Below are 57,671 nucleotides of genomic sequence, written 5' to 3' on the forward strand. Positions count from 1 at the left end.
TGTTGCCCTGGATACGATTGAGACGCCGTTTGGGAAAACGCAGGAAGCCCTGGGAGGCTCAGCCATTTATTTTTCCTGTGCTGCCAGCTACTTCACCGATGTATCCCTGGTGGCTGTTGTCGGCGAGGATTTCCCCGCGGAGCATGTCGATCTGCTGGAAAAGCGGGGGATAGACACTTCCGGGCTGATCAAATCCAGCGGGAATACCTTTCGCTGGATTGGAAAATACGGGTTTGACCTCAATGAGGCTGAGACGATCAATACCCACCTCAACGTATTCGAGCAATTTCAACCGACCCTGACCGACCGGCATAAGGAAAAGGAGTTTATCTTTTTGGCCAACATCGATCCGGATCTGCAAAAATCGGTATTGCGCCAGGTCGAGCGGCCCAGGTTTGCAGCCTCGGACACCATGAATTTCTGGATCGAGCGGAAAAACGACTCCTTGAAATCTCTCCTTCAGAGCATTGATGTCCTGGTCATCAACGAGGGAGAGGCCCGGCAGCTTGCCGGGGAAGCCAATATTTTCAAGGCAGCGCGCGCGATCCTTTCTTTTGGGCCAAAGTCCCTGATTATCAAACGGGGAGAATATGGCTCCCTGACCTTTCACAATCATTCCATTTTCGCTGCACCAGCCTATCCTCTGGAAACGGTCTTTGACCCGACCGGGGCCGGTGACAGCTTTGCCGGAGGGCTGATGGGCTTTCTGGCCAAAACCAGGAACTTTGATACAGACAACATCAAGCGGGCGGTGATCTTTGGCAGTGTCATGGCTTCCTTTGCCGTGGAAACATTCAGCCTGGAGCGACTGGCTAACCTCGATGAGGGGGAAATTTTCCAGCGGTACCGGAAACTGCGGGAGATCACCAATTTTGAGGATTTTGAGGATTAATGCAGGTTATCACAAGCCATATCAACTCTGATTTCGATTCTCTGGCATCCATGATTGCCGCCAAAAAGCTCTATCCTGAAGCCAGGCTGGTTTTTGCGGGAGCTGTGGAGATGAATCTTCGCCTCTTCCTGAAAATGCCTGCCTGGCGGATCCCTCACCTGAAAATCCGGGATATCCGCCTGGAGGAGATCGACCATCTCATTCTGGTCGATACCAGGCTGCCTGACCGGATCGGAGACTTTGCCAGGATTCTGGGCCGCCCTGGTTTGAAAATCCACATCTACGATCATCACCCCGGCCAGGCGGGAGATATCCGGGGAGAAGTGGAGGTGGTCAAAGCCTATGGTTCAACTACGACCATATTCGTGGAAATATTCCGCAAGCGGGATATCAGGATTTCTCCCAGGGAGGCGACTCTGATGGCCCTTGGCATCTATGAGGACACCGGATTTTTGACCTTTACCTCTACCACCCCGGAGGATCTTCAGGCCGCCGCTTACCTGCGCTCCTGCGGTGCAGACCTGACCATGATATCCGATCTGATCAATCGCGACCTTACCCAGGAGCAGATATCCCTCCTCAATCTCCTCCTCCAGTCGATGGAAAGATACATGATCAACGGGACCGAAGTGGTCATTGCCTCTGCTTCCATAGAGCGCTACATCGGCGATGTAGCTATTCTGGCTCATAAGATCCGTGACCTTGAGAATGTGGATGCCCTGTTTGTCCTGGTCCAGATGGATAACCGGGTTCATATGGTGGCCAGAAGCAGGATTGCCGGGGTGGATGTCGGTGACATTGCCCATGCCTTCGGAGGCGGCGGGCATCACTATGCTGCTTCGGCAACCATCCGGGACAAGCCCCTGGTTCAGGTCAGGGAAACCCTCATCGGCCTGCTCCGCCAGCGGACCAAACCAGCCATCACTGCCCGCGATATCATGAGCTCGCCGGTCAAAACCGTTGCTGAAACCTCTACTGTTCAGCAGGGAAAGCAGGCTTTCGATCGATACAGTGTCGGCACTCTTCCGGTCGTGGACCAGGAGGGAAAGCTGGTCGGCCTCATCAGTGACCAGACCATTGGCAAGGCCACCAGGCATGGCATGGAAAAGTCGATGATCAGGGATTTCATGCAAACCGATTTTCTTACGGTCAGCGAGGAAACAGGGATCGATCAGATCCGCGAGTATATGGTCGAGGGCAATCAGCGGTTTATTCCGGTCCTGCACAATGGACATCTGGTCGGCGCCATTACCAAGAGCGATCTTCTGCGGGCCATGCACGATCACCTGCTGCATCTGGCCACGATCGGCCACCGGCTTCATTCTGCCGGAGAGGTTCATCCCAGGAATTTAAGCCGTCTTCTGAAGGAGCAGCTCCCTGCGCACATCCTGTCGATCCTGCAGACTGCCGGCCAGGCTGCCGATGAGCTCGGTGTTTCGGCCTATGTGGTCGGAGGGTTCGTCCGGGACCTGCTTTTGCGGGTCAGCAACTTCGACATCGACCTGGTGATCAAGGGAAACGGGATCCTCTTTGCCGAGTATCTGGCCAACATGGTTCATGGCAGGCTGAGAGCCCATCAGCGGTTTGGAACTGCGGTGGTGGTTTTCCCGAACGGATTTAAAATCGATGTGGCCACGGCCAGAATCGAATATTACGAGCGTCCGGTAGCCCTGCCCCGGGTTGAGCTCAGTTCTCTCAAGCATGATCTTTACCGCCGGGATTTCACTGTCAACACCCTGGCTCTTCAATTGAACCGTCAAAAATTCGGCTACCTGATCGATTTTTTCGGCGGGCAGAAAGACCTGAAGGATAAAAAAATCCAGGTACTGCACGGCCTCAGCTTTATCGAGGACCCGACCAGGATCTTCCGGGCCATCCGGTTCGAGCAGCGGTACGGATTCAGAATAGGGAAAAATACCCTGGGGCTGTTGAATTACACCGTCAAACGAGGGCTTCTGACCAGGTTGAAGGGATACCGGCTGTTTACCGAGCTTTCCCTCATTCTTCAGGAGGAGGAACCCCTGCGGGCTGTCACCAGGATGGGAGAGCTGGACCTTTTGAAATTTATCCATCCCCGCATTCATGTCGATGAGCAGCTCTACCGGATCTTTCATGAAATCAAGAAGGTCATGGACTGGTACCAGCTCCTCTACCTCGAGCCTCCGGTAAAAACGTGGCTTTTGTACTTTGTCGGTCTGGCTGATCAGTTATCCGTGGAGGAATTTATTGCCCTGTGCCGAAAAATCGAGATAAGCCAGAAATATTATCCGATTCTCCTGCAAATCAAGATCAAACACCAGACCATAGTGAAAAACCTTCTTGCTCTTTCCCATCCCAGGCCGAGTCAGATTTACCGGACCTTAAGCCCGTTTGCTCTTGAGCCGCTTCTCTATGCCATGGCCAGGAGCCCTGTCGAGGAGGTGAAAAAAAGGATTTCTTCTTACCTGACGAGCCTGCGGGCAACCAAAGTGCTCCTGACCGGCAAGGACCTTCAATCCCTGGGTTATCAGCCAGGTCCGGTTTATAAGAAAATCCTGGATAGTCTGCTTCAGGCAAGACTGGATGGAGAGATCGAAACCCGACAGGATGAAATAAATTATGTGAAGCAACGATTTTCGACTGAGTAGTTTCAAGTTTTATTCCCCGGTCCTGTCTGCCGGGCATACGCCCATAAGACCGGATCACAACTATCGTCTATAGTATCAATCTGAGATTATGGAAGAATATATGGAAACTGCAGCTTCTTTTATCAAGGTTATCAGTATCTCGGCCATTCCAATCCTCATGGCCATCATGCTCCATGAAATCGGCCATGGATGGATGGCCAACCGGCTGGGAGATCCAACGGCCAAACATGCAGGACGATTGACCCTGAATCCGATCCCTCATATCGATATCTTCGGGACGATCATCCTGCCGGTCCTTTTACTGCTTACCAATACGGGCATTGTCTTCGGCTACGCAAAACCGGTACCGATCAATCCCTATAATCTGCGGGAGCCCAGAAAAGATATGATGTGGATTGCAGGAGCAGGCCCCTTGACCAACCTGATTCTGGCCATCCTCAGTGCCATTGCGCTGCGGATGCTCGGCCTGTTCGACCCGGGGCTCCTGCACGTTCAATCGCCGCTGTTTCGCAGGTTAAATCTCGGCCATTCACTATTCTATCCCCTGGCCCTGATGTTAATGAAAAGTATTCAGATCAATATTGTTCTGGGATTATTTAACCTCATTCCTATCCCTCCGGCTGACGGCGGGAGGATCATGACAGGATTACTGCCGCAACGGCAGGCAGAGGCCTATAGTAAAATTGAACCGTTTGGCCTGATTATTCTCTTTGCAATTATCTTCTTCGACGATCAGCTCGGGATCTTATCCAGAACGCTGTATCCCATGATCCAGTTTCTGACCCGGCTGCTCATCTGGATATGAGATCAGGCTCAGCGATGGAAGAAGACACCTTGAACAGGGAAAACAGGGGGGAGGAGAACAAGAACAGAAAAAATCAAGCCATAGTATCACCAGTATCATCCCAAAGCGAGTACCGGGTGGTTCTGGACATTTTCGAAGGGCCGCTGGACCTTCTGGTGCATCTCATCAAAAAGGAAAAAATCGACATTTACGATATTTCCATTACCAAAATCACTGATCAGTACCTTGCTTTTCTCGAAACCATGACTATCCTGAACCTTGATGTCACCAGCGAGTTTCTGGTCATGGCAGCTACCCTGATCTACATGAAGTCGCAGACTCTGCTGACCCCGAAAGAGCCTCATGAGGAGGAGGAACTTGAGGAACAGAAAAAAGACCTGGTTGACCGGCTGGTGGAGTACCAGCGATATAAAGAGGCTGCTGAATTCCTCTGCACCATGGCTGATGAGCACAGCAGGATTTTCTTCCGCCCTCCCCTGCCGGACCCGGAGCAGGGAGATTCGCTCTCCATCGGCGAGGCAGAGATATTCGACCTCGTTCTGGCTTTCCGGAACATCCTCCATGCGCACCAGGCAGAAGAGCCGGTTATTCCGCTGAAGATCGACGAGATTGACGTCAAGGACAAGATACAGCAGATTCTGGTATTCCTGCGGGTATATCACCATGCACACTTTGAAGAGCTCCTCGAAGGGAGATATGAAAGGCATATCATCGTTGTCACCTTTCTCGCGCTCCTCGAAATGGCAAAAACGGGAATTATCCGCCTGCGGCAGGCAATGCCCTTCGGAAAGATATCAATATCGGTCGTTCCTTCGGAATAAAAATTTCGCTGTACTCTTTGAAGGGGGGAGAATCACGGGCAAACTATCAAGTATGAAATATCTTGCATGCTAAGATTTTTTTTTCATAGAGAGGGAGAAAAAAGTTATCAGTTTGAAGTTATCTATTACCAGTTTTTTCACTGACAACTGGCAACCGGCAATTGATAACCGCTGCCTGTCGCCCCGCACGGGATACGGCAAAAATATTGCATATTTGCAAGGAGCGGCAGTTTATTTTATGGATGGAGGCGTATTAAACTATGGAAAAGCGACGGCAAGAGTTTTTGAAAGAGATTTGGCTCAGAAAGCATCTGATCTATGCATTGTCAGGAGTAATTCTTTGTCTGGCGTTATGGTGTGGAAAAAGCACAGCCCAGTTTTTCCCCCTGCCGTTTGGCGGCCCTGTTTTCGGCGGAGCTCCTTTTGGCGCAATCGGTCCCCTGGGGTTTGGAGGCGGACTCGGATTCGCACCCGGGATTGGCCTTCCCGCTCCTTCCTTAGTAGGTGATCCTTTTGCCCTGGGCGCGGCATCAGGTTACGCCGGCTTAGGATTTGGCTGGCAGCAACCGGTTCCAATATATGGACAGCCGACATTTATGCAGCCTTCAGGCATGTTCGGCTCAGCAGCCTTTATGCCGCTCACTCAGCCCCCTGTGGGATCACCTTATGGGGCAGGGGTATATGGACAGAGCATGCCAGGCTATGGTGCTTATCTGCCCACGGCACCGGCAAACTATGGGCAGGGCGGGTATATGCCGCCTTATGGGACCGGCATGCCGACCACCTATGCTCAGCCGGGATATTGGCCCACCTCACCGACTACACCGGGAAACTATTTTCTCGACCCGCGATATGCCCAGAGTACTACTTATGGGCAGTCCGCCAATCCGGGCGGGTATTTTGGAGGGACATCATATCCCTATACCAATCCCGCGCAGCCGACTACTCCCACTACGCCCACTACCCCCACCCAGCCATCGGACTCGGGCGGTGATACATCTATCCAGGATCTGCCCAACCTGAGCGCTCTGTGGCAGGGCTCATACGTTCTTTATGACCCCAACAGCACGAGCCTGGAGGTTCTGGCTGAAGGAACTGTCAACCTGGGGCTGACACAGAAAAAGAACGATTATCAGGTCAGCGGATACATGACTGTTACCAATTGGGAAATTGTCAACGAGAAGAAAAAGGGGCGTGTTGTGGCTACTGCCAATTATGCCGACAGCACGAAGGTCGATTTTCTCAACGTCATTGTCAGATTTTATCCTGATCTCGAGGACGACGAGACACCTACGAATGACAGCGTCCAGTATGTTTGGGTATTCAGCGGAAATATCAAAAACAATACACTTGAGGGCAGCCTTAACATAAGCGGCGATAACTATTCAAAAGCCGGAACTATTACGCTGGCAAAAAAGCAGATCTAGCTCGCAACCTCAAGAGCCTTAGAATTGCCCCCTCACCCTGTCCTTTTCTCCCGCACGATGGGAGAAAGACAGGGTGAGGGGGGAACATTATCGCGAATTTGATGCAAATAAAGTCCTCAACAAGAAAAATAATTGCTGATATTTTCCTGAGAGAGTATAACTAATCAGGTATCTATCGCGTCTAATGAACAAAGCATACTTTCCCCCTTGGTATTAAACCTTATTCCTGGAGGGGGGTGAATAGATGGAGCAAGTTTGTGGGGGTTAAAGAATAGGGTTTATGGTGTAAAAACAGAAAGGAGAAAGGTGTGTAGTATGAGAAGTAAACGGTTTTTGAGAGCATGGATTTTCAGTATTGTCCTGATAGCTGGTACCAGCCTGATTTACTCTTCAGCCTTTGGCCAGTTCAGCCAGGATGTCTCTATCAGCGGGGGAAATCTTTTCAGCACGTACAGTCTCGATTCGAGCCTTTTTATCAGCCCGTTTCTCCAGACCTCTGCGTATTCTTCGACTCAGGTAAATCCCTTCAGCACATCAACTCTTGATTCGAGCCTTTATGTCAGCCCGCTTGTCCAGTCTTCTTCGTATTCCTCGTCGGTGACGAATCCCTTCGCTGCAGCGTCCAGCGAGTATTCCACGTATCATGACCTGTTTTCCACCTCATATGACCAATCTTCCAGTTACCAGAATATTCTGGGCTTCGGCTATTCCACGGGCTCCAGTTTCTCTGCCGGCCCGTTTTCTACCTCAGCGGGCGGATATTCCAGCTTTATGGCTCCGGGTTCATCGTATTCAAGTGAATATGATGTTTCCCAGAACCTTTTCGGGGGAAGCAGCCATTACGAAAACAGCCTGGTACTGCCCTGGACCACGTATGGTTCTGAAGTGACCAGCAGTTATGGCCTGGATGCCTTTCCTTTTGCCACCGAGTTTTCCGGCTCTTCCGTAGCGGTAGGAACGCCAACGGTTTTCAGCGGCCCCCTTACCGGCTTCAACCGCACCAGTGAGGGGATCGCCAATTTAATATATTATGCGCCGATCTCTGCTCAACTGGATCAGGTTCTGGGGGACCGTCCGATGTACACTGCTGAAGGCATGCCTTTCTATGCAACAGCCAGCTATTTCAATCCCTATAATGCCTCCAATTACTATTTTGCACCTGGAGTCAAGACTTCGACAACCGGGATCACGCCTGGCGGAGTCATGGGCCCGCCCGCGGTGATCTCCACGGGCTCTTACGTCGGAGTCAGCGGACCGGCAGGTGTAGGGTTAGGAGGTGCAGGTGGCGGAACCGGAAGCCCTGCTGCCGGTGGTATCTCAGCAGCAGGTTTTTCAGCGGTAAGTTATGGAATAATGCCATAGTCACAATTTTTGAATCGATTCAATCGCCAGATTGATTGAAGTGCTTAAGCCCAGGAAAAGAAGAAAAGTCTTCTTTTCCTGGGCAGTTTTTTTCTCAGCTCCGGTTTGTGCCTGTGTACATATGCCCCTGAGCAAGTTACCATTTTTTATTTTGACTTCCGGGAAGGTCTATGGTTTAATAGACTTAATAATTTAATAGATTATTGAAACTTTTGATAAAAGTCTCCCTTATCGATTACCGCGAAGAGCACCGTGAGCGCAATGACAACCGAAGTTATTGAAAACGTCCGGATATCAGGCCAATACTATCGGCTTACCCTGGCTTGCGCCGAAATAGCCAATCAGGCATCTGCCGGACAATTTGTCATGATCAGGGTGCATCAGGGCCTGGATCCCCTGCTGCGCCGCCCCTTTTCCATCCACCGGCTGTGGGACTCCCGCCGGCACAGGCCATCCCCGGATTCCGGAAGCGACCGCCCGCAAGGCATCCAGATACTGTTTCGCCTGGCAGGGAAAGGAACAGCGTATCTGGCCTCGCTGTCCACAGGAGCGAAAATCGATGTTATTGGTCCGCTCGGCCACGGTTTTCAGCTTGAAAAGCCGGTTCTGCACCCTGTTTTGATTGCCGGGGGAATCGGGATTGCTCCTTTGCTTTTCCTGGCTGATCAATTAAGAGTGGTCAGTGGTCAGTGGCCAGTGGTCAGTAAAGAGAAGACAGGAGACAGAAGCCAGGAGTCAGGAGTCAGGAGTCAGGAGAAAAACAAACTGCAAGCGACGTCATTGATGGAAAGTCCATTATTCCAGCCCCGGCTGTTCCTTGGGGGAAAAAGTGCCGAGGACATTCTCTGTCAGGAGGATTTTCGGAAACAGGGCTTTTCTCTCTCCATCTCCACTGAAGACGGGTCCCTGGGGCATAAGGGGCTGATCACGGAACCCTTGTGCGCATATCTGGAGCAGGTGACCCGGATTTCGTCCGGGATTGAACCTGTTCTTTTTGCCTGCGGTCCCCTCCCCCTGATGTCCAGGGTAATTGAAATTGCCCGGCACTATCATCTGAGCTGCCAGGTTTCCCTGGAGCAAAGAATGGCCTGCGGAGTTGGTGCCTGCATGGGATGTGTGGTAGAATTGGAAGAAGGCGATAATTCGCATCAATACCGAAGGGTCTGCACGGAAGGCCCGGTTTTTGAGATACTCATAAAGAATTAACGATTACCACGAAACACACGAAACACACGAAAGAATTCAAAGTCTTTTTCGTGTACTTCGTGTGTTTCGTGGTTAAAATTCATCAATGACCACCAATACCATCGATACGAAAGTTCATCTGGCTGGCCTTGAGCTGAAAAATCCGGTTATGGTAGCTTCCGGAACCTTTGGCTATGGCCGGGAGTATGCCGGTTTCATCGACCTCAATCAGCTTGGGGCTATTGTGGTCAAAGGGGTGTCTGTTCAGCCGATGGCAGGAAATCCTCCACCCCGCATTGTCGAGACACCGGCTGGCATGCTGAATTCCATAGGATTGCAGAATGTCGGCCTGAAGACCTTCATCAGCGAGAAGCTGCCGTTTCTGGAGGAGATTGACAGCCTGGTCATCGTGAATATTCTGGGGCACACGATCGATGAATATGTGACTCTGGCCAGCGAGCTGTCAAAACACCCGCGGGTGGATGCCCTGGAGATCAATATCTCCTGCCCCAATGTTGACAAGGGAGGTCTTGCTTTCGGAACAGATGGGGAGGCCACGTTTGAGGTTGTGCAGGCTGTCCGGAAGGCAACTCATCTTCCCCTCATTACCAAGCTCACGCCCAATGTGACCAGTATCGCGCTGATTGCCCGCAGCGCTCAGGAAGCGGGCAGCGATGCCATTTCCCTGATCAACACGGTCCTTGGCATGGCCATCGATATTCACCGCCGAAAGCCGGCCCTGGCCAGAATCGTCGGCGGGCTCTCCGGCCCGGCCATTAAACCCATTGCCCTGCGGATGGTCTGGCAGGTATCGCAGGCGGTGGATATTCCCATCATCGGCATGGGCGGAATCATGAGCGCGGAGGATGCCATAGAATTTCTCCTGGCCGGAGCCAGTGCGGTTTCCATCGGCACCGCTCAATTTGTTGATCCGCAGATACCAATCAAAGTGGTCAAAGGGATCGAAGAATATATGATGAGGTATCAATTTCACAAGATCAGGGATATTACCGGAAGCCTCGATGTTTCATTATGATCAGAATCTCGGATATCACCGAAAAAGTTCAATCATATATCCCCTCTCCGGACATTGACCTTATTCACCGGGCCTATGTTTTTTCAGCCAAGGTCCATAAAGGCCAGGTCCGGCTCTCCGGAGAGCCCTATCTGACCCATCCCCTCGAGGTTTCAGCCATTCTGGCGGAGCTGAGGCTGGATGAGGTGACCGTGGCCGTGGGACTGCTGCACGATACGGTTGAAGATACCCTGGCCACGGAAAATGAGATCAGGGAACTTTTCGGTGAGGAAATCGTATTCCTGGTCAATGCCGTAACCAAGATCAGTCAGATTTCCTTTGCCTCCCATGAGGAAAAGCAGGCCGAAAACTTCAGAAAAATGCTTCTGGCCATGGCCAAGGATATCAGGGTTATCCTGATCAAACTGGCTGACCGGCTCCATAACATGCGCACCCTGGAGTACCTGCCCAGAGAAAAGCAGATCCGCATCGCCCGCGAAACCATGGAGATTTATGCTCCCTTTGCCAACCGCCTCGGAATTGCCAAGGTCAAATCCGAGCTGGAGGACCTTGCCTTCAAGTATCTGGAGCCTGAAATCTTTGCCGAGCTTTCCCGGAAACTTACCGAGGAAATCCGCCATCGCCAGGGAATTATCGATGAAGCGATCAAGAGCATCCAGACCAAGCTCAAGGAGTATAACACCGAGGGGACGGTTACCGGGCGGACCAAGCACCTGTGGAGCATCTATCAGAAGATGAAGCGAAAGGGCATCACCTTTGAGGAAGTCTTTGACCTGATGGGCATTCGCATCATCACCGGCAATGTCCGGGACTGCTATGCATCACTTGGATTGATGCACTCGATCTGGACCCCGCTTCCCGGAGAATTCGATGACTATATCGCCATGCCAAAACCCAATATGTATCAATCTCTCCATACCGTAGTCATCGGACCGGGCGGGCATCCCCTGGAAATTCAGATCCGGACCTACGACATGCATCGCACAGCCGAAGAGGGGATCGCCGCCCATTGGCGCTATAAGGAAAAGGAGAAACTGGATAAACCATACGATGAGCGGTTTGTCTGGCTCCGGCAGCTCATGGAGTGGCAGCAGGATCTCAAGGATCCCACCGAATTTCTCCACATGATGAAGGTGGACCTGTTCCATGATGAAGTCTATGTTTTTACTCCCAAGGGAGAGGTCATGGGATTTCCGCAGGATGCAATCACCATTGATTTTGCCTACGCTATCCATACGCAGGTCGGCCATACCTGTGTCGGGGCCAAAGTCAACGGACGGATGGTTCCCTTGCGTTACCGGCTGAAAACCGGTGACATTGTCGAGATTCTCACCTCGCCAAACCATCATCCGAGCCGGGACTGGCTGAAAATCGTCAAAACCCCCAGAGCTATTCAACGGATAAAGCGCTGGCTGAAAACCGAGGAAAAGGAACGCTGCCTGACCCTTGGCCGGGAGATTCTCGATAAAGAACTGGCCAAATATGGTTTGAGCTTCCTGAAACTCCAGAAGAAGGGAGAGCTTCAGAAGGCGGCGGGACGGTTTGGACTGGTGGATGCAGATGAACTCATTGTCGATATCGCCTACGGAAAAATTTCCGCACGGCAGGTACTGAGCGAGCTTCTGCCCCAGGAGAAGCTTCAGCCCAGGCCTGAACCCTCCAAGCTGCAAAAAGTCATTACCAGAATTACCCAGCGCAAAGAAGAAGGGGTGAAGATCAAGGGGGTGGATGATGTTATGGCCCGCTTCGCCAAATGCTGCAATCCGGTGCCGGGAGATAAAATCGTGGGCTTTATTACCCGTGGCCGCGGGGTGTCCGTACACCGGGCCAATTGCCCCAATGTCGATCCCTTCCTCTACGGGACCGAGCGCCTGATCGAGACAACCTGGGATGTCAAGGGGAATATTCCCTATCAGGTGGAAATCCATGTCCGCTGCGCTCATAAGCCGGGAATGCTGGCTAAAATTACCGCGGCCATATCGGAGTCCGAGATCAACATCATGACCGCGGATGTGAAAGCAACCGGGGATACCTACGCTACCTGCCGATTCACCCTGGAAATCACCAACCTCAAACAATTGGAAAAGGTAATCAATTCCATCAAGACCATCCGCGATGTCATCGAGGTCGAACGGGTAACATCATTCCTTTCCAAAAACAAGACCGAAACCCATACCGTCAAAGATAAGCTCAGCGGGTAGAAAAGAGAGTGGTCAGTGGTCAGTGGTCAGCTTTTTTCCGGCCACTGACCACTTTTTTTTAAACAGCCTTCTGGATTTTTCCGCCGCGAATACACCGGGTGCAGACATTCAGCCTCCGGGCGGCACCGTTTACCAGCACCCTGATTTTCTGGATATTGGGAAGCCATCGCCGGTTTGTTTTATTATGGGCATGACTTACGGTGTGGCCGAATTGTGAACCCTTGCCGCAGATGTCGCATCTTCTGGACATTGATCGATTCTCCTCTTTTTATAACTTCCGGATAACTTTATGATAGATTCTTCCACCAGGAAAATGTATAATAACACACGCTTTGATAAAGCGCAATTATTATCTCCGGTTATATTGGCATTTTATATCAAATCATTCTCTTTGGCTGATAGCTCAATGACAACTCTCGGGATGACAGCTCAATGACAAAAGAGCACGAGATTTCACGAAAGCATTTACTTTTGCTTTTCCTTTACGGAGTAATTATCTTCGGTGTTTTTTGCCTGGTCCTCTTCCCCAAGGAAAGGATCATCCGTCAGGCCCTTTACCGTGTTTCCGAGCGGTCAAGCTATCTTCTTTCAGCCAAAGAGCTTCTGGTCGCTTTCCCGGGTCAGGTGGAGCTGAAAAATTTAACCATCACCAAAAAAGACTCCAGGGCCGAGGCCGAAGGCTTCCCTCATTTTCAGATTGACACGGTCCGGATAAAACCAAAGTATAGTCAGCTTTTTCTCAAGAAACTGGCCCTCCTTTTCGATCTCGAGCTTTACCAGGGGAAGTGCAGCGGAGTAACCAGTTTTGATCTCCTGCAACCTCATTATCTCAAGGAACTTGATTGCCTTGGCCAGGGGATACAACTGGCCAGCCTGAAGCAAATCCGTGAACTGTTAAACATCCATATCAACGGGCAACTTTCCGGCAAGGCCAAATTACACCTGGACAAAAACGACATCGAGACCCTGTCGGGTGATTACAGCTTCGAGGTTGCGCCGGGAGATATTCAGATCATGAGTTTTCCAGGCTTCAGTTTCCGTCAAATCAACGGGCAGGGCAGCCTGAGCCACGGCAAAATCAGAATCCGGTCAATGCGCATTCAAGGGGACGATCTCCAGGCCCAGATCACCGGAGACCTCCAGCTTGATAAAAACATTGCCCGAAGCTTCCTCAAAGTCAAGGTCAACCTGAAGATCAGCCAGGAAATGAAAGAGAAACTGGGGCCTCTGGCCAACTTTTTACCACCACAGCAGGACCGGGAGGGAATTCAACTGACGATCCGGGGAAATCTGAATAATTTGTCCTTCCTGCCGACTTAGGAAATGGAGAAGGAGTTATGAACAAAGATGCAGAAAATGAAGTACCTCAGCTTCCCTCACTTTTTTATCTGGAAAAATTTTATACCCTTGGGCTCATGACTCACCGAATCGCCCATGAAATCAATAATTCCATTCAGGGTATCCTGCTGCTGCTCAATTTCCTGGAAACCGATTATTCCCAGGACGAGAATATCGCGCTTCTCAGCCAGGAGATTCATGAAATAAAAAGGTTTATCCATTCAATCCTCAGCTATGTCAGAGCAACCAGGCCGGATTTTGAGCCGATGGACCTTGCCGCCCTCATCCGCGAAACGATAAATCTTCTTCAGGGTCTGACCGGAGACCAAGCCTTTGCCGGAATCATTGCCCACTATCCTCCATCCGGGCCGCTGATGGTCAAAGGAAACTTTTACTGTCTTCAACTGGCTTTGCTCAGCCTTCTTCTCCTGTGCGGCCAGCGGCAGCAGGCAGGCTGTCAGAACCTGTCACCGATCGAGGTTGATGCATCACCTGCCCCCTCCGGACAGAAACATACCATTCAAATACGCTTCCCCGGCCGTCTGGTCTCAAATGAAAACCTGTCATTGCCTGCCGATGCAGGTGAGCCGAGATTCAGTCTGGTACAGAGAATCCTTCACCTGCACCAGGGAGAGTTTCAAACTCTCGATGAGAGCGGCGGGAATTCATGCTTCATTATTACCCTTCCCGCAGCAGGATGTCAGGAGTAATGCTATCCGCGCTGTCGCGAGAATGGTTTTTATCCTGCACCATGAGAATCCATTAGAGAGATAAACAATATTACCCGGCAGTATCTTACGATAAGGAGTTTCGATATGAAAGTTCTCATCAGCGACAAACTATCCAAGAAAGGAATCGAGTTATTTCAACAGGAAGAGGGAATCGAGGTTGATGTCAAAGTCGGGATGCCTCCCCAGGAGTTGCTCTCCTGCATCGGCGCTTATGATGCCCTGGTGGTTCGCAGTGAAACCAAAGTCACCGCCGAGGTCCTGGCCGCTGCCAAAAATCTGAAAGTCATTGGCCGGGCAGGAAGCGGCGTGGACAACATCGATGTACCCGAGGCTTCCAAGCGGGGCATCATCGTCATGAACACTCCGGGAGGAAACAGCGTGACTACGGCCGAACATGCCATCTCGCTCCTTCTCTCCCTGGTGAGAAACATCCCCCAGGCCACTGCCTCCATGAGGGAAGGAAAATGGGAGAAGAAAAAGTTCATGGGCATCGAGGTCACGGAAAAGACTCTGGGCATTGTCGGTCTGGGGAAAATCGGGGCCGAAGTGGCCAAACGGGCCAAGGGCCTGCTCATGAACGTGATTGCCTACGATCCCTATATTTCGGAAGAGGCAGCCCGCAAGCTCCAGGTGGAACTGGTGGATCTTGAGGGCATCTTCACCAGATCCGACATCATCACCATCCATGTACCCAAAAATGCTGAAACCGCATACATGATCAACCAGGAAACCATTCAAAAGATGAAGAACGGGGTCCGGATCATCAACTGCGCCCGCGGAGGACTGGTGGATGAAAAAGCGCTGGCAGAAGCGCTGAAAAGCGGCAAAGTGGCCGGAGCCGCCCTGGATGTTTTCGAGCAGGAGCCCCCGCCGGCCGATAACCCCCTGCTGGGCCTGCCCAATGTAGTCTGCACCCCTCACCTTGGCGCTTCCACCGAAGAGGCTCAGGATAAAGTGGCGGTGGCTATCGCTGAACAGATGGTTGACTATCTGAAAAACGGCACTATCCGCAATGCCGTCAATACTCCCTCTATCCCCCAGGAGGTCCTGAGCGGAATCAAGCCCTATGTCAGCCTGGCGGAAAAAATGAGCAGCCTGCTGTCCCAGATAAGTGATGGCCGGATGCAGAAGTTTACCGTCAGCTTCCACGGCGAGGTCCTGAATTACGATGTGGCACCCATCACCGTGGCTGCCCTCATGGGCCTGCTCAAGCCCATTCTCCAGGAGACGGTGAATTATGTGAACGCTCCGGTTCTGGCCAGGGAACGGGAAATCAATGTCGAGGAAATCAAGGAGACCGCTCCCGGCGATTTCACCAACCTGATCACCCTGACCCTGGTCACCGACAAGGGAGTCAATACGATTTCAGGAACCCTGTTCGGCAAGGCAAACCCCCGCATCGTTAAAATCAACGGATTCACCGTGGAGCTTATGCTGACCGAGAAAATGCTGGTCTTTTCAAATATCGATAAACCCGGTGTCATCGGCGACATCGGAAGCCTGCTTGGCCAGGCAGGCATCAATATCTCCGGCATGCAGTTTGGCCGGGAAAAACCTGGCGGCAGAGCTATTTCGGTCCTCAACATCGATAACCATGTGGACCAGGATATGCTGCAAAAGTTCAAAGAACTGCCCAACGTAGTCGCAGTCAAGCTGATCAGCTTGTAAAGACGGTGGGCAGTTATCAGTGGACAGTGGGCAGTAAAGACAGTTGTCAGTTATCAGGAGAAACTTTAAATGTAGGGTGGGGCTGCTTTGTTGCCCCACCAGATACCGCACGCGACCTCTTGGTTGAGCCTAACTGGCCGCGAATTTCCCGCGTCGTGTAGGCTGATAGCTTCATTGAAAGAAAGCAGGACAAATTACGAAGGCGGGGCAGCAATGTTCCGCCTTCGTGATAATATAGGTTAGGTTATTACCAATAACCCATCGAAATGACAAAAGAACAATCGGAGGGATAAAGTGAAAACATATAATTTCAAGGTGGTAATCGAGCCCGATGACGATCAGTGGCATGCCTACTGTCCTGCTTTAAAAAAGCAGGGCGCCTCTACTGGGGAAATACACCGGAAGAGGCTGTTAAACATATTCGTGAAGTTGTACAAATGATTATTGATGAGCTCATTGAAGATGGAGAAATGATACCTGAAGGGCCTCAAGGTGAGGTAGAAGTTCTTTCTGAACCGTGGGTAGGGGTAACTGTTACTGTGTCTTCCATGGTTAATTATGTTTTTCTCCGGAGAGTTGTGCGCAGGCTTTGCGTGCCTGCCGTATCTGGAAATCATTTCCGATATCACAAAAATTCAATATGGTTTTGCATATCACCAGTATCTAAGACATGATATATAGGCATCAATCCCCGTATTATGTCACCAATTGGCATTTGTTGCCGGGCATAAACAATACCAGCGTGATTGACACCTTGAGCATGCAAGCGCAAAAAGTCATCATCCTGGGTAAAAACAACTCTACATTGATTTTTAGCTAATGCCAAATGCTCCATGTCAGTTGCACCCAACATTTTGGCCTTTTGAGGTGTTAATACATCAATGCCACGACGCAATAACCCAGCTACCACTGCCGGATGGACATGTTCATCAGTATAAAATTTAATTCTTTCGCTCATTTATCTTCTGTAGAACTTTTGATGGTGTTTTTTGGCGTAATTCTTCTACAAATGCCTCGCTCTCTTTAATTGCTTCATCAATCTCGGTTCTATGATCATAATAATAAGCTAAAGCGGCATAGACGTCGGCTAAAGATAAATTATATGCGTTTGCTATTTCATCAGCACTCTGCCCCATCCACTCATGCCAAATGACAATATTTTGTACAGTAATACGGTGACCAAAAATACAAGGCTTCCCACCGGCTATGTCTGCACTTATTTCAATATGCTGATCTAAAGTTTTTATTGCCATGCGATCTCCTTAACTGAAGCGATATAACCATTCTCTCTCCCCTCCCTAATTTCTCTCCCCAAAGGGGAGGAGAAGGCTGGCAGGGCTGGCTATTTCAACTCCCCCTAACTTATTGATTCCCACCCTACATTTGCTCTATAAAAACCACGCCAGGTTAGCTCTTCAACTTTAATAGCTTACTCCCATGAATGAGGGTTGGGGTGAGGGGGGCGTCGTTGAACCAAACCGGCCGGGTAATTCCCGCGTCGTGTACTTAGCACACCCCTCTTGAGAGTACCCGCCCATTCTTATACTCTTCAATATAATGCCGACTGGGTAGAGAGGTCAAGAGAAACATTGCCTATGAGATATGAATGAAGATACTTTCCGCAGAGTAAAATCGGGCATACCTGCCCTTAAATCCCGGCTCCCGGCTTCGACAGAAGGAGAGCATGACTGAGAGGGATGTGCAGTGACTCCTCTGGCCGCAGGCCGCTGCCTTCGGCAATTGATACCGACTTTTCAAAAGCTTCCTTTCTGACATGCCACTTCGGCTCGGCAAACAACACCCTTCCCCCCGGCCGTAATGCGGCATACACTTCCGAAAAAAAACCAGCGGGGTTCTTGACTTCATGAACAACGGCAAATGCAAAGGCAAAATCGATCTGCCCGCCAAGGTCATCGATTCCCAGTGATTCCGGTCCGCATGTCCGGGTCCTGATGCGGCTGAGCAATCCGAGACACCTCGCCCTGCGGCGAAGAACAGCAAGCATCTTCTCCTGCAGGTCAACGCAGATGACCTGGCCTTCGGTTCCGGCGAGTTGAGCCATTGGAAGGCTGAAAAAGCCCATTGCGCATCCGATGTCCAGGACCTTCATGCCGGTGCGGATATAGGGCATGAGAATCTTATGCGGGTCCTGCAAAAGCTTTCTTGCCGGACTTGCCAGAAGATAGCCGATCCATACCGGACATGCATGCTCAGCCATAGAACCTCCTGTTTTCTTGGGCTTACACCGATTTCGTGTTCTTGTCCTCTTCGCTTTGCTTTAAAGGAAGTGTAACGATAAATGTCGAGCCCTCACCCGGCGTACTTCTGGCCGTAATGGTCCCGCCATGACGTTCGGTTATTTTCCGGCAGATGGCAAGCCCCATTCCCATTCCCTCGGACTGGCTCCGGCCCTGCAATCTCTGGAAGGGACGGAATATCCGGTCGAGATACCGCTCTTCAAACCCCATGCCGTTATCTTCCACAAAAATATGGCACAAAGTATCTTCGGTATATCCGGTGATCTTTATTACCGGCTTCTCGTGCTTTTGTCCATACTTTAAGGCGTTACCGATGAGATTCTGAAAGAGCTGCCGCATCTGGTTCGGATTGACCTCGATCATGGGAAGTTGACCGATTTCCAGGCAGGCTCCTGCCTGCTCGATGACAAGACTCAGGTCACTGGCCGCATCCTTTGCAACTTCAGTTAAATCAGTCAGTTGAGCTGGTTTCTGGCTTCTTCCCACCCGGGAATAGTCAAGAAGCGCCCCGATCAGATTATTCATTCGCTCTGCCGACCTGGTCATCCGGTCCAGGTAATCCTGGCCCTCCTCTCCCAGGGCATTTCCATAGCCGGTTTTCAGCAATTCCCCGAAGGTCGTGATTTTCCGCAGGGGCTCCTTGAGATCATGCGAGGCAACGAAGGCGAATTCCTGAAGCTCTTTATTCGCCTGCTCAAGTTTTGCTGCATTAGCCCTAAGTTCCTGATTCGCTCTTTCCAGTTCCGCAGTGCGCTCCTGCACCCGTATTTCCAGCTCGTTCCGGTACCGGCAGATCTCTTCCATGGCCTTCTCGCGCTCTGTTACGTCACGGAAGACCAGAATCACACCGATAGTGTTCCCTTTGTCATCCGTAATGGGTGCAGCGCTGTCGTCTATCAGTATTTCCGCCCCATCCCTGGCTATGAGGAGGGTATGATTGGCCAGCCCTACGATGGTGCCATCACGCATTACCCTGGTAACCGGGTTCTCGACGGGCTGGCGCGTGTCCTTGTTAACGACGTTGAATACCTCGGTCAACCGATGATGGAGGATTTCATTCAGCTTCCAGCCTGTCAGATTTTCGGCAATGACATTCATGAATGTTACCAGGCCCTCTCGATCAGTGGCGATCACAGCATCTCCGATGCTCTTGAGCGTTGTTGCCAGCCACTTTTCGCTCTCTTTTAATTTCCTTTCCATCTTGTGCTTGTACAGGGCCATGTCGATCGTTATGTGCAGTTCCCTTTCCTTGAAGGGCTTGAGTATGTAGCCGTATGGCTCTGTTATCTTTGCACGCTGCAGGGTATCTGCGTCCGCATAAGCGGTAAGGTATATAACCGGAACATCAAAGCTGGCCTGGATCTGCCCGGCGGCCGTAATACCATCGATTCCACCCTGGAGCATGATATCCATTAACACCAGATCAGGATGTATCTTTTCCGCCTTTTGGACAGCTTCTTCTCCGGAAAAAGCAATCTCAGGGGCCGGATACCCCAGACTGATCAATCTATGCTGTATATCAAGGGCTTCAATGCCTTCGTCTTCAACAATCAATATCTTTGCCTCAGACATTGTATCAGATTCCTTTCTTGTTTCGTAACTACTCAGGCACAAAGTTACCTTTCCCCCTTTGTGCCTGAGTAGTTACCTTATTTCATTGTCTCAAAGGTAATAGCAAATTCTGCTCCGCCTCCCCCCGCACCAGGACGACCGATATGAACCGTGCCCCTGAGCTGTTTTACCAGTACATTCACCAGTCTCAGTCCCAGTGATTCACTCTTCTGGATTTCGATGCCTTCCGGCAGGCCCACGCCATTGTCGCTGACAGTCAGGGTGACTCTTTTGCCGCCTGTCCGGCGAAGGTCAATGCGGATTTCGCCTATTCCCTCTTCCCGCCGCCTGCCAGCCGGGAAGGCGTATTTCAGCGAATTCGAGACCAGCTCGTTGATGATCAGGGCGCAGGGAATTACCGCATCGATGCCGAGCGGGATGTTCTCGACCTGGATGTTCGATCGTATGCCCCTCTCACTTACTCCATAGGAGGTGAACAGGCTGGCTGTAAGGCTTCGGATATACTCGGCAAGGTCGATTCTTACCAGCGATTCCGACTGGTACAGTTTTTCATGGATGAGGGCCATAGTGTAAATCCGGTTCTGGCTCTCCTTGAACGTCTCGATAGCCTCCTTATCCTTGACATACGGCAACTGAAGGTTGAGCATACTGTAGACGATCTGGAGGTTGTTCTTGACGCGGTGGTGTATTTCCTTCAGCAGTGTCTCCTTTTCATGCAGGATCGTTCGCAGGTGTGCCTCACCGACGCGCAATTCTTCGTTGGCGGCCGCAAGCTGGGCTGTACGTTCGGTAACGCGCTGTTCGAGCTCCCGGTTGAGCTTTTGAATTTCTTCCTCCGCCTTTCTGCGCTCGGTGATGTCGATATTCATCTCCAGAATAAGGGGAGAACCGTCAATATCGGTAAACGGAAAGTTGTAGACATCGATAATACTCCCCCCGTCAGGGATAGTGACTTCCCAGTGATGGGGCCGACCGGTTTTCAGGACAGTGTACGCCTCGCAGAACCCGCACGGCGCCGGGAGCCCAAAACAGTATTCATGGCAATGGCGGTCGGATAACTCGCCGAATTTCTCGCGGAAGCTTCTATTTGCAAAGATGACGCGACGATCCGGTGTCAGCAGGCAGATCATCACCGGCAGGGTTTCCAGAACGTCAAAAAGCCGCTGCCGCTCCGCTCTCGCAGATTCCTCCGCCTTTTTGCGCTCGGTAATGTCGATGCCCACCTCCATGATGAGAGTGGAGCCGTCCACGTCGGTGAAGGGGAAGTCGGAAATATCATAAATACGTCCGTCCGGGCCGGTCCATTCCCACGTATGAGGCGACAGGGTTTTCATGACGTTATAGGTTTCGCAGGTCTCGCAGGGCTCGGTGCGCCCAAACAGATACTCGAAACATCGCCGCCCGTGGGACTCGCCGAAACGCTCGCGGAAGAAGCGATTGGCAAAAGCTACATGATAATCCGGCGTGAGCAGCACCAGGTAAGCCGGCAGCATTTCAAGGACATCATTGAACCGCTTCCGTTCCGCATTCACGGCTTCCTCTGCCCGCTTGCGCACGGTAATTTCGGTCTGTAATTCCTCGTTGGTTCTTACCAGAGCCTGCGTCCGCTCCTGCACCCGGTGCTCCAGGGTCTCGGTCAGATGCTGAAGCTCCAGGGTCCGCTGCCGCACCAGCTCTTCGAGGTGATCGCGGTGTTTCTTCAGTTCGATTTCAGTACGCTTGCGAATGGTGACATCCTGGAGAGCGAAAACCAGGACCTCGACTTCACCGCCCTCGTCCAGCAGGGGTGTCAGGGTCCAGTCCCAGTAGGTCACGCCCCATTCCGGGTGATCGGGGTAGACAAACGGCCGGGCAGTGACCTCGAAGGGCTGCCGGGTCCGCACCACATTCTCGAAGATTTCCTGAGCGTCGGAGGGGTAGAACTCGAAATGATTGTGGCCGGGAAAATCGTTCACGTCCCTCTGGCAGGCCCTGGCGTAAGCCTCGTTGACCCGGATGAAATTGAAGTCGCGGTCCAGGAAAACCAGCGGGGTGATGACATGCTGGAAGAAGGCTTCCAGATACCGGGACTGTTTCACCAGGGATTGGTGGGCAGCCTGCAATTGGGCCGTGCGCTCGACGACACGCTGCCCCAATTCCTCCTTGGCCTTTTGGAGGGCTTCTTCAGCCCGCTTGCGCTCTTCCACCTCTTTGCTTAATGCATCCCGCGAAACCGTGGTATCCCGCAGTTGTTCCGTCATGAGGTCAAAAGCGCGGGAGAGTTCTCCGATTTCGTTGTCTGCTGCTATATTGACACGATGGTTCAGGTTGCCCGTCGCAATGATCCTGGTTCCTGTGCGGAGTGCTGCGAGCGATGTACCGATATTTCTCATCAGCCGGATCAGGACAATGGTGAGAGGTAGGATTGTGATAACGATCAGGAAGAAGATCAGCGCACTGATGTTCCTTTGGGTCTTGGCTATATCATTATCGATCAGGTTTTTCAGACGCAGGGTGTCTGACAACACGTCACGGGCCCTGATCACGATCTGGCCTGCCAGCAGATCCTCCGTCTCCCTGGTCAAGGCGGCATTCTTTGCTGAACCGGCGTGCCCGGAGGTGGAGACCAGTTTGAGGAATATGTCTTTCATCGATTCGCTATTCCGGCGAATACTGTCTAAAAGCTGCTGCTGTTCCCTGGTGCTGAACCTGGTGGCGGTAATGAGTTTTGTTACCGAATCGTGCACTGCCAGGAACTGCAATCTCGGACGGTCTTCATGGTGAAGCACATAGTCCAGGGCGAGACTGTTAAGCTCACTCGTGTGGTCCACGATCTGCCGGGCTTTTTCATCTTTCTCCAGGGAACCCTTCAACATCTGGCAGGAGAAATAGGATGCCAGGCCGATAACAAGCGCCATGAGCGCGGGTATCAATGCAGCAAGCTTTAATTTCGTAATAATTTTCATATTCTTACTCTTATTCCTACCTGCCGGCGATTCTGACAGCCTCGGGCTGTATTGCTTTCAAACCGCCGGTATAAATAAAATCCATAAAATCGGGAGGTCTTCGGGTGCTTGTGGCATCTCTCCTGATTATCCATCGTGCCTGCTCTTCCAGGCTCAATATCAGGCTCTGGTCCAGGGCCGCGGGAAAGGTATAGTTCTTCCATTCCCTGGCAAAAAGAGCGCTCTCCATACCGATGTGCTTCAAGCTGATAGCAGGTTTCGGGAGAATGGCAAAGAAGGTGATGGCATGACCTTGCGTAATCTGAAAGTATAATATCACGTCGCTAGAAGTAATCGGAGATAGTTTAGCATAATCAGATAATTTTTCAAATAGGTACACCGGAAAATTGCTTGTTTTTTAACTAAGTTGGTTATATAATGACTTGACAATGTGATTATATGTTTCTTCATCTTTCATGAAAAATATAAGTATATAATATCAATTTATCAATATACCCAAAAATTGTGCAATACAATAAAATGGGTGCAGTAATGCAATAAAATGGAAAATCATCCAGGGATATCAGGGATAGATGCCGTCAGGGAAATTCAGTGGGGTGCTCATCTGTGCCAATTTTACCAAACCATAGAGGACCTGGTCGATATCCTTGTGCCAAATTTTAAATCCGGCATAGAAAGGCGGGAATGCTGCCTCTGGCATATCGCTGAGCCTCTCAATGGGCAGGAAGCCCTGGAAGCAATCAGGAAAATCTGGCCGGATTTCGACGAATACGTAACCAGAGGCCAGATAAAGATTATCCCCCCTGGCCAGTGCTACCGGGAAACGAAGGAGACTGACCACCCACAGGCATCATCCAATGCAATGAATCCAATGACCACGCTGTGCAGCTATCCTCTCGACAGATGCGGAGTGGCCGAGACGGTCGATATTGTCAGCCGTCACCAGTCGGCCTTTATCAAACGGGCTGGACAATGGGAGCTGATCGAAAATTCCGGGGGACTGAGCCATAGACCCGAATCCCGACCTGCCCCCCGCATGCATGGACCTTCCGCCCGCATGCCCGCATCCCCCGCACCTGACATGCCGGTCAATGATACGCTCGATGCTCCGGTCATGGCTGACACCAGACTCAGGCAGACAGAGAAGTCCCTGTCCGCTGCCTCTCTCTATACCCGCAGCAGCCTGATCGAGGCAAGCCTCGATCCTCTGGTAACCATCAGTGCAGACGGAAAGATCATGGATGTCAACAAGGCCACGGAGCTGGTTACCGGACGGTCCCGCGAGCAGCTCATCGGAAGTGATTTTTCCAAACTGAGGCGGGCCGAGAAAAAACTGAAGATGTATATGGCGAAACTTGAGAAAAGCAATCAGGAGCTTCAGGACTTCGCCTTTACGGCTTCCCATGACCTTCAGGAGCCGCTCTGTAAGATCCAGGCTTTTGGAAATCAGTTAAAAATCAAATACTTCGATATTTTTGGAGATGAAGGCCGGGACTATCTGGAGAGAATGCAGAGCGCGGCGAACCGGATGCAGGCCCTTATCCGGGCTCTGCTCGGCTACTCCAGGGTTACCACCAAGGCCGAACCTTTCTCCACCATTAATTTAACCGGCCTGATTCAGGAAGTAATGGCTGACCTGGAAACCAGGGTGAGAGAAACCGGCGGCAGGGTAGAGATCGAGAAACTGGCAGACCTGGAAGCGGATCCCAATCAAATGCGCCAGCTCTTCCAGAACCTTATCAGTAATGCCCTGAAATTCCACGGTGAGGAAAAACCCCTTATCAGGATTTGCGGGCAGATGGACCCTTCAACTTCCCATTATCTGATTTATGTCCAGGATAATGGCATCGGTTTTGACGAAAAATACCTCGATTGCATCTTTATGCCCTTCCAGCGGCTGCATGGCCGCAGCAGCAGCTATGAAGGGACGGGGATGGGGCTGGCCATTTGCAGGAAGATCGTGGAGCGCCACAACGGTAAAATCACTGCCAGAAGCGCGCCGGGAAAAGGATCGACCTTTATTGTCACTCTGCCGGTAAAACAGCTCAAAGAGGAAGAGGGATAACGAAGAAGGGGTATGATGAAAAATAAAATTGAGAGTATTTCAATATTGATGGCTGACGATGATCAGGATGATTGCCTTCTGGTAAAAAATGCCTTTGCCGCCAACCGGATCGCTAACAGCCTTCACTTTGTCGAGGATGGCGAAGAGCTGATGGACTACCTGTATCGGCGCGGGAATTATAGCGATATAGCCGCTTTTCCCTTACCGGCATTGATTCTGCTTGACCTGAATATGCCAAAAAAAGATGGCCGTGAAGCATTACGGGAGATAAAAGCCGACCCCAATTTAAGGAGTATCCCGGTCATTATCCTGACCACCTCCGAACGGGAGGAAGAGATCTTTCGCAGCTATGACATGGGCGCCAATTCATTCATTACCAAACCGGTAACCTTCCAGGGACTGGTGGAGGCCATGAAGGCCCTGAGCCGATACTGGTTTGAGATTGTGGAATTGCCAAGCAGGAGAGAAGAATAAGTATGGACACTTTTCCTGTCATTCATGTTTTACTTATCGAAGACGATGAAGACGATTATATCCTCATAAAAGAGATGCTGACCAGCATTCCGGGCAGACAATATGACCTTGAATGGATCCCGACCTATGAGGCTGCTCTGGCTGCCATGCTGGAGAACAGGCACGATGTCTATCTCCTCGACTACCGGCTCGGCCAGCGTACCGGACTTGAGCTTATGCAGGAAGCGGCAAAGCAGGACTGCTGCCGCAGCCCGGTCATATTTCTCACCGGTCACGGCGGCTATGAGATCGATATGGAAGTGATGAAGGTAGGAGCAGCGGATTACCTCACCAAAGGAGAGTTTACTTCCTCGCTCCTCGAACGTTCCATCCGGTATGCTCTTGAGCGGAAGAAAACCGAAGAGCTTTTGATACGGAACGAGAAGGAATTACAAAAGCTGGAACGGCTTGAATCTTTGGGCACTCTGGCTGGCGGTATCGCTCATGATTTTAATAACGTTCTAACAGCCATTGTCGGCAATCTCTCCCTGGCTAAATTCTTTGTAGCCCCGGAAAACAAGGCATTTGAACTGATGGCTCAGATGGAAAAATCACTTTCCCGGGCCAAGGGCCTGACGCAGCAGTTGCTAACCTTTGCCAAGGGCGGTGCACCGATAAAGAAGCTTGCTCCAATCTCCGAATTAATCCAGGATACAACTACCTTTGCCTTGAGAGGCTCGAACGTAAGAAGCGAATTTCTGATGCCGGATGATCTCTGGCCGGTCGAGATTGACGAGGGACAGATCAGTCAGGTTATTCATAACCTGGTCATTAATGCCAAACAGGCTATGCCCGGCGGGGGGGTAATACGAATTTGTGCTGAAAACCTATTCATCGAAGCGCAGGATATCATCCCTACTGCTATCCCATTGAAGGAGGGGCGATATCTCAGGATATCGCTGCACGATGAAGGCATCGGCATTCCCCCGGAGAATCTTGCACATGTCTTTGATCCCTATTTTACGACCAAGCAGGAAGGGAACGGCCTGGGATTAGCGGTAGTATTCTCAATTATTAAACGGCATGAAGGGTACATCACTGCCGAATCCCGGGAGGGAATTGGAACAGCCTTTCATATTTATCTTCCAGCCTCCGGAAAAGAGTTTTTCGAAGTAGAAGCGATTGAAGAGGAAAGGCTCCATTTTTGCGAAGGCAGAGTGCTGGTTATGGATGATCAGGAAAATGTCAGACAGATTACCGGTGATTTACTCAATTATCTTGGCTATCAGGTCGAATTCTCGATTGATGGAAATGAAGCTATTGAGCTCTTTAAAAAAGCCTGTGAGGCAGGGAACCCTTTTGATGCGGTTATCCTGGACCTGACCATACCTGGCGGCATCGGCGGCAAGGAGGTTATTCAGGAGCTGCGGAAGATAGATCCGGGGGTGAAAGCCATTGTCTCAAGCGGGTATTCCAATGATCCTATCATGGCTGATTACCGGCAATACGGATTCAGTGAAGTGATTACCAAGCCGTATAGTATCGAAGAATTCAGCAAAACGCTGAGCAGGATCAGAGAAATATAGGCTGGAGAAAAACCCGGCAGTTAAGAAAAAAATCCTCAACCATGCACCGCAGAGCGTGCACTCGCCATTAAAAGCCTCAATCCCGCTGCTTATACTGTAAAGGACAAAGACAAAAAGCAAAGGACACCACTGAGACACACCGGACACAGAGGTGATAGAGGTAAGTCCGGCAGAAAGGCGTGGAAGCGAGAGCGCTGGTCCGTTCATTCTTTGCCATTCCCGCAAGGCCTGTTCCCGCAGGCATTACTTTGAGCTGGATTAATCTGAGACAGGAGCATTTCCTTTAATCCGGCTCCATCCTGCAAGGCCATATACTGGGCCACTCCCTGGTCAACGATGGAGTTGACCAGATTCTTCCCCTGAAATTCCGGACAGAACGTCGATTTGGGGATGGTGGAATACATGCTCTTCAGGAGCGCCTGAAAGAATATGGAGGCAAATTCGGTGCAAACCTGCTCAAGCTCAAGTCGTGTTGGCTGTGCCGGTTGTGCAGGCTGTTGTGCTGTGGGGGAGTTATATAATTTCCAGCTCAGCATGCAGTGCTCCCGTAGCTCTGATGGATTGCAGAATGGCGATCAGGTCCCTGGAGCTGACGCCGATGGCATTCAGTGCCCTGACCAATTCGCCGACCGTGGTATTGGCAGGAAGTGGAATCAATTTTCCCCGCTCCTCCTGAACGGTAACGTCTGTTTGAGGAACTTTCTGGGTTTTTCCGTCTGAAAGCGGCAGGGGCTGCGAAACTTCCTGAGTTTCCCTGATTTCGATGCTCAGATTGCCGTGGGAGATAGCCACACTCGAAATTTTGACATTTTCGCCAACCACTACTGTGCCGGTGCGCTCGTTGATCACTACCCTGGCCTGATTGTCCGGCTCGACCTCGAATTCCTGAATGGTCGCCACCAGCTCAACCAGGCTGGTTTGAAACTGGGGAGGGATAAGCAGACTGATGCTTCGGGGATCCTGGGCATGGGCAATCTTCATCTTCAGAGATGAATTGATTGTCTGGGCAATTCTGGCTGCAGTGATAAAATCCGCCCGCTCCATAGTCATCAGCAGGGGTTTCCGGACATCGAGGGTGAAGGGGATTTCGCGCTCGATCAAGGCACCTTGCGGAATTCTGGCTACGGTGGGATGGTTTTTCTGGACCCCTCCCCCGGCAGATCCTCCGGCGGCAAACCCTCCTACCGACAACGGCCCCTGGGCAACGGCATAGACCTTGTCATCCACTCCTTTGAGCGGCGTCAACAGCAGCGTGCCTCCCTGAAGGCTGGTGGCATCGCCGAGAGATGAAATGGTCACATCGATCCGCTCTCCCGTGCGGGCAAAGGGAGGCAGGGCAGCCGTAACAACCACCGCAGCCACGTTCTTGACCTTCAACTCACCGGGGTCAACCGATACCCCCAGTTTTCTCAGCATATTGGACAGGGAATTGATCGTAAATCTGGTACCTCCTTTATCCCCGGTCCCATTCAGGCCGACGATCAGGCCATAGCCGATCAACTGGTTTTCCCGGACTCCCTGAATATGGACCAGATCCTTGATCCGGCTGGCCGCCTGACAGTTCCGGACGCCGCCCCCGTGCAGGTCCACGGCCAGCAGCAGACAGATGAGGGTAACGGCGGTAATAAGTACCGGCAACCCCAGCACCGTCCTGCCCTGCTTCCCTCTGTGTCTCTGTGTCTCTGTGGTTTCTTTTGCTTTTTGTTGTAATATCCTGCTCATGATTCCTCTTCCCCTCCTCCCTTCCCCCACATCCCTTCCCTCTCTCCCCCCTAAAATGGCCAGACCAGGTCAATGACCCTGCTCAGCCAGCCAGGGTGCTGCTTCTCGCTCATCACCCCTTTGCCGGTATAGGCTATCTGGGCATCAGCGATGGAGGTGGAGGATATGGTATTGTCCGGAGCGATGTCTTCCGGCCTGATAATTCCCTGAATGACAATGAGCTGTTGTTCGTTGTTGATGGTCACCTGCCTGGTTCCCCGTATGGCCAGATCGCCGTTGGGCAGAACGCGGTTGACCCGCGCGCTGAGGGTAGCGGTGACCTTGCCGCTTCGGCTGATTTCTCCGGATCCGTCGAAGGTGTTGCTGGCTGAGGCGCTCAGCAGCTTGGCCGGATCGAGGTTGGGATTGCGGCTGGCAACGGATTTTTCAAATCCCAGAAGCGAGGTGACATCCGCTGCGAGCGACGACTTTTTCCCGGTTTTGGTGCTGGCATTGCCGCTGGCGCTGGCCCTTTCCACAATATTTACGGTAACGATATCCCCCACTGCCCTGGCCCTCGGATCGGCAAAGAGATAGCCGGAAGGCGATGAATCCTTCCAGAGCGATCCGTCACTTGCCAGCGATGCTTCATCACCGGGTGCAGCGACAACGGGCGGACACTCCGCAGGCGAATCCGCGCCCTGCTGCACCGGGCCTGAACTCCGGGCAACTTTGGCACATCCCCCTGCCGCCGTCAGCAGGAAGCAGGCAATCCCCAGCGTACAAACAATACTGATAATATTAAAAAGTAACCTGTATCTGATTTTCACCAATGACTTTTCCATAAACATTCCCCTGAGAAGTCAGGTTTTCAGCCGGGATGATCTCTCCCTGGCGGCCATCAGCCCTGGCTCTCCCAAAGCCGACAATGCGAAGGTTATTGCTCTCGACCGTCATTTTGATGATTGCCCCCTTCCTGATCAACAGGGGCTGCTCGACCATTTTGAGAGTCAGCTCACTGCCTGCCCGGACCGGCTGACGGCAGGTCATGCCTACGATCCGGGTTGAATCACCGATCCCGTCAGGATCAGGGTAATCGAGGACCACGGCCTTTTGGGTCACATCGCCCGCAGTGATAATTTCACCCTTGCCAAGGTCTCTGGCTGCCACCAGAATCATGGCGTGATAGCGGATAGCGGCCAGAACCCTGATCTGCCTGAGCACCTCTCCCTTATGTTTGATCCTTACGGTATAACTTTCCTCCTGCCTGCCCGGCGGCCCGGTAAAAGGAACCTCGAATTCGATAGCTCCACCATCCCCCTCACCTCCATCATCCCCCTCCGGCACCTTCACCGGCTGGGAAAGGGAAACCCTGACCTTCTCCAGCTCGAATTCCTGGTCAGAAAATTGCTCGAAAAAGCGCTGCCGGAAAAGCCGCTCCACCTCTTCGGCGGTAATCTCCCGGTATTTTCGCTCTACCAGGCACCTGTCAGGGCCGGAAAAGGAAATTTTCAACGGATCAGGGTACTCTCTTTTGAGCTGATGAAGAATGCCCTGGGAGGTGATAATTACCGTGGAGCCTGGCAGGGGTGATTTCCCCACCTGGATGCGGCCCAGTTTTCCGGTCAGGGCTGCATCGGTCCCCTGCACGCTGGCAATATCGCCGAGCAGGACCTTTTCTTTACTCACTGCAGACCGCTCCTTGAGGAGCAGGGTCACATTCCTGCACCCCGTGCTGCCATCGGCCTGCACCGGCTGGCAGCATCCCGTTCTGCCGGGCAGCAGCAGCACCAGGCCGATCAGGGTCAGGCCGGTCATAGCCGCCAGGCTGCGCAGATTATCCTTTCCTGCCTTCCGGTTCATCATCTCTTCACATTACTGGCCAGACGCATCATTTCGTCAGCGGTCTGCATGGCCTTGGAATTGATCTCATAGGCCCTCTGGGCAACAATCATATTGACCATCTCTTCCATAATGCTGACATTGGACATCTCAAGATACCCCTGGGTAATGGTCCCCAGGCCATCCTGACCGGGTGTGCCCGTGACCGGATCACCGGAGGCGTCTGTTGCCTCGTAGAGGTTGCGGCCGATACTGCTCAGTCCGGCAGGATTCGGAAAATTGACCAGTTCGATGTTTCCCAGTTCGGTAAAGGTGCTCTGACCAGCCAGTTTGACCGAAACAAGGCCGTCAGAGCCGATGTTGACCTTTTCCGTATCAGCGGGAATGGTGATTTCGGGAGCGATAACGAATCCATCGGAAGTCACTACCCTGCCCTGGCTGTCCAGTTTCAGGGCCCCGGAGCGGGTGTAGGCCATGTCGCCGCTGGGCCTGGTGACCTGAATAAAACCATCCCCCTCAATGGCTATATCCAGTTCGTTTTCCGTTTTCTGATAATCCCCCTGCAGGAACAGCTTCTGAACAGCTACCGTCCTCGATCCCTGCCCCAGCTCAATGCCGGTAGGTACCTGGGTACCCAGTGAGGATGGTGCTCCGGCCGGCCGGAGGTTCTGATACAGCAGGTCCTGAAAATCAGCCCTGCTTCGCTTGAAGCCGGTGGTATTGACATTGGCCAGGTTATTGGAAATAACATCGATATTGAGCGTCTGGGCTTCCATGCCGGAAGCTGAAATCCAGAGAGAACGAATCATAACAAGCTCCTTCCTGTAAGATAAACCACGCCATGAGCATCATCAGCCGATTACATCCTGTTGGTTTCGGTGATAATCTTCTGGTCCATTTCATCGACAGCCTGAATGACCTTCTGGCATGACTCGTAAGTGGTGGATATTTCAATGAGTCTGGCCATCTCTTTCATCAGGTTGACGTTGGCAAGCTCAACCTGGCCCTGCTGGACCACCGCTCCCTGCGCGGGTTGCTCCCGGACACCGGGAGACTGAAGAAAGAACAGGCTTCCACTCCGGGTATCGAAGGGATAAGGACGGGGGAAAGTAGCCAGACGCAGTTTGTCCACAACCTGCCCGTCCACCTGAATCGTCCCGTCAGCAGTGATGCTGATGTCATTTCCGGTGATCCGTACAGGCCCGTTTTGTCCGAGGATCGGAAGCCCTTCCTGGGTAACCAGCCCCCCCCTGGCATCCAGAGAGAAATTTCCTTTCCGGGTATAGGCAGGTCCCTGTGCAGTCTGGACCACGAAAAAACCATCCCCCTCCAGGGCAAGGTCCAGCCTGCTGTTGGTGTTCTGCCGTGCGCCCTCGGAAAAGTCCATGCTTTTTCTGTCCACCTGGGCAACATCACCGTTGAAACCCACGCTCAGGCGGGCAGCTTTATAGCCAATGGCGTTGCTGTTCGCCATGTTCGTACTCGCTGCATCCAGCCGCTCCTGCTGAACAAGACAGCCGGCTACAGCCCGATACATTCCAATGTTCATGAGCTTACTCCCTGTAAAAGAAGTTGTCAGGTGGAAGTTATCAGTAATTTCACGACCCGTTAGGATCGGCAAAGGATGGAAGAACGATCTCCCGCAGAGACGCAGGGGCGCAGAGAATAACCGAAAATGATTTCCTCTGCGTCTCAGCGTCTCTGCGGGAGAAATACAACACTGCCGTGTCGTCTTTCCCATAAGAGCGATTGTCTTTACTGACCACTGACCACTGACCACTGACCACTATACTGACTACCGTTTCAGGTTCACCAGTTCAGTCAGGAGCTGATCAGCCGTGGTGATGGTTCGGGCATTGGCCTGAAAGGCGCGCTGCGTAATGATCATTCTCACAAACTCAGCGGCCAGGTCCACGTTCGAATTTTCCAGATTAAAAGAGGCGATGCTTCCCTTGCCTCCTGTTTTAGGTGCATTGATGACCGGCTGGCCGGACGCCGGGGTAGCCAGATAGAGATTGTTACCCACATGCATCAGGCCATTTGGATTATGGAAATCAGCCAAAGCGATGCGGGCGATATCCTCGCGCCGGCCATTGGTAATGATTCCCTGAATTACTCCATCCCTGTTGATGACAAAGCTGCTCATGGAACCTGCCTCATAGCCATCCTGGGAAAAAGAGATCGTGGAAGAAAGATCAGCGGCATGCTGAGTGGATCCTCCAAAATCGACATTGATTGTCTGCCCTCCACTCATGGTAATGGTACCTGTGCCTGGCGTAGTACTGTCCAGAACTCCAGTAGTAGTGAAGGTCAGGTCGCCGCTCTGGTTCAGTGAAGTACCCTCCTCGAAGGCATGCCACTCCCATTGATTATCGGCATCCTTGCGAAAGTAGAAGGTGAGATTGTGCCCGTCACCAAGAGAATCGTAGATTGTCAGGGATACGGTGTAGCTGGAAGTATTCGAGGGATCGGCAGGATCAAAAGCTGCACCGGATGAAACCGGATCATCGGATTTCAGATTGACTTTTATGGCCACATTTTCAGTGGCATGGGGAGAGACTGAAATATTGGAAATATTGAGGTCAGATGGAGGACTGGCCATGCCTGCGCTATCCTGCAGGTTCCACCCCTGAACAACCCGGCCTTCGGGAGTAACCAGCTTTCCGTCTTCATTAATATGGAATTGCCCGGCCCTGGTATAATATTCACCAGCCTCATCCTTGACGATAAAGTATCCGGCTCCGTCAATGGCCAAGTCCGTCAGGTTGTTGGTGGCGGTCAGAGGGCCCTGGCTCAGGACTGACGATACACCACTGACGTTGACTCCATTCCCGAATTCAAGTTTTCCAGTCTGCTGATAGAGAATGTCGGCAAATTCCGCCCGCTGGGTCTTATAGCCAGGTGTATTGGCATTGGCGATATTATTGGCGATGATGGACATGTCATTGTTATTGGCAGTTAAACCGTTGACTCCTGTCGAGAGACAATTGAGCATATCATTTCCTCCTCATGTTCATTATGGTCACAATAGTCACTTGATCTCCATGATGGTCACCGATGGTCTCCTGAGTTATCCGCTGCTGAATACCAACTACCATCCGATATCTACTCCTCTATCTACTCCTCACCGCTGTCCGCTTCCACTGCTGCCTGCTCCGGCGGCAATGCGGCGGAAGATTCCTCCTTTTCGTTTTCGCTGACTTGCAGGATTCTCGATATGGGCACAGTCTGCTCTGCCACCTTTACCGAAGGATCACCTCCTTGCGTGAAAATAACCTCCTTGACCTCGTCGATCAGATAGGGAGTCAAGCTGATTGTCTTCCCTTGACGGCTGTAAGCGGTAATTTCAACCGTATATGTCCCTTCGGGCAGATCTTTTCCTTTATCCCCCTTCCCATCCCATTCGATTGTCTGCATCCCGCTGTCCTGGGAAGGTTTCTCGATAGTCCTTACTTCACGCCCGTCTGAATCGAATATTTTGACGGTCACTCTGTTCGCACTATCGGCCAATTCGTAGTTGAGGTTAACGGTACTCTGGTCTTTCAGATAAACCTTGGTTGCATCGATCCTGGCTGTTTTTCCCAGGAGGTTGGCCAGCAGGGAATTATAGATGGAGTTTTGAGAATCGGCCAATGTCTCAAGACCCTGATTGACGTTATACATCTGCTCAAGCTGGCTGAACTGGGACAACTGAGAGACAAATTCCGTATTATCCATAGGATTTAAGGGGTCCTGGTGCTGCATCTGCGTCAGGAGAAGCTTTAAAAAGTCATCCTTGTTCAGGCTGTCAATTTTTGAAATCGTCTCGTTGGCCGACGGAGCAACCGTTGACTCGAGTAATCTGGATGCTTGCATTTCCTCATCTCCTAAAGAATTAAAGATGACCACGAAATACACGAAACACACGAAAGAGACTTTGTATTCTTTCGGGCCTATTTCGTGTATTTCGTGGTTAAAATTCTTTGCCAAGTTAAGCTAAATAGTTTATTTCATTATCGCCGGTATCGTGCTTTCCATTCTGGCCGAACGGAGAACCGGGGGTATCGGCGGCGGATATACCCGCTAAGCCCTGCTCTCTTCTTTTCTGGTATTGGCCTTCCGGATAGCCGGAAAACCTGCTTTGTTTCTGATGGCCGATGCCTCCTCCCCCAACGGATACGGAAAATTGATTTACTTCCAGCCCCTGATCTGCAAGATGCCTGGCCAGTGACACCTTGAGGGAGGCAAGATTTTCCTCCAGAATTTTCTGTGTCTGCGGGTTATCTGCCGCCAGATGAGCCCTGAACATGTTTTCCTTCAGTTCGAGACTGATATGCAGCCTGCCCAGATGCTCCGGATGAAGATTTACGGTCAGGCTATGGCCGTTGTCCCGGATATGAGCCGTGAGCCGGGGCATGACCTGCTGGATTATCTCCTCCACAGGAGAAGATGCGGCTGAGGTAGAGGTATTGATTGCAGCCGGCAGCGATGTGCTTTCCCTGAGAGACGGCTGGCCGGGTAATTTCAGGGAAAATGCCGCCTCTTTACTGTCAGGTGATGTCAGGGGGCCGGATTTGGGCTTATCATGGTAAGGAGTTGACTGCTTTTCCACCAGACCCGTCAGGCTCCGGGAAATTGCCGGAACATCCACCTCCTTCGATGGAGGTGCCGCGAACGGATGGGGCGGGGAAGAAACTGATATGCCGCTTCCGGGCTGCTCCTTGCTGCTGATGGGCAGTACGTTTTTTTCATCCCCCTGTTGTGCGGATGATGATTTTGAGCCCGGCTTTACCGGCTGAGTCTGACTCTGCCAATTCTGCGGGGGATTCAGGTCCACCTGCCGGGTGAGTTTGCCCTGGAGGTCAACATCTCCCTGCAAAGCCTTCGGTATGGCCTTCGGGTCAGTATCCTGCTGTTTGCCCTGAAGATTGCCTGCCTGCTGTTGAGCCTGGAAGTCAACCGCCCGCTGTCTGCTCTGATGATCAGCATCCCCCCCCTTCCTGTCCTGGAAACCGATCTCCTCCCGGTTGCCCTCCGGATCGGTGATTCCCTGTACAATGTGCGGACCAATCACTTGCTGCTTGCCGAGGGGATCGATATCCTGTCGCGTACCCTGCGGATCAATCACTCGTTGAGTGCCCTGGAGATTACCCTCTTTTTGCATAACCTGCGGATCAATATCCGCTTTTTCCCTCCGCGGGTCGGCATCCTGTGGTTTGCTGTGCCGGTCTGTCTCACCCTGTATGCTTTGCAGTTTATCGCTCTGCTGGTCAATCTCCCTCTGCCTGCCCTGCGGATCGATGGTTCGCGGATTGACGGTTTCTTGTATAACCCGCAGATCAATCAGCCGTTGTTTATCCTGCGGATCGATCTTTCCCTGAAGATCAGGATCAGATTCAACCGGCAGGTCAAACTTTGGCTGTGGATCGAAGCTTTCCGGAAGATTAAGGTCTTCCCACGAATTCAGGTCTGTTGACAGAGCAGGCTCCGCTTGCTGGTTAAGATTATCCTGCGGGGCAGGAACGAGACCCGGCTTGCGTTCGTCCTTCGGGTCAGGTCCTCTGTTCATATTGAGCTCATCCTGCCTGGCAGATGCTGCATCTAAACTGAGCGCGCCCTGCTCATCAGGCCCTGCCAGCCAATTAACTCTATTTTGGCCCTGCGGCTCAGGAACTGACTCCAGGATGGGCTCACCCTTCGGGTCAGGCTCTACCTTCATATTGAACTCATCCTGTCTGACTGATGCTGCCTCTAAGCCGGGTTTGCCCGCCCCATCAGGCTCTGCCTGCCAATTAATTCTATCCTGTCCCTGATACTGCTGCTCAGGAACCGGCTCCGGATTGAGCTTGCCCTTCGGGTCATGTTCTGCCTGCGGGTCAAGTTTATCCTGCCTGGCGGATGCTGTCTCCAGGTTGGGCTTACCCTTCTGGTCAGGCTCAGCTTGCGGGTTGAACATGCTCTGCTGGGTGGGCGCTGCCTCCATGCCAGGCTTGCCCTGCCCATCAGGTTCTGCCTGCCATATAACTCTATCCTGATCCTGAGCCTGATCCTGAGCCTGAAGCCCAGGAACTGGCTCCGGATTAAAATCGTCCTTCTGGTGAGGTTCTATCTTCAGGGTAAGCTCATTCTGCTTGACAGACACTGCCTCCAAACCGACCTTGCCCTGTTCATCAGGAATTGCCTGCCATATAATCTTTACCTCTTCCCCTTTTTGTTCCTGAGCCTGCGGCACAGGGATTGGCTCTGGATTGAGCTCACCCTTCTGGTCAGGTTCCGCCTGCGGGTTGAACATGCTCCGCTGGGCAAATACTACCTCCACCTCCGGACTGAGCTTACCCTGGCTATCAGGCTCTGCCTGCCATGTAACTCTATCCTGAGCCTGAGCCTGCGGCGCAGGAACTGGCTCCGGATTGAGCTCGCCCTTATGGTCAAGTTCCACCTTCACCTTAAGCTCATCCTGCATGGCCGATGCTCCCCCCAGGCTCTGGTTGCCCTGCCCATCAGGTGCTATTATCTGCCAATTAATCCTATCCTGTTCCTGGAGCACAGTGACTGCCTCCTGGTTAAGCTCACCCCTCTGCTCAGTCTCTGCCTGCGGAGTGAACATGCTCTGCTGCGCAGACGCTGCCTCCGGCCTGAGCTTGGCCTGCTCATCAGGCCATGCCTGCCAATTAATCTCATTCTGGTCCTGCGGACCGGGAACCGGTTCCGAATCCTGAGCCTGAAGCCCAGGAACTGGCTCCGGATTAAAATCGTCCTTCTGGTGAGGTTCTATCTTCAGGGTAAACTCATTCTGCTTGACAGACACTGTCTCCAAACCGACCTTGCCCTGTTCATCAGGAATTGCCTGCCATATAATCTTTACCTCTTCCCCTTTTTGTTCCTGAGCCTGCGACACAGGGATTGGCTCTGGATTGAGCTCACCCTTCTGGTCAGGTTCCGCCTGCGGGTTGAACATGCTCCGCTGGGCAAATACTACCTCCACCTCCGGACTGAGCTTACCCTGGCTATCAGGCTCTGCCTGCCATATAACCCTATCCCGCTCCTGAGCCTGCGGCGCAGAAACTGGCTCCGGATTGAGCTCGCCCTTCTGCTCAGTCTCTGCCTGCGGGTTGAGCTCATCCTGCCTGGCAGATATTGTCCCTGGGCTCAACCTGCTCTGCCCGTCAGACTCTGCCTGCCATGTAACTCTATCCTGAGCCTGAGCCTGCGGCGCAGAAACTGGCTCCGGATTGAGCTCGACCCTCTGCTCAGTCTCTGCCTGCAGGGTGTGTTCAGAGGTTCCCCATCTTGGAGAGGTGCCTCTCTCATACTCCTCCCCCTTGAGGGGGGGAGCCCCTGTAGCAGGCAAGCCTCCATCACTCTCCTCCCCCTTGAGGGGGGAGGCTGGGTGGGGGTGATGGCTATTCTCACCCTTCTCATTGAAAAAGGGGAAATGGGGAACATCCGGGGTGTGTTCATCCTGTTTGACAGATGCTGCCTCCAGGCCAAGCTTGCCCTGCCCTTCAGTCACCGCATCCCATATAACCCTATCCTGTTCCTGACCCTGCTGCCTAAGAGCTGGCTCCGGATTGAGCTTGCCCTTATGGTCAAGTTCCACCTTCACCTTAAGCTCATCCTGCATGGCCGATGCTCCCCCCAGGCTCTGGTTGCCCTGCCCATCAGGTGCTATTATCTGCCAATTAATCCTATCCTGTTCCTGGAGCACAGTGACTGCCTCCTGGTTAAGCTCACCCCTCTGCTCAGTCTCTGCCTGCGGAGTGAACATGCTCTGCTGCGCAGACGCTGCCTCCGGCCTGAGCTTGGCCTGCTCATCAGGCCATGCCTGCCAATTAATCTCATTCTGGTCCTGCGGACCGGGAACTGGTTCCGAATTGAGCTTGCCCTTCTGACTAAGCTCTACCTGCGGGTTGAATGGACTCCGCTGGGCAGGCGCTGCCTCCAAACCGAGCTTGTCTTGCCCATCAGGCTCTGATTGCCATGTAACCTGGCCCTGATCCTGATCCTGACTCCGAGCCTGCGGCCCAGGGGCTGGCTCCGCCAGGCTAAATTTGCCCTTCTGGTCAGGCTCTGTCTTCATGCCGACTTCATCCTGCCTGGCTGAAGCTGCTTCCAAGCGGAGCCTGCTCTGCTCATCAGGCTCCACCTGCCCTGTAATCCCATTCTGATCCAACGGCCTGAGAACTGGCTCAGGGTTGGGCTTGTCCTTCTGATCAGGCTCTGCCTGCGGATTGAACATGCCCTGCCGGATAGATACTGCCTCCGGGCTCATCGTGCCCCGCCCATCGGGTTCCTCTGCCTTCATATTGAGCTTATCCTGCCTGGCCGATGCTACTTCCAGGCTGGCCTTGTCCTGCCCATCAGGTGCTATCTGCCAATTAATCCTATCCTGTCCCTGGAGCACAGTGACTGGCTCCTGATTGAGCTCGCCCATCTGCTCAGTCTCTGCCTGCGGGGTGAACATGCTCTGCTGCGCAGACGCAGCCTCCGGGTTAAGCTTACTTTGCCCATCAGGAGACTCTGCCTGCCATGTAACCCCATCCGGTTCCTGAGCCTGCGGGCCGGGGGGAACTGTCGCCGGGCTGAACTCGCCATTCTGATCTGAGTCCACCTGCAGGGTATATTCACCATGCTTGACAGGTTCTGCATCAAAGCTAAATTTGCTCTGTCCATCAGGCTCTGCCTGCCAATTAATCCCATTCTGAACCCGCTGCCCGGGAACTGGCTCCGAGCTGAATTTTCCCTTCTGGTCAGGCTCTGCCTGTATCCTGAATTTATCCTGCATGACAGGCACAGGCTCTACCTCATCCTGAGCCTGTGCCCGCGGCACAAAAACTGGCTCCAGATTGAGCTTGCCATTCTGGTCAGGTTCTGCCTTCATGTTGAGCTTATCCTGCCTGGCCGAAGCTGCATCTGAGCTAAGTTTGCCCTGCCCATTGGGCACTGCCTGCCAATCAACCCTATACCTATTCTGCGGCCCAGAAATCAACTCCGGATTGAGCGGGCTCTTCTCAGGCTCCGCCTGGGGGTCAAGGGTGCTCTGCCGGGCAGGTTCTGCGAAGTATTCGCTGTGATTGCCTTCCCCTTCGATGATGGAGCCGCGAACTACCTCCAAAGGAGGTAAGGATTCACCATGATCATCCCCTTCGATCACGGATAGGCTATCCACATCCTCATTAGGAAATGATCTATCATACTCCTCTCTCATGGCTATGACTTCATTATCCACCTTCCCACCAGGTGCGAGACTGTCATCCCTCTCCCCCTCAAAGGGCGATGTCATTAAATCAAGGGCAGTCATTGAGCCCAGGGCAGTCTCTTTCCCCCCTCGCCCCTGTGGAGAGAGGGTTGTGGTGAGCGGCTTTGCGGTGCGAAGCGCTAAGTTAATGACATTGTCCGTAAGGGGGGAGGCTGAATAGGGATGATAGATGAGATCACCCTCTTCTGTCTCCCTGACAAAGGCAGGAGTCTGGCCACTGCCTTCTGCGGCGGCACCCACAGTGTGGGGTAGCCCTTTGGATTGCGGTGGCACGACACCGCTTTCCTTCTCATGGAGTGAGGATGAAGGGATAGTCATTTTCCTTGCAGATGGCTCAACATAGCCGCTTTCATGAATAGCCGGGCTTAACTGAATAGCATTGCCCTCACTGGGGAGAGGGCTGGCAGTGTGCTCAAGCCACAGGGGCTCCCTGCGCCACAGGGGCTTTAAGTCCTCCTCGATAAATGGGAGGTATTGATGACCACGGGATAGACTTTGAGTCACTTCCGGGTCAGGTTGTGTTACCCCAGAGAAGCTTTGAATTCGCACCGGGGGAGGCTGGAACCCCTCACGGATACCCTCATGGCTACCCTGACTTTCCCCAGGGTGAAGTGGGGTTTCCCCAGGGAGGCTCCGGGTGTCTTTCCCTGAACCAATGTCTGTGTCTGCTGACCCCTTATTGACAACTGCCGGTCCGGGCTCTCCTTCCTGCTGTGCCTGGAGTGGGCGCACATTTTCAAAGTCAATCCTGACTGTGGACCAATGGTAAGGAATTATCCGCTTTATATATATTTTATCTGCCTCTGATTCCACCAGGGTTATTCTCCCGATCCCGTTCTTCCCGATCCGATCCTGGGCTCTGTACCTGGCTATACCCCTGCCCCTGGTATCCTGAGACTGAACCATATCCCTGGCTATGGCCTGCGCTCTGAACGTGTCCCCGGCCCAATACCTGTTTTGAGCCACTTCCCCGGCATCTCTCATGAAATACCCGGCCTGAGCCACGTTCATCTTCCCGGTCATGTCCGAGTCCCTGGTCACAGCCACTTCTCCATCCGTATTCACCTCCCCGGATGTTTTCACGCTCCTGGCCATATCCACATCCACGGCTATGTCTCCATCCCTGATCATATCCATATCTCCGGCCATGTCCACATCAGCGGCCATGTCCGTATCTCTGGCCATATCTCTATCCCTGGCCGCATCCAGAGCCAAATTCTCAGCCTGCGGCATATCCTTGACTGCAACCTGCGGCATATCCTTGACCGCATCCCTGACCCTGGCTGCCATGTCCCCGGTCATGTCCTTTGCTTTATCAAAGGAGCTCAGGGAACGGCTCAGAAACTGGAAAAAGAGATTGTCGGAATCAGGGGGAACCGTTTTTGATTCTCTCCCTCTGGATTTTTCTTCGATCTGTCTGGCCGCTCTGGTTTTTATAAATTGGAGGCGATCCGCACCTGATGGAAAATTCTGAGCCGAAAGCATTATCTTTTGCCCCTTGGCCTGTGCTCTTCATTCGTGCACTGAGCCCGTATTGTGTTAAACCCTTCATTTACGAATATGAACGGGAAAACCGTGCTTGTGATCCTGCCTTCTCATATCTCATATTTTCAGCGTGTTCTTGATCATATCCTTGGTCGCGCTGACTGCGGTAAGATTAGCTTCGTAGGCACGCATGGTAGTGAGCAGATTGCCCATTTCCTCTATGGGGCTGATATTGGGCATGGCCACTACACCATCGGCATCTGCATCCGGATGCGAAGGGTCATAGACCAGGTTCGGCTGCCGGGGATCGGTGAAGGTTCCGATCACTTCGACTTTGTTCACCGGCCTTATTCCAACGGATTTCAGGATTTCCTCAAAGGTAGGCTGTTGAACCGGAATGGCTGCGAAAGTGGCGTCCTGACGGCGATAGGGGCCGCCGGCAGCAGTCCTGGTGGTGGTAGCATTGGCAATATTGCTGGAAATAAGATTCATCCGATAGCGCTGGGCCATCAGCCCGGAGGAACTGACATCAAGTGAGGTAAACAGATTCATGGCTATTTTCTCCCTTCGGCAATAACTGTCCGCAGTTGCTCGAACCGTTTCGAGAGCATCAGAGTCAGAGTGGTGAACATGAGCTGATTTTCAGTAAGTTTGCTCATTTCCAGGTCCAGATCCACGGTATTTCCGTCATTCTTGACCGGCGTGGAAGTTGGCACCAGTTGAGGATCACGCAGCTTTTCATTCATTACCAGATCAAATGCCCGGTAATTGGGGGTATTCAGGTTGGCGATATTCGAGGAGATCAGGCTGTTGCGCCTGACCCGGTAATCCACTCCCTGTTCCAGATCAGGAAAGGGTTGATCGAACAATTTTTTTTGAATAATCCGGCCGGTCTGGCCTTTCGATTCAGCCTCAATATTCATTGGCGCATTTTCGATTCTACTGATTGGCACTTGAGTACTCTCCCTGGACAGCATATCCTGAGTCAAAGGTCAAAGACCGCTTCACTGCAAAGACTTCGGTTCCTATCTCGTAAGAAACACCAGCCATACGGTTATGGCTGGAACAAATAATCTCCTACACGGTAACATCAATCCTTGGGGCCTGCTCTTCTTCCTGCTCCTGCGAAGGTGCTCCTCCAGATACCTTCTTCACTCCCGCCTGAGCTGATTCCTGCTTCTTCCTGAGCGGAGACCGGCTGTTCTTCCGGCTGCCCTGATTCCTCCCGCCCACAGCCGGGTAACCGGCTACTGGCGGCTGTATGCCGACTGGATTGATCATGCTTTTCCCCCTTTCATCCTTTTCGATTCCTGGCCACGTCTTTACTGACCACTGGCCACTGACCACTGTTTCCTCCCCCCTCCCCTACAGCATCACTTCCCGGAGTTTCTGCTTCAGCAGGATCATGGCCTTGGTATGCCGCTCCGAGATAGTCGATTCGGCAAGGCCCAGGATAGTGCCGATTTCTTTCATGGTCAGCTCGTCCCAGTAATAGAGCGAGAGGATCATCTGGTCCTTGACGTTCAGCTCGTTAATGGCCTTGGCCAAGAGGTCTTTGATCTGCTTCAGATTGACCTTCTCATAGATGGTTTCATCCTGTGAGCTTTTCAGGCATTCGAGAATATTGTCCTTCTCATCGATGGGCAGGACTTTGGTTAAATCCTCCAGGCTGATAATGGACACGTTGCGCACCTGATTGATGAGCTTATGGTATTTTTCCAGGGAGATATTCATTTCCGCGGCAATTTCCTCATCGGTTGCTGCCCGGCCCTTTCTCTGCTCCACGTCGATGTAGGCTTTTTCCACCTTCTTGACCTTCTGGTGTATGGAGCGGGGAGTCCAGTCCTGGGCCCGCAGCTCATCCAGAATTGCCCCGCGGATCCTGAACTCTGCATAGGTCTTGAACTTGACGTCCTTGGAAGCGTCAAATTTTTCTATGGCATCGAGGAGACCGATGATGCCCGCTTCGATCAGGTCTTCGGTCTGGACATTCGGAGGCAGACGGTTGGCGATGCGGGTAGCGATGAATTTGATCATGGGCAGATGATCAAGGATCAGTTGGTTGCGATCCTCTTCGCTTTCAATCCAGGATGTCTCGTACTGCTTCTCGGTTTTAAATATATTTTTCATAATAGGGGTACCTCACTCATGTCCCAGATTAAGGACATTACTCAAGAAGAAATTAATGCTTTTGTTAGACCACGGGTCGTAGGGAATACCGCCAACAGATTCTGCTACCTTCCGGATCTCCTGACTGATCCTGGCCCTGGGGTACTGCTTGACCACGATCTGCTGGTTCCTTGATGCCTGAACCAGTCTGGGATCAGCCGAGAGAGTCCCGAGGTGTCGGATGGGAACCTTGAGGAAGCGCTGGCAGATCTTCTCCAACTTCTGAAAAAGATCCTTTCCATGCAGGGCGTTATATGCATGGTTGGTAATGACATGAAACCCGGTAACACCATACCGTATGGCCAGTACCTTGATGGTGGCATAGGCATCGGCCAGAGAGGTCGGATCCGGGGAGAGTATGACTATCACCTCCTGAGCCATCTGGTTAAAAGCCATGACATTGGAAGAGATGCCGGCTGCCGTATCGATCAGGATGAAATCGTAGTGCTGATCCAGAAGATCGAGCTGGGATTTCAGGTAGAGCTTCTGGCTGGCGCTCAGGTGGGTCATCTCTTCGATACCGGAAGCTGCGGGCAGGATCGAAACTCCATCGGGGCTTTCGGCAATCACTTCAAAGATGCTTTTCTCCTGCCGGATAACATGCTGGAGCGTCCACTGAGACGAGATCCCCAGCAGGATATTGACATTGGCCAGTCCAAGATCGGCATCGATAATCAGCACCTTTTTGTTGAACTGCCGCAAGGCAAAGGCCAGATTTACGGCGATGTTGGTTTTTCCCACCCCTCCCTTGCCGCTGGTGATGGAAAAAATTCTGGCCTTCTGGATGAGCAGGGGAGCGGCGGACTCATCAGGGATTGCAGCAGTTACAGCTACCATTTTGCGAAGGTTGTCTGCCTGGTCAAACATGCTTCTTTCTCTCTCCCTGCGCTCTCCAGTCGTTCGCCTGAAGGTCCGGTGAAGGCAGAAACCGGCTCTTCTGAAACAATAAATCGACGATGCCGTCTGGTGTGGCCACCTCGATATCTTCGGGAACCTTCTGGCCTGTGGTTATATAGGAGATGGGCTTTCCGGTATAAATCATGTGATTAAAGATAGTGCCGGGATATGAGCTTTCATCCAGCTTGGTAAACAGCAGTTTCTCATACCGCAGCAGATTGAACTTCTGACTGATATTGATCAACTCCTTTTCATTGGTATTGATGCTCAGCACCAGGTGGATCTCGGGATCGGCGACCTGGGCCATAAATGCATTGAGCAGTTGCAGGTGTTCCTGGTCATTATGGCTGAAGCCCGCCGTATCGATGAGAACATAATCCTGATCCTGGTATTGAAGCACGGCTTTTCGCATCTGCTCGAACGAGGAAGCCGGTGTTATGGGAATATTCATGATTCCGGCATAGGTATTGAGCTGTTCCACTGCACCGATCCGGTAGGTGTCAATAGTTATCAGGCCGACCTTCTGCCGTTTCTTCAACACGATTTCAGCGGACAGTTTGGCAATGGTCGTGGTTTTTCCGGTCCCCGTAGGCCCGACCAGGGCCACGAATTTCGGTTTTCGTGCACCCTGCTCTATCGGCCCGGAAGTCTTAACCAGCCGGGCAAGGATATCCCTGGCCAGTCCTTCCAGGTGGAGGCTGGTATAGTTTTCCGGCTGCGGGATCTCCAGAGTGAGGACTTCATAAATATGCTCGATAATGTCCTCCTGAAGGCCGATGTTTTTGAGTAATTGACAAAGGGAAACAATCGGGCCATGGCCTTTTCGGCTCTCCCGGCCTGGACCGGAATTTTTTCCGCGAAATGAGCTGAAAGCGCCTTTCATGCTCTGCGCCATCTGCTTTGCACCCTCGGTCATCCACTGGAAATCGGGCAGGTGCCTGCGGGAGCGCTGCTGATCGATTTGGGGATCGATACCGGCAGTACGGACTGAACCCGGCCCGGCAGACCGGACCGGCGACGGTTCAGGGGGCTGCTGTGCTGAAGGCAGAATGCTTGCCGGATACTGGCGCGGATGCCCGGAGGATGGGATATCTTCATCCAGGGCAGCCATAACTTCCACCCGGGCCGGAGACATGAGGGCCAAAGGTCCGGTCCTGGCCTTGATATTATTGACGGACAATATGAGCGCCTCAGGCCCCAGTTCCCTTTTGACCTGTCGCAGAGCTTCCTGGATATTTCCGGCTACATACTTTTTAATGTGCATTCGGCAGTTCCACCACGCCTAAGGATTGAATTTTGATGTTATCCGCGATTTCATGATACGCCAGGGTGACCAGCTTGGGGATGAACCGCTCGGTCAGCCCCCTGATATACCGCCGTACTGCACCGGAGCAGAGCAGAATGGGATAATTGTCCGACTCGGTGCTTTTCTCGACAGCGTGGCTGATCCGGGTGATGATCTCCTGAGCCACACCGGGATTCAAGGTCAAATGGCTTCCCTGATCCGTATGCTGGATTGATTTAATAACGATATCCTCGATCTTCTGATCCAGAACAAAAGCGGCCAGGGTCCCTCCCTCGTCCTGGTACAGACTCGAGATAGTGCGGGCCAGTCTGCCCCGGACATATTCGGTCAGAATATCCGGGTCCTTGGTCGATCTGCCATAGTCTCCAAGGGCCTCGATAATCGTCACCAGGTCACGGATCGGTATCTGCTCCTTCAGCAGATTCTGGAGCACCTTCTGGACCGTGCCCAGTGACAGCAGGGCGGGAACGACTTCTTCCACCACCTTGGGGTGTGTTTCAGCCAGACTCTCCAGCATGGTCTGGACATCCTGCCGGGTAAACAGCTCGTGAGAATGTGTCCTGATGACCTCTTTGAAGTGGGTGGCCACGACCGTGGAAAGGTCCACTACCGTATATCCGAGGGCCCTGGCTTTGTTGGTTTCCCGTTCGGGAATCCACAGGGCTGAGAGCCCGAAAGTCGGGTCCGTGGTTGGAATACCCTCGATGGGCACTGCATGCTCGTCCGTATTCATGGCCAGGCAGTGGCCGGGCATCAGGCTTCCGTGGGCAACAGCCACTCCCTTGATAAGGATGGAGTAGGCATTCGGGTCAAGCCGCAGATTATCCCTGATTCTGACCGCCGGGAAGACAAATCCCAGCTCTGAAGCATACTGCTTGCGAATGGCCGTAATCCGGTCCAGAATCTCCCCGTGCTGATTCAAGTCGATGAGCGGAATCAGGCGAAGGCCGACTTCAAGGCCCAGGGGTTCAACCAGCGTAAACAGTCTGGCTTCGGTATCGGATGGCGGGGGAGCGGGCCTGGCCTCTTCCTCGGCCTTTTTGTGCTCACCCGTCTGTACCTTGTAGACCGAATACGCCAGAAGGCCGCTGGCTGCCGATAGACCCAGGAACGAGAAAGTGGGAAGGCCCGGCACCAGACCGAAGCAGAACAGGATAGCTGAAGTAAGCCCGATGGCTTTGGGATGAATCAGCAGTTGCTTGGTCATTTCCTCGCCGATAGTCGTTTCCGAAATAGCCCTGGTAACGATGATACCAGAAGCGGTGGAAATAATCAGAGCCGGAATCTGGCCAACCAGTCCATCCCCCACAGTCAGAATGATATAGGTAGTGGCGGCATCGCTGACCGACATCCCCTTTTGCAGCACGCCGACCACCAGCCCGCCGAGAATATTGATCAGGGTGATCACGATGCCGGCAATGGCATCTCCCTTGACAAACTTGCTGGCACCGTCCATAGCCCCGTAAAATTCAGCCTCCTGGGAGATTTTAAGCCTTCGCATCCTGGCCTGCTCTTCGTTGATCATTCCGGCATTGAGATCGGCATCGATGCTCATCTGCTTCCCCGGCATGGCATCCAGGGTAAAGCGGGCTGAAACCTCGGCTGTACGCTCCGCGCCCCTGGTAATAACGATAAAGTTGATCAGAACCAGAATGAAGAAAACCAAGAGTCCAACCACATAGTTGCCGCCGATGACGAAACTGCCGAAAGCCATGATGACTTTTCCGGCAGCTTCGACCCCGTTTTCTCCGTGCAGCAGGATGAGCCGGGTCGAGGCTACATTGAGCGACAGCCGAAAGAGCGTGGCCACCAGGAGCAGTGATGGGAAAACCGAGAATTCAAGCGGATCGAGGGTATAGAGCGAGGAGAGGAGAATGACCACGGACAGGGCAATATCAAAGCTCAGCAGGAAATCCAGCATCAGCGGAGGAAGCGGGATGATCATGACTCCGACAATGCCGATCACACCGGCGGCGATCAGAAGATCGCTCTTTCCGGTCAAGACTTTGATAGGAACCTGAATTCGGGACTGTTCTGCCATAGTTTATGCGACTGCCTTATAAAAGATGAAAGAATGATCTCGCGCAGAGACGCAGAGGCGCAGAGAATGACCAAAAACGATGTCCTCTGCGCCTTTGCGTCTCTGCGCGAGAAATACCAAGAAATGACAACACTGTCGTGTCGTCTTTCCCATAAAAGCGTTTATCTTTGTGTTTTTCTTACCTTCCATATTTCTCCGGTTTCAGCCGGTAGACATAGGCCAGGATTTCAGCTACTGCCTGGTAAAGATGCGGTGGAATCGCCTTTCCGATGTCCACGGTTTTATACAGCAGTTGGGCAAGGGGTTTATTTTCCACCAGAGGAATGCCGTGCTCTCTGGCTATTTCCTTGATTTTTTCAGCAACGAATCCGGCACCTTTGGCAATGACCGTGGGAGCGGCCATACCCCGGGCATCATAGCGCAGGGCAACGGCCAGATGCTGCGGGTTGGTGATAACCACATCGGCCTGGGGGACATGGGCCATCATGCGCTGGCGGGCAATCCGCTGCTGGATCTTGCGAATCTGGGCCCGCACTTTAGGGTCTCCTTCAGCCTGGCGCATTTCCTCCTTGACCTCCTCTTTGGTCATCATCAGGCTTTTATTCCATTCGTACCGCTGGTAGATATAATCGAGAATGGCCATAATCAGCAGGGCAATGGTCGAGCGAAGGAGAATCCTGAACGAGACAGCGCAGATGGAATAAAAGATGCTTCCCGGAGCCATGGCCGAAAGGAGAGGAATGCCGGGCAGCTCCTCCATGATGGTTTTATAGGCGATGAAGCCGATCACCCCTACCTTGAGCAGGGACTTTATCAATTCTGCCAGCGACCTGAGTGAAAAAAGGTTCCAAAAGCCCGTGATCGGATTCAGCTTCCCCAGGTCCGGCTTCAGGGTTTGTGTGGTCAGGAGAAAACCGACCTGGCCGAAATTAGTTGCCAGAGCAAAGACAGCCATCAGCAGAATAATCGGCGCAAGGATGGGCAGCATTTTTTTCTCGATCTGGAAAAGAAGGCTGACCAGGTTGCTGTCCTGAATAGTCAGCTCACCGCTCGATCGAAGCAGCCACTGCATAAGCTCACCCAGATGGTGGAGGAACCTGGCCCCATAAAAATGAAAAGCGATCAGGGTTGCCAGCAGGATGGAAACAGTTCCCAGTTCCCGTGACCTGGCGACCTGGCCTTTGGTCCGGGCCTCGTGCTTTCGCTTGGGAGTTGGTTGTTCGGTTCTTTTCGATCTGTCGGTATCGGCCAACTTTTACATCCCTTTCATCAAAAACAGCAGCGCATGATCCAGGTTACGGAAAGCCTGGCCGAGCACCTGGACAAAGAGCGGCATGGACACAGCCAGAATAAACAGGCCAAGAGCGATACCCAGCGGCATGGCTACCATGAAGATATTCATCTGCGGCATGGTCCTGGCCATAAGGCCGAGAAATACATTGGTAAAAATCGTTATGGCAATGACCGGGGCCCCGATCTGTATGGCCAGAATGAACATCCTGCCAGCCAGAACCATAACTTTTTCCACCAGAATCCCCTGGGGCTGAAATTTGAGGGGCGGAATCAGCCTGAAGCTGCTGACAAGCGCTCTGATCAGAATGTGATGGGCGTTCAGACTCAAAAATATCAGTCCGGCCACAAGATTCTGCAGTTGCCCCAGCAGGGAAACCTGTATCCCGCTCATGGGGTCGAGAATATTGGACATGGCCAGCCCCATCTGGTAGCCTGCAAGTTGTCCGGCCAGTTGAACTGCATCAAAAAGCAGCCGGCTGATAAATCCGAGGATCAGTCCAACCATAAGCTCGGTCGAGGCCAGATAGAAGAGAACGAACGGCTCAGGCGTCACCGAGAAAGATGGCCAGGTTTCCTTCTGCAGGACCGGCGTCAGAATCAGGGCGACCAGAAGTCCCAGCGAAATCCTGATCTGCACCGGAACCACCCGGTCACCGAACAGCGGCGCGGCAAAAAGTATTCCGCTGACGCGGATGAAAATCAGCACAAAAGGTATAAATTGTGTCTCGGTAATCCAGAGAATATCCATAAGCTCACGCTACCTGATAAGCAGGGGAATATTCACGAATATCCTGGTGGCAAAGCCTTTGAGCATGGCAATCATCCAGGGAAAGAACAGCAGCAGGGAGATGGCCACAGCCAGGATTTTCGGGATAAAGGTCAGGGTCATTTCCTGAATCTGGGTGACAGCCTGAAAAAGAGCCACCAGCACCCCCCCGATCAGCCCGGCAATCAGCATGGGGGCCGAGATGAGCAGGGCAAGTTTCAGTGTCTCGTTAATATACTGAATAATCAATTCCGTGGTCATACCGGGTTTTTACTCCTTAAGCGAAACTCTTTACCAGAGAACCCACCATGAGGTTCCATCCATCGATCAGAACAAAAAAGATCAGCTTGAATGGGAGCGAAATCATGATCGGCGGCAGCATCATCATGCCCATTGACAGGAGGACCGAAGAGACCACCATATCGACCACCAGAAAGGGAAGATAAATCAGGAAACCGATCTGAAATGCGGTCTTCAGCTCGCTGATGATAAACGAGGGAATGAGGACCGAGGTAGGAATATCATCAGGCTTTCGCGGTCGTTTCAGATGGGCCAGACTCACGAACAGGGCCAGGTCTTTTTCCCGCGTCTGGCGGAGCATGAATCCCCGCAGGGGGGTGATGGTTTTGTTCCATGCTTCAGCCTGGCTGATCTGCTGGCTCAAGTACGGCTGAAGGGCTTCGGCATTGATTTTTTTCAGAATGGGAGACATGACGAAAAAGGTCAAAAAAAGCGACAGGCCGATGATGATCTGATTGGTCGGCAACTGCTGGGTTCCAAGCGCCTGGCGGAAGAAGGAGAGCACCACGACGATGCGGGTAAACGAGGTAACCATCATCAAAATGGCCGGGGCCAGCGAGAGAATAGTCAACAGAAACAGAATCTGCAATGAAGTACCGATATCCTTCGGCTGGCTTGAGTCGTCCATGCTGACACTGATTTTGGGAATGGAAATCCCTCCCTGCTTCCCCTGCTGGGCCATTGCCGGGACAGTCCCTGCGGCGGTGAGGCACAGGAGGAGAAGAATGGATATCATGAGGATATGCTGGTGCACATTTGTGAGCATCATACTTTTTTCAATCCTTTAAGCCGGCTTTCCAGGATACCGGCAATACTGCTGGCACTTCCCGACTCCTGGGGAAGATGCTGCATTTTCAGCGCGTTTATCGACAGTTGCTCGGCGAAGCTCTCGGCAGCCTTCGGCCTGGTCTTTACCCCCCCGGTTTCTTCGGTCTTCGATTTTCCCAGAGAGTTGAGCTGGGTCAGGACAACGATTTGCTGGCCGCCCACACCCAGGAGCAGGGTCTGATTTTCCACCTGGACCAGGACCAGGGAATTTTTCGGCCCCAGGGAACAGGTCTCAAGGAGATGGATATACTTTCCCCCCAGAAGGTTTCCCTTGAGATAATATTTTTTCACCAGGTAGCTCATGCCGAAGATACCAGCCAGAACCAGTGCCAGAGAGAAGGCAGCCTTCAGCATGGAGGGGCCAGGGAGGACGGATTGAGAAGGTTGCGGACGTGTCCTTTCGCTGAGCCTTTCCCTGAGCAGGTCGAGAGCTTCGGAGGATCGATCGCCCCCCCCGGCGGAAGATCGGGCAGCATCCCCGATGAAAGATTGGTCATCCCCGGCGAAAGATTGTATCTCTCCGCCGGTTTCTTCGGGCAAAACCTGCTCCCCGGCCCCAATCCGCCGGCGTGCGGAATCGGACATGCGGGATGATGATCCCGCTGATGCGGCAAATACAGGGGAAATCATCAGCGGGCCAAGGATAGACAACCAGAGAAAAACCATCCCCCTTTTTTTCCGAAGGGTCTGTCCAAGATTTCTCATTACGATGTCGATAATGAAAACAGGGAGGTTCATCTGAGTTTTTCGATCCTCTCCATAACACTGAGAATTTCGGTAAGCCGGATGCCATATTTTTCGTTGACCACGACTACTTCACCTTTGGCAACGGGTTTATGGTTGACCAGGACCTCGAGGGCGCTCCCCGCGGGATTGGTAAGCTCGATGATGGATCCCTGGCCGAGTTTCAGGATATCGGCAATGCGTACCTTGGTCCGCCCCAGCTCTACCGAGATTTCCAGGGGGATATCGAGAATAAAATCAAGATTGCGGGGAAAGCAGTGCTGGTCCTGATCGGGAGTTTCCCCTGTCTGAAAAACAGGGGACCGCGGGGCTTCTTCCTGCATTTGCGGCTCCAGAAGAGACGAGGGAGTAAAATCCTCCGGCAGGGCAGACGGATCGATCTGCCCATTCATATTTTCAGGGTCGTAGGGTGGTGTTTTTCCCGGCATCAGGCATTTCTCCTTTTCGGCGAGAGAACCGACGTAATGCTGAGGGCATTATTGCCTTTATAGTGGCCCGGATAACCCTTGAATTTGGGCACTCCCTCGACATAGACCATCAGCTCGTCTCCGATAAATTGATTCAGAAGAATAACGTCTCCGATTTTCATGGACAAAAGATCCCGAACCGTGACATTCTTCTTCCCCAGTTCCACCGTAACATTGGCATGAATACAGGGGACATACTCCTTCAGGTTATTCATCCATGAATAACTGGATTTTTGTTCATCATGGCCGACCGTACTGGTCAGCTTCTGCTTGATCGGCTCAAGTGTGGTATACGGCAAAGCCAGCGTAAGCACGCCGTTGGATTCTTCAATCTTGGTTGAAAAATAGGTAACCACAAACATCTCATCGTGGGAAACACTGGTAATATAGCGGCTGTCAAACTCCACGTCTCCGACATCGATGGTGACGGATATAACCGTTTTCCAGACTTCCTCCAGGCAATTAATGACTTCGCGGGTAACCTTGGCCATCAGATGCTGTTCGATAGGTCCAAATTCCTCTTTCTTCATGTTCTTCGTAATCTGGCCGTTTCCTCCGCACAGGTAGTCGATGATAACCATCGCCAGATGGGTATCGAAAGCCACAAAGGGAGAACCGGGCAGAGGATCCAGGTGCAGGATGTTTATCCAGGAAGGCACCGGAATTGATTTCGATACATCCGCAAAGCTCAGGTGGTTGCTGGAAATGATGTCAACCTCTACAACTTTGCGCAGCATGGTGGAAAGGGTAGCCCTGAATTTTCGGACAAAACGGTTGTTGATAATTTCCAGCCCCACCATCTTCGATGGCAGGGTTTTTTTATCTGTCAGATCAAACTCCGCCACTATCTGGGAGGGAGTAACCAGCAGCCCTTCAGTTTCGACTTTTCCATCGAAGACCGCTTCGCTGAGGGCCTTTATCTCATCCGGCGACAGAATATCGCTGATACTGTTTTCGGTTGCCATTTCTTCATCCTTAGAGAAAAGCTATTGAATGACAAACTCGGTAAAGTAGACCTTGCGCACTTCACCGCTCGTCAAGACAGTATTGATCCGGTTCATGATTTCAGCACGAAGGCGTATCTTGCCGGAGACATCGGCTATGTCGTCATAGGATTTGCTGGATAGCAAAACCAGCATATTGTCCTGAATTTCCGGCATCTTCTGCGTGATCTCCTCTTTCAGCAACTCCGTACTCAATTCCAGCTTGATGGTGGCTTTCAAATACCGCCTTCCTGAATCTCCCATGAGGTTGACAATGAAGGTATTCAAATCCAAAATCGGCCCTTGCGCAGGCGCTTCTTTCTGCTGCTCCGCCGCGGCTTCCGAATGGGGAGCGCTCTTTGTATGAGCATCGGCGCTTTTCCGGGGTGCCAGAAATTTCAGGTAAACAAAAATACCGGCACTGACCAAAAGAACCACTACTCCGCCGACGATGATCAGCAGCTTGGTCGATAAAAATCCCTGTTCATTCCTCAAATTCATAACTTCCCCCCGAAAAATTCAGAGTATTCTGGAGATATTCGACTTTCACAAGCAACACAAGATGAGGAGTCTCAGGAGCACGGTGCATCCGGAAAAAGCTGAAGCTGCGGGAACTGGTTGTTTTCCTAATTCAATTTACGTGGTGTAATTGGCTGCTTTAATAATATAAATCTCTACATAATCCTCACTCTTTCCCCTTCTTTCCTCATACCGCAGGCTTCCGTAACCAGCCAGACTGCACCGTTCCGGGGCAAGTCCTCCCTGGGAAACCAGAAAATTCAACACTGCCGATGCCCTCCTCAGCGAGAGATCCGCGCCTTTGTCTGTTCCCTCGGTTCGTCCGCTGAAACCATTGATACGCACAGGATGAGCGAATTTTGTTAAAATCTCGGCAATCCCTTTCAGGTGCCGGGCCATATGCGGCAGTATTTGCGCACTGTTTTTATCAAAAAGTATCTGGGCCGGAAATAAAATCTGGGCAAATTTATTGTTGGCATAGATATCTATTGTCTGTGTCTGTAAGCCCTGCGGAACCGTCCCGGCCTCATTTCCAGGCTGCTCCTCCCCGGCATCGCTCAAAAGGGCCTTGATGAGCGCGTCCTCGATTTGAGCAAATTCTTCAGTCGGCGGCAGGGAAACCGGCATGAACCGGGGCTTCCCGATATTGGTCAGCTCTCCTCTGTTAATGGCTCCCAGTGCCCCGCGAAGCGAAGGCCCCAGATAATGCTCGAAGGCCAGGTCATTCATGGATGACATGGAATAGAGCAGCACAAAGAAAGTCAGCATGTTCGTCAAAAGGTCAGAGAAACTGAACATCCAGGCTTGCGGATCTATTTCTTTTTTTTCCTTTTTTTTGGACATACCGCTCTTTTCCGCCCTGTCTTTTACCTTTTCATGAGACCGCGTAATTTAAATAAAAAGCCATGAACCGTAACGCTGTCTTTCTCTTCCTTCGAAGGGAGCGCTTTCATCCCCTCCTGAACCAACTGGATTTCAACTCTTCGATTCAGGGCCCGGTGTTCCGGCGTATCGTTGGGAAAAATCGGGTCATGCTCTCCATATCCCGCCGCTTCCAGACGGGAGATGGCGATCCCCTGCCGGACAAAATATTTCAGGATGTTCATGGCCCTGGCCGCAGACAGCTCCCAGTTTGACCCGAACCTGTCCGAAACAATGGGGATGTCATCCGTATGCCCTTTAATGACGATATCGCAGGATGAATCCTGGATGAGCGCACTGATTTTATCAAGCAGGGGCAGTTTATCCGGCTGGAGCTCCGCTGTCCCGGGGGCAAAAAAGCTCTGATCCGAAAGAGCGATGTTCATGCCCTCATGTGATTTCCTGAGGGTGATAACCTGATACCACTTTTTCCCCGGCGCCGAGAGGACCAGGTCATAGAGTGCTTCCGGGCTGATTCCCTTGCTGGCCAGCTCATGAGATGAACCAATAACGGGCGGAGAAGCGAGCAGGAACTCCTTCCCCGCAGTCGGCAAGACTCCGCCCGGCAGAGCGCCCAGACTCTCCGTAACCGAGCCCAGAGCGATCCGCTCCTTTTTTTTGTCTTTCACCGAGAGGGAATTTAAAACTGCAAAAAAGGCCATCATCAGGAGAACCAGAGCGCACATGAGAACAACCGTCGAGTCTCCCCTCTCTGACAAATAATAATCTTTGAGCTGATTGCTCTGCATAGTATGGTTGTCCGATTTAATTTTCATGGTTTGATGGTCCGAGACCGGACAGCGAGTTTTAAGTCCTTTGTGAGTATTATTCCAGCAAGATTAATGCCGACGGAGCATGAAAAACGAACATAAAAAATAAACTAATAAATCAAATGGTTACTCGTGTACGACTGCTTTTATTTTGTGCACCGGGGCCTGCTGCCTTGAGGCAAGCATTATATTAGTGCATGCCCTGGAGAGGGAGAATCAGGTAAAGCTCGAAACCCGCATTTTGGGCGGCAGAAAAGCATGAAGCTTTTGTTCGATGATGCGGGGATTGGTGCCACCGGAGATAGAAATGATGCCTTCCAGGGCAATTTGCCGATACTGGGCCTCTTCCGAGCTGCGGGTTTTCAATTTTCCGCTCAAGGGAAGGAAAATCATGTTGGCCAGAATGGCCCCATAAAAAGTAGTGAGGAGAGCAACGGCCATGCCGGGGCCGATTTTACTGGGGTCATTCAGATTTTGCAGCATCTGCACCAGTCCGATGAGGGTGCCGATGAGTCCCATGGCCGGGGCATAAGCAGCCAGGCTGGTGAGGATCTCAGCGCCGTGGGAGTGGCGGTCCTCCATCTGCTCGATATCGGTGTTGAGAATATCTCTGATGGCTTCAGGTTCCAGACCGTCAACCAGGCCCTGAATTCCTACCCGCATGAATGGATCTTCCAGGCTCTTGGCGGTATTCTGCAGGGCCAGGAGCCCTTCTTTCCGGGCAAGGCTTGCCATCTCAACGATTTTCTTGATTAATTCTTCCGAATTGTGCTTCTTGACAAAGAAAGTATTTTTAACTACTTTCATTACTCCCAGAATATCACCCAGTGGATAATGGATAAGGCTGACTCCGATTGTTGCTCCGACGGTAATCATGATCGAGGGGATATCGATAAAAATAAAGAGGCTGCCGCCCATAAGTATGGCGATAACTACCAGAGCAAAGGCTGAAACGATTCCGGATATGGTGGCGATATCCATAATAGACTATTCCTTTTTGTAAATACTCAGGCACAAAGGCACAAAGGGATAAAGAAGATAAGCAGTTACTTCTTTTCTTCCCTGCCCTGGACGGGTGATGGTCCAATCGAGCTGCCTTTGCGTGCAATGTTTCTGGTAATTTCAGCAGCCAGTTTCGGATCGACAAATCCCCACAGACGGCCTGCCTTTTTCTTGTCCATTCGCATGATGATTTCAGAGGCTGTCGAAAGATCAGTCTGCGCAATGATGGAGCCTGCCTTCTCGGGAGGTGCGCCCTCGAAAATCTTGGACAGCTCTTTAATCCGTTTCTCCTGCTGCTCATCCAGTTGCCTGCTCTTTTCTTCAATTTCCTTCTTGAGCAGTTTCAGGGCTTCCACATTCCGGATAATCTCATTTTTGATATCAGCCAGCCGCTGCTCCTTTTTCTCCAGCATCTCTTCTCGCTCCCGGACTTTGGCCTCCCTCCCGGCTAACGATTGCTGCACTTCCTTGAGGCTTTCCCAGGTGGGTTCCTTCCCGCTCACCCCGGATTTTGCGGCCTGGCCTGCCGCGCTTTCCTTCACCCAGCTAAAATTGCCGATCCTGGAATTCCTGAGAAACATGCAGCATGCAGTTGCAGCCAGGATGGCTGCTCCCACAAGCAGCTGGAGCGGGGATACGGCGGAACGCTTTTTCATCGAATATCTGGTGCCAGCAGGCGGCATCGGCCCCTTACCTTTCATCATTCAGAATCCTACGGCCCCGCCTGATGGCCCTCTCATCCAGGGTCTTCTGCTCTTCCTTCAGCATTTCCTTTTCCCACAGCGACAGAGTTTTCTCTTTCAGCCTGTCCATAATCTTTTTCTCTTTTCTGGCTTCAAGCAGGATTTGCCGCTTTTCCTCGACCGCCAGTTCGAGCGAGCGGATTTTTTCCCTTTGCCGTGCAGCCTCATCAGTCAGAAAGCTCAGGAACTTCTGATAGAGGTCAATCTCTGCGGAATATATGCTCTGATGCTGCCTGCCTCGGAATTTTTCCTGCCAGGCAGCGATCTGGCCCTGAATCCGGGAGCCAAGCTCTACCTCCCGGACCAGATTGCTCTGGAGCTCGGAAAATTCCCGCTGTGCTTCTTCCTCAAGGCTTTGCCGGTATTCGAGAACGGACTGTAAATGGAATCTTTTCATATTTTCATAATTCAGGAGTCAGAAAAAAAGAAAAAGAAACCACAGAGACACAGAGACACAGAGAAAAGCAACAGCAGGGTCAGAAGGCATCTGCCATGAGGGTTCTCTGTGCCTGCTTTTCACTGGCCACTGACCACTGATCACTGACCACTGGCCACTGATCACTCCCCTCCTGACTCCTGACTTCTGACTCCTGACTTCTGACTCCTGCTTTCATTATCGGCTTAACGGGAGGCATCCTTCACGGGAGCCAGAAGGTCATGGAGGGCTTTGAAGCTGCTGGCCAG

54 protein-coding genes (2 of these 54 cut by a window edge) are annotated in these 57,671 nt (G+C 52.2%); 15 read left to right on the forward strand and 39 right to left on the reverse strand.

Going from position 1 to position 57,671, the window contains the following annotated elements:
- From AB1611_06640 to AB1611_06680, 9 genes are all read left to right on the forward strand, one after another.
- Positions 1 to 892: the 3' portion of a PfkB family carbohydrate kinase gene (locus tag AB1611_06640; GenBank protein ID MEW6379268.1), read on the forward strand. It extends 23 nt beyond the left edge of the window; the window shows 892 of its 915 coding nt (coding positions 24–915); its start codon lies beyond the left edge, outside the window; it ends in the stop codon at positions 890 to 892.
- A complete protein-coding gene (locus tag AB1611_06645) occupies positions 892 to 3,519 on the forward strand; it encodes a CBS domain-containing protein (protein ID MEW6379269.1) in 2,628 nt (875 codons plus the stop codon). Before AB1611_06640 ends, AB1611_06645 begins: the two co-directional genes overlap by 1 nt.
- Positions 3,520 to 3,619: 100 nt before the next feature.
- Positions 3,620 to 4,324 (forward strand): site-2 protease family protein, encoded by a 705-nt coding sequence (locus AB1611_06650; protein ID MEW6379270.1) that lies wholly within the window; start codon positions 3,620 to 3,622, stop codon positions 4,322 to 4,324.
- A 14-nt stretch (positions 4,325 to 4,338) separates the two neighbouring features.
- Entirely contained in the window at positions 4,339 to 5,145 is an 807-nt protein-coding gene (locus tag AB1611_06655; GenBank protein MEW6379271.1) for a segregation/condensation protein A, read from the forward strand.
- 260 nt (positions 5,146 to 5,405) lie between these two features.
- Positions 5,406 to 6,572: a hypothetical protein gene (locus AB1611_06660; GenBank protein MEW6379272.1), complete on the forward strand. Its 1,167-nt coding sequence runs from the start codon at positions 5,406 to 5,408 to the stop codon at positions 6,570 to 6,572.
- Positions 6,573 to 6,887: 315 nt separating this feature from the next.
- Entirely contained in the window at positions 6,888 to 7,934 is a 1,047-nt protein-coding gene (locus AB1611_06665) for a hypothetical protein (protein MEW6379273.1), read from the forward strand.
- 261 nt (positions 7,935 to 8,195) lie between these two features.
- Positions 8,196 to 9,140, forward strand: a complete 945-nt coding sequence (locus AB1611_06670) for a dihydroorotate dehydrogenase electron transfer subunit (GenBank protein MEW6379274.1) — start codon at positions 8,196 to 8,198, stop codon at positions 9,138 to 9,140.
- 85 nt (positions 9,141 to 9,225) lie between these two features.
- Positions 9,226 to 10,155 (forward strand): dihydroorotate dehydrogenase, encoded by a 930-nt coding sequence (locus AB1611_06675; GenBank protein MEW6379275.1) that lies wholly within the window; start codon positions 9,226 to 9,228, stop codon positions 10,153 to 10,155.
- Positions 10,152 to 12,356 (forward strand): bifunctional (p)ppGpp synthetase/guanosine-3',5'-bis(diphosphate) 3'-pyrophosphohydrolase, encoded by a 2,205-nt coding sequence (locus tag AB1611_06680; GenBank protein ID MEW6379276.1) that lies wholly within the window; start codon positions 10,152 to 10,154, stop codon positions 12,354 to 12,356. The genes AB1611_06675 and AB1611_06680 overlap by 4 nt, the downstream gene beginning before the upstream one ends.
- 58 nt (positions 12,357 to 12,414) lie before the next feature.
- Here the strand turns inward: AB1611_06680 and rpmB are convergent, their stop codons facing one another.
- A complete protein-coding gene (gene rpmB / locus AB1611_06685) occupies positions 12,415 to 12,606 on the reverse strand; it encodes a 50S ribosomal protein L28 (GenBank protein ID MEW6379277.1) in 192 nt (63 codons plus the stop codon).
- Positions 12,607 to 12,788: 182 nt separating this feature from the next.
- Between rpmB and gspN the strand changes: the two genes are divergently transcribed.
- The 3 genes from gspN (at position 12,789) to serA (ending at position 16,093) form a co-directional block, all read left to right on the forward strand.
- Positions 12,789 to 13,676, forward strand: a complete 888-nt coding sequence (gene gspN / locus AB1611_06690) for a type II secretion system protein GspN (GenBank protein MEW6379278.1) — start codon at positions 12,789 to 12,791, stop codon at positions 13,674 to 13,676.
- 17 nt (positions 13,677 to 13,693) lie between these two features.
- Positions 13,694 to 14,404: a hypothetical protein gene (locus AB1611_06695; GenBank protein MEW6379279.1), complete on the forward strand. Its 711-nt coding sequence runs from the start codon at positions 13,694 to 13,696 to the stop codon at positions 14,402 to 14,404.
- A 105-nt stretch (positions 14,405 to 14,509) separates the two neighbouring features.
- Positions 14,510 to 16,093, forward strand: coding sequence for a phosphoglycerate dehydrogenase (serA, locus tag AB1611_06700; GenBank protein MEW6379280.1), 1,584 nt, complete (start codon positions 14,510 to 14,512; stop codon positions 16,091 to 16,093).
- A gap of 625 nt (positions 16,094 to 16,718) precedes the next feature.
- On the opposite strand, the gene AB1611_06705 is transcribed toward serA, so the two are convergent.
- The 6 genes from AB1611_06705 to AB1611_06730 all read right to left on the reverse strand — a co-directional run bounded on the left by AB1611_06705 (position 16,719) and on the right by AB1611_06730 (position 23,187).
- Complete coding sequence (locus AB1611_06705) at positions 16,719 to 17,051, reverse strand: DUF5615 family PIN-like protein (protein ID MEW6379281.1); 333 nt, start codon at positions 17,049 to 17,051, stop codon at positions 16,719 to 16,721.
- On the reverse strand, positions 17,035 to 17,346 hold the full coding sequence (locus AB1611_06710) for a DUF433 domain-containing protein (GenBank protein MEW6379282.1): 312 nt from the start codon (positions 17,344 to 17,346) through the stop codon (positions 17,035 to 17,037). The genes AB1611_06705 and AB1611_06710 overlap by 17 nt, the downstream gene beginning before the upstream one ends.
- Positions 17,347 to 17,741: 395 nt before the next feature.
- The gene (locus AB1611_06715) at positions 17,742 to 18,311 is read right to left on the reverse strand and encodes a class I SAM-dependent methyltransferase (protein MEW6379283.1); all 570 of its coding nucleotides are present in this window, start codon (positions 18,309 to 18,311) and stop codon (positions 17,742 to 17,744) included.
- A gap of 22 nt (positions 18,312 to 18,333) precedes the next feature.
- Positions 18,334 to 19,923, reverse strand: coding sequence for an ATP-binding protein (locus tag AB1611_06720; protein ID MEW6379284.1), 1,590 nt, complete (start codon positions 19,921 to 19,923; stop codon positions 18,334 to 18,336).
- Between the two features lie 77 nt (positions 19,924 to 20,000).
- A complete protein-coding gene (locus tag AB1611_06725; protein MEW6379285.1) occupies positions 20,001 to 22,868 on the reverse strand; it encodes a histidine kinase dimerization/phosphoacceptor domain -containing protein in 2,868 nt (955 codons plus the stop codon).
- 16 nt (positions 22,869 to 22,884) lie between these two features.
- Positions 22,885 to 23,187, reverse strand: a complete 303-nt coding sequence (locus AB1611_06730) for a hypothetical protein (GenBank protein MEW6379286.1) — start codon at positions 23,185 to 23,187, stop codon at positions 22,885 to 22,887.
- Between the two features lie 222 nt (positions 23,188 to 23,409).
- Here AB1611_06730 and AB1611_06735 point away from each other — a divergent pair, with 222 nt between their 5' ends.
- The 3 genes from AB1611_06735 to AB1611_06745 are packed head-to-tail and all read left to right on the forward strand — an operon-like array spanning position 23,410 to position 26,972.
- Entirely contained in the window at positions 23,410 to 24,933 is a 1,524-nt protein-coding gene (locus AB1611_06735) for an ATP-binding protein (GenBank protein ID MEW6379287.1), read from the forward strand.
- Between the two features lie 15 nt (positions 24,934 to 24,948).
- On the forward strand, positions 24,949 to 25,407 hold the full coding sequence (locus tag AB1611_06740; protein MEW6379288.1) for a response regulator: 459 nt from the start codon (positions 24,949 to 24,951) through the stop codon (positions 25,405 to 25,407).
- Positions 25,408 to 25,409: 2 nt separating this feature from the next.
- Complete coding sequence (locus AB1611_06745) at positions 25,410 to 26,972, forward strand: response regulator (GenBank protein MEW6379289.1); 1,563 nt, start codon at positions 25,410 to 25,412, stop codon at positions 26,970 to 26,972.
- Between the two features lie 203 nt (positions 26,973 to 27,175).
- Here AB1611_06745 and AB1611_06750 read toward each other — a convergent pair whose 3' ends face one another.
- From AB1611_06750 to AB1611_06905, 32 genes are all read right to left on the reverse strand, one after another.
- Positions 27,176 to 27,508, reverse strand: coding sequence for a hypothetical protein (locus AB1611_06750; GenBank protein ID MEW6379290.1), 333 nt, complete (start codon positions 27,506 to 27,508; stop codon positions 27,176 to 27,178).
- Complete coding sequence (locus tag AB1611_06755; protein ID MEW6379291.1) at positions 27,486 to 28,694, reverse strand: flagellar basal body P-ring protein FlgI; 1,209 nt, start codon at positions 28,692 to 28,694, stop codon at positions 27,486 to 27,488. Before AB1611_06755 ends, AB1611_06750 begins: the two co-directional genes overlap by 23 nt.
- A gap of 50 nt (positions 28,695 to 28,744) precedes the next feature.
- On the reverse strand, positions 28,745 to 29,518 hold the full coding sequence (locus tag AB1611_06760; GenBank protein MEW6379292.1) for a flagellar basal body L-ring protein FlgH: 774 nt from the start codon (positions 29,516 to 29,518) through the stop codon (positions 28,745 to 28,747).
- On the reverse strand, positions 29,475 to 30,539 hold the full coding sequence (gene flgA, locus AB1611_06765) for a flagellar basal body P-ring formation chaperone FlgA (protein MEW6379293.1): 1,065 nt from the start codon (positions 30,537 to 30,539) through the stop codon (positions 29,475 to 29,477). The genes AB1611_06760 and flgA overlap by 44 nt, the downstream gene beginning before the upstream one ends.
- Positions 30,536 to 31,324 (reverse strand): flagellar basal-body rod protein FlgG, encoded by a 789-nt coding sequence (flgG, locus tag AB1611_06770; protein ID MEW6379294.1) that lies wholly within the window; start codon positions 31,322 to 31,324, stop codon positions 30,536 to 30,538. The genes flgA and flgG overlap by 4 nt, the downstream gene beginning before the upstream one ends.
- Positions 31,325 to 31,374: 50 nt before the next feature.
- Entirely contained in the window at positions 31,375 to 32,064 is a 690-nt protein-coding gene (locus AB1611_06775; GenBank protein ID MEW6379295.1) for a flagellar hook-basal body protein, read from the reverse strand.
- 49 nt (positions 32,065 to 32,113) lie between these two features.
- Positions 32,114 to 32,302 carry a hypothetical protein gene (locus AB1611_06780; protein MEW6379296.1) on the reverse strand — a complete coding sequence of 63 codons (189 nt, stop codon included), beginning with the start codon at positions 32,300 to 32,302 and terminating at the stop codon, positions 32,114 to 32,116.
- 8 nt (positions 32,303 to 32,310) lie between these two features.
- Positions 32,311 to 33,510, reverse strand: a complete 1,200-nt coding sequence (locus AB1611_06785) for a flagellar hook protein FlgE (protein MEW6379297.1) — start codon at positions 33,508 to 33,510, stop codon at positions 32,311 to 32,313.
- A gap of 122 nt (positions 33,511 to 33,632) precedes the next feature.
- Positions 33,633 to 34,370, reverse strand: coding sequence for a flagellar hook assembly protein FlgD (locus tag AB1611_06790; GenBank protein MEW6379298.1), 738 nt, complete (start codon positions 34,368 to 34,370; stop codon positions 33,633 to 33,635).
- 115 nt (positions 34,371 to 34,485) lie between these two features.
- Positions 34,486 to 41,238 (reverse strand): flagellar hook-length control protein FliK, encoded by a 6,753-nt coding sequence (locus AB1611_06795; GenBank protein MEW6379299.1) that lies wholly within the window; start codon positions 41,236 to 41,238, stop codon positions 34,486 to 34,488.
- 117 nt (positions 41,239 to 41,355) lie between these two features.
- The gene (flgC, locus tag AB1611_06800) at positions 41,356 to 41,790 is read right to left on the reverse strand and encodes a flagellar basal body rod protein FlgC (GenBank protein ID MEW6379300.1); all 435 of its coding nucleotides are present in this window, start codon (positions 41,788 to 41,790) and stop codon (positions 41,356 to 41,358) included.
- Positions 41,791 to 41,792: 2 nt separating this feature from the next.
- On the reverse strand, positions 41,793 to 42,191 hold the full coding sequence (locus AB1611_06805; protein ID MEW6379301.1) for a flagellar basal body protein: 399 nt from the start codon (positions 42,189 to 42,191) through the stop codon (positions 41,793 to 41,795).
- Positions 42,192 to 42,315: 124 nt separating this feature from the next.
- The gene (locus AB1611_06810; protein MEW6379302.1) at positions 42,316 to 42,585 is read right to left on the reverse strand and encodes a hypothetical protein; all 270 of its coding nucleotides are present in this window, start codon (positions 42,583 to 42,585) and stop codon (positions 42,316 to 42,318) included.
- An 18-nt stretch (positions 42,586 to 42,603) separates the two neighbouring features.
- Positions 42,604 to 43,368 carry a FliA/WhiG family RNA polymerase sigma factor gene (locus AB1611_06815; GenBank protein MEW6379303.1) on the reverse strand — a complete coding sequence of 255 codons (765 nt, stop codon included), beginning with the start codon at positions 43,366 to 43,368 and terminating at the stop codon, positions 42,604 to 42,606.
- Positions 43,369 to 43,380: 12 nt separating this feature from the next.
- The gene (locus tag AB1611_06820) at positions 43,381 to 44,274 is read right to left on the reverse strand and encodes a MinD/ParA family protein (protein ID MEW6379304.1); all 894 of its coding nucleotides are present in this window, start codon (positions 44,272 to 44,274) and stop codon (positions 43,381 to 43,383) included.
- Positions 44,267 to 45,568 (reverse strand): flagellar biosynthesis protein FlhF, encoded by a 1,302-nt coding sequence (gene flhF / locus AB1611_06825; GenBank protein ID MEW6379305.1) that lies wholly within the window; start codon positions 45,566 to 45,568, stop codon positions 44,267 to 44,269. The genes AB1611_06820 and flhF overlap by 8 nt, the downstream gene beginning before the upstream one ends.
- On the reverse strand, positions 45,558 to 47,651 hold the full coding sequence (gene flhA / locus AB1611_06830) for a flagellar biosynthesis protein FlhA (protein ID MEW6379306.1): 2,094 nt from the start codon (positions 47,649 to 47,651) through the stop codon (positions 45,558 to 45,560). The genes flhF and flhA overlap by 11 nt, the downstream gene beginning before the upstream one ends.
- Before the next feature lie 178 nt (positions 47,652 to 47,829).
- Positions 47,830 to 48,903 carry a flagellar biosynthesis protein FlhB gene (gene flhB, locus AB1611_06835; GenBank protein ID MEW6379307.1) on the reverse strand — a complete coding sequence of 358 codons (1,074 nt, stop codon included), beginning with the start codon at positions 48,901 to 48,903 and terminating at the stop codon, positions 47,830 to 47,832.
- A gap of 3 nt (positions 48,904 to 48,906) precedes the next feature.
- On the reverse strand, positions 48,907 to 49,692 hold the full coding sequence (fliR, locus tag AB1611_06840) for a flagellar biosynthetic protein FliR (GenBank protein MEW6379308.1): 786 nt from the start codon (positions 49,690 to 49,692) through the stop codon (positions 48,907 to 48,909).
- A 9-nt stretch (positions 49,693 to 49,701) separates the two neighbouring features.
- Entirely contained in the window at positions 49,702 to 49,971 is a 270-nt protein-coding gene (gene fliQ, locus AB1611_06845) for a flagellar biosynthesis protein FliQ (GenBank protein ID MEW6379309.1), read from the reverse strand.
- Positions 49,972 to 49,987: 16 nt separating this feature from the next.
- Positions 49,988 to 50,692: a flagellar type III secretion system pore protein FliP gene (gene fliP, locus AB1611_06850; GenBank protein MEW6379310.1), complete on the reverse strand. Its 705-nt coding sequence runs from the start codon at positions 50,690 to 50,692 to the stop codon at positions 49,988 to 49,990.
- An 83-nt stretch (positions 50,693 to 50,775) separates the two neighbouring features.
- Entirely contained in the window at positions 50,776 to 51,576 is an 801-nt protein-coding gene (gene fliO / locus AB1611_06855; protein ID MEW6379311.1) for a flagellar biosynthetic protein FliO, read from the reverse strand.
- Entirely contained in the window at positions 51,573 to 52,010 is a 438-nt protein-coding gene (gene fliN / locus AB1611_06860) for a flagellar motor switch protein FliN (protein MEW6379312.1), read from the reverse strand. The genes fliO and fliN overlap by 4 nt, the downstream gene beginning before the upstream one ends.
- Positions 52,010 to 53,014 (reverse strand): flagellar motor switch protein FliM, encoded by a 1,005-nt coding sequence (fliM, locus tag AB1611_06865; protein MEW6379313.1) that lies wholly within the window; start codon positions 53,012 to 53,014, stop codon positions 52,010 to 52,012. The genes fliN and fliM overlap by 1 nt, the downstream gene beginning before the upstream one ends.
- Positions 53,015 to 53,035: 21 nt before the next feature.
- Positions 53,036 to 53,533, reverse strand: a complete 498-nt coding sequence (locus tag AB1611_06870; protein MEW6379314.1) for a flagellar basal body-associated FliL family protein — start codon at positions 53,531 to 53,533, stop codon at positions 53,036 to 53,038.
- 135 nt (positions 53,534 to 53,668) lie between these two features.
- Positions 53,669 to 54,394, reverse strand: a complete 726-nt coding sequence (locus tag AB1611_06875; protein MEW6379315.1) for a flagellar motor protein MotB — start codon at positions 54,392 to 54,394, stop codon at positions 53,669 to 53,671.
- Positions 54,395 to 54,417: 23 nt separating this feature from the next.
- Positions 54,418 to 55,248, reverse strand: a complete 831-nt coding sequence (locus AB1611_06880) for a flagellar motor protein MotB (GenBank protein MEW6379316.1) — start codon at positions 55,246 to 55,248, stop codon at positions 54,418 to 54,420.
- A gap of 210 nt (positions 55,249 to 55,458) precedes the next feature.
- Positions 55,459 to 56,223: a MotA/TolQ/ExbB proton channel family protein gene (locus AB1611_06885; protein MEW6379317.1), complete on the reverse strand. Its 765-nt coding sequence runs from the start codon at positions 56,221 to 56,223 to the stop codon at positions 55,459 to 55,461.
- 65 nt (positions 56,224 to 56,288) lie between these two features.
- Entirely contained in the window at positions 56,289 to 56,948 is a 660-nt protein-coding gene (locus AB1611_06890) for a hypothetical protein (GenBank protein MEW6379318.1), read from the reverse strand.
- The gene (gene fliJ / locus AB1611_06895; GenBank protein MEW6379319.1) at positions 56,935 to 57,384 is read right to left on the reverse strand and encodes a flagellar export protein FliJ; all 450 of its coding nucleotides are present in this window, start codon (positions 57,382 to 57,384) and stop codon (positions 56,935 to 56,937) included. The genes AB1611_06890 and fliJ overlap by 14 nt, the downstream gene beginning before the upstream one ends.
- A 79-nt stretch (positions 57,385 to 57,463) precedes the next feature.
- Entirely contained in the window at positions 57,464 to 57,601 is a 138-nt protein-coding gene (locus tag AB1611_06900) for a hypothetical protein (GenBank protein MEW6379320.1), read from the reverse strand.
- Positions 57,602 to 57,608: 7 nt separating this feature from the next.
- On the reverse strand, positions 57,609 to 57,671 hold the 3' end of the coding sequence (locus AB1611_06905; protein ID MEW6379321.1) for a FliI/YscN family ATPase. Its footprint extends 1,275 nt past the window's final position; the window shows 63 of its 1,338 coding nt (coding positions 1,276–1,338); its start codon lies off the right edge, out of view; its stop codon occupies positions 57,609 to 57,611.

This window comes from bacterium, from assembly GCA_040755755.1.
Taxonomy (GTDB): domain Bacteria; phylum SZUA-182; class SZUA-182; order DTGQ01; family DTGQ01; genus DTGQ01.

Excerpts from the sequence above, each read along its gene's own strand:
- AB1611_06645 (MEW6379269.1), top strand. The coding sequence starts at position 892 with ATGCAGGTTATCACAAGCCATATCAACTCTGATTTCGATTCTCTGGCA.
- AB1611_06650 (MEW6379270.1), top strand. The coding sequence starts at position 3,620 with ATGGAAACTGCAGCTTCTTTTATCAAGGTTATCAGTATCTCGGCCATT.
- AB1611_06655 (MEW6379271.1), top strand. The coding sequence starts at position 4,339 with ATGGAAGAAGACACCTTGAACAGGGAAAACAGGGGGGAGGAGAACAAG.
- AB1611_06660 (MEW6379272.1), top strand. The coding sequence starts at position 5,406 with ATGGAAAAGCGACGGCAAGAGTTTTTGAAAGAGATTTGGCTCAGAAAG.
- AB1611_06665 (MEW6379273.1), top strand. The coding sequence starts at position 6,888 with ATGAGAAGTAAACGGTTTTTGAGAGCATGGATTTTCAGTATTGTCCTG.
- AB1611_06670 (MEW6379274.1), top strand. The coding sequence starts at position 8,196 with ATGACAACCGAAGTTATTGAAAACGTCCGGATATCAGGCCAATACTAT.
- AB1611_06675 (MEW6379275.1), top strand. The coding sequence starts at position 9,226 with ATGACCACCAATACCATCGATACGAAAGTTCATCTGGCTGGCCTTGAG.
- AB1611_06680 (MEW6379276.1), top strand. The coding sequence starts at position 10,152 with ATGATCAGAATCTCGGATATCACCGAAAAAGTTCAATCATATATCCCC.
- rpmB (MEW6379277.1), bottom strand. The coding sequence starts at position 12,606 with ATGTCCAGAAGATGCGACATCTGCGGCAAGGGTTCACAATTCGGCCAC.
- gspN (MEW6379278.1), top strand. The coding sequence starts at position 12,789 with ATGACAAAAGAGCACGAGATTTCACGAAAGCATTTACTTTTGCTTTTC.
- AB1611_06695 (MEW6379279.1), top strand. The coding sequence starts at position 13,694 with ATGAACAAAGATGCAGAAAATGAAGTACCTCAGCTTCCCTCACTTTTT.
- serA (MEW6379280.1), top strand. The coding sequence starts at position 14,510 with ATGAAAGTTCTCATCAGCGACAAACTATCCAAGAAAGGAATCGAGTTA.
- AB1611_06705 (MEW6379281.1), bottom strand. The coding sequence starts at position 17,051 with ATGAGCGAAAGAATTAAATTTTATACTGATGAACATGTCCATCCGGCA.
- AB1611_06710 (MEW6379282.1), bottom strand. The coding sequence starts at position 17,346 with ATGGCAATAAAAACTTTAGATCAGCATATTGAAATAAGTGCAGACATA.
- AB1611_06715 (MEW6379283.1), bottom strand. The coding sequence starts at position 18,311 with ATGGCTGAGCATGCATGTCCGGTATGGATCGGCTATCTTCTGGCAAGT.
- AB1611_06720 (MEW6379284.1), bottom strand. The coding sequence starts at position 19,923 with ATGTCTGAGGCAAAGATATTGATTGTTGAAGACGAAGGCATTGAAGCC.
- AB1611_06725 (MEW6379285.1), bottom strand. The coding sequence starts at position 22,868 with ATGAAAATTATTACGAAATTAAAGCTTGCTGCATTGATACCCGCGCTC.
- AB1611_06735 (MEW6379287.1), top strand. The coding sequence starts at position 23,410 with ATGGAAAATCATCCAGGGATATCAGGGATAGATGCCGTCAGGGAAATT.
- AB1611_06740 (MEW6379288.1), top strand. The coding sequence starts at position 24,949 with ATGAAAAATAAAATTGAGAGTATTTCAATATTGATGGCTGACGATGAT.
- AB1611_06745 (MEW6379289.1), top strand. The coding sequence starts at position 25,410 with ATGGACACTTTTCCTGTCATTCATGTTTTACTTATCGAAGACGATGAA.
- AB1611_06750 (MEW6379290.1), bottom strand. The coding sequence starts at position 27,508 with ATGCTGAGCTGGAAATTATATAACTCCCCCACAGCACAACAGCCTGCA.
- AB1611_06755 (MEW6379291.1), bottom strand. The coding sequence starts at position 28,694 with ATGAGCAGGATATTACAACAAAAAGCAAAAGAAACCACAGAGACACAG.
- AB1611_06760 (MEW6379292.1), bottom strand. The coding sequence starts at position 29,518 with ATGGAAAAGTCATTGGTGAAAATCAGATACAGGTTACTTTTTAATATT.
- flgA (MEW6379293.1), bottom strand. The coding sequence starts at position 30,539 with ATGATGAACCGGAAGGCAGGAAAGGATAATCTGCGCAGCCTGGCGGCT.
- flgG (MEW6379294.1), bottom strand. The coding sequence starts at position 31,324 with ATGATTCGTTCTCTCTGGATTTCAGCTTCCGGCATGGAAGCCCAGACG.
- AB1611_06775 (MEW6379295.1), bottom strand. The coding sequence starts at position 32,064 with ATGAACATTGGAATGTATCGGGCTGTAGCCGGCTGTCTTGTTCAGCAG.
- AB1611_06785 (MEW6379297.1), bottom strand. The coding sequence starts at position 33,510 with ATGCTCAATTGTCTCTCGACAGGAGTCAACGGTTTAACTGCCAATAAC.
- AB1611_06790 (MEW6379298.1), bottom strand. The coding sequence starts at position 34,370 with ATGCAAGCATCCAGATTACTCGAGTCAACGGTTGCTCCGTCGGCCAAC.
- AB1611_06795 (MEW6379299.1), bottom strand. The coding sequence starts at position 41,238 with ATGCTTTCGGCTCAGAATTTTCCATCAGGTGCGGATCGCCTCCAATTT.
- flgC (MEW6379300.1), bottom strand. The coding sequence starts at position 41,790 with ATGAATCTGTTTACCTCACTTGATGTCAGTTCCTCCGGGCTGATGGCC.
- AB1611_06815 (MEW6379303.1), bottom strand. The coding sequence starts at position 43,368 with ATGAAAAATATATTTAAAACCGAGAAGCAGTACGAGACATCCTGGATT.
- AB1611_06820 (MEW6379304.1), bottom strand. The coding sequence starts at position 44,274 with ATGTTTGACCAGGCAGACAACCTTCGCAAAATGGTAGCTGTAACTGCT.
- flhF (MEW6379305.1), bottom strand. The coding sequence starts at position 45,568 with ATGCACATTAAAAAGTATGTAGCCGGAAATATCCAGGAAGCTCTGCGA.
- flhA (MEW6379306.1), bottom strand. The coding sequence starts at position 47,651 with ATGGCAGAACAGTCCCGAATTCAGGTTCCTATCAAAGTCTTGACCGGA.
- fliR (MEW6379308.1), bottom strand. The coding sequence starts at position 49,692 with ATGGATATTCTCTGGATTACCGAGACACAATTTATACCTTTTGTGCTG.
- fliQ (MEW6379309.1), bottom strand. The coding sequence starts at position 49,971 with ATGACCACGGAATTGATTATTCAGTATATTAACGAGACACTGAAACTT.
- fliP (MEW6379310.1), bottom strand. The coding sequence starts at position 50,692 with ATGGCCCAGCAGGGGAAGCAGGGAGGGATTTCCATTCCCAAAATCAGT.
- fliO (MEW6379311.1), bottom strand. The coding sequence starts at position 51,576 with ATGAACCTCCCTGTTTTCATTATCGACATCGTAATGAGAAATCTTGGA.
- fliN (MEW6379312.1), bottom strand. The coding sequence starts at position 52,010 with ATGCCGGGAAAAACACCACCCTACGACCCTGAAAATATGAATGGGCAG.
- fliM (MEW6379313.1), bottom strand. The coding sequence starts at position 53,014 with ATGGCAACCGAAAACAGTATCAGCGATATTCTGTCGCCGGATGAGATA.
- AB1611_06870 (MEW6379314.1), bottom strand. The coding sequence starts at position 53,533 with ATGAATTTGAGGAATGAACAGGGATTTTTATCGACCAAGCTGCTGATC.
- AB1611_06875 (MEW6379315.1), bottom strand. The coding sequence starts at position 54,394 with ATGTCCAAAAAAAAGGAAAAAAAAGAAATAGATCCGCAAGCCTGGATG.
- AB1611_06880 (MEW6379316.1), bottom strand. The coding sequence starts at position 55,248 with ATGAAAATTAAATCGGACAACCATACTATGCAGAGCAATCAGCTCAAA.
- AB1611_06885 (MEW6379317.1), bottom strand. The coding sequence starts at position 56,223 with ATGGATATCGCCACCATATCCGGAATCGTTTCAGCCTTTGCTCTGGTA.
- AB1611_06890 (MEW6379318.1), bottom strand. The coding sequence starts at position 56,948 with ATGATGAAAGGTAAGGGGCCGATGCCGCCTGCTGGCACCAGATATTCG.
- fliJ (MEW6379319.1), bottom strand. The coding sequence starts at position 57,384 with ATGAAAAGATTCCATTTACAGTCCGTTCTCGAATACCGGCAAAGCCTT.
- AB1611_06900 (MEW6379320.1), bottom strand. The coding sequence starts at position 57,601 with ATGAAAGCAGGAGTCAGAAGTCAGGAGTCAGAAGTCAGGAGTCAGGAG.